44 protein-coding genes are annotated in these 46,773 nt (G+C 69.9%); 28 read left to right on the forward strand and 16 right to left on the reverse strand.

Features of this window, described 5'->3' with window-relative positions:
• The 4 genes from infB to EBN03_RS32205 form a co-directional block, all read left to right on the forward strand.
• Nucleotides 1-2,617, forward strand: a 2,617-nt coding sequence (infB, locus tag EBN03_RS32190; RefSeq protein WP_122191984.1) for a translation initiation factor IF-2, incomplete at its 5' end; no start/stop codon positions are given.
• 179 nt (nucleotides 2,618-2,796) lie between these two features.
• Entirely contained in the window at nucleotides 2,797-3,087 is a 291-nt protein-coding gene (locus EBN03_RS32195) for a DUF503 domain-containing protein (RefSeq protein ID WP_122191952.1), read from the forward strand.
• Between the two features lie 150 nt (nucleotides 3,088-3,237).
• Nucleotides 3,238-3,681, forward strand: a complete 444-nt coding sequence (rbfA, locus tag EBN03_RS32200) for a 30S ribosome-binding factor RbfA (RefSeq protein ID WP_122191953.1) — start codon at nucleotides 3,238-3,240, stop codon at nucleotides 3,679-3,681.
• A gap of 54 nt (nucleotides 3,682-3,735) precedes the next feature.
• Entirely contained in the window at nucleotides 3,736-4,743 is a 1,008-nt protein-coding gene (locus EBN03_RS32205) for a DHH family phosphoesterase (RefSeq protein ID WP_122191954.1), read from the forward strand.
• Between the two features lie 9 nt (nucleotides 4,744-4,752).
• Here the strand turns inward: EBN03_RS32205 and EBN03_RS32210 are convergent, their stop codons facing one another.
• Together EBN03_RS32210 and EBN03_RS32215 are read right to left on the reverse strand one after the other, a co-directional pair.
• Nucleotides 4,753-5,079, reverse strand: a complete 327-nt coding sequence (locus tag EBN03_RS32210) for a hypothetical protein (protein WP_122191955.1) — start codon at nucleotides 5,077-5,079, stop codon at nucleotides 4,753-4,755.
• Nucleotides 5,076-5,330 carry a hypothetical protein gene (locus EBN03_RS32215; RefSeq protein WP_122191956.1) on the reverse strand — a complete coding sequence of 85 codons (255 nt, stop codon included), beginning with the start codon at nucleotides 5,328-5,330 and terminating at the stop codon, nucleotides 5,076-5,078. Before EBN03_RS32215 ends, EBN03_RS32210 begins: the two co-directional genes overlap by 4 nt.
• Before the next feature lie 495 nt (nucleotides 5,331-5,825).
• Between EBN03_RS32215 and EBN03_RS32220 the strand changes: the two genes are divergently transcribed.
• The 7 genes from EBN03_RS32220 to EBN03_RS32250 all read left to right on the forward strand — a co-directional run bounded on the left by EBN03_RS32220 (nucleotide 5,826) and on the right by EBN03_RS32250 (nucleotide 15,505).
• On the forward strand, nucleotides 5,826-7,133 hold the full coding sequence (locus tag EBN03_RS32220) for an MATE family efflux transporter (protein ID WP_233608787.1): 1,308 nt from the start codon (nucleotides 5,826-5,828) through the stop codon (nucleotides 7,131-7,133).
• A gap of 64 nt (nucleotides 7,134-7,197) precedes the next feature.
• Nucleotides 7,198-8,142 carry a metallophosphoesterase family protein gene (locus EBN03_RS32225; protein WP_407671283.1) on the forward strand — a complete coding sequence of 315 codons (945 nt, stop codon included), beginning with the start codon at nucleotides 7,198-7,200 and terminating at the stop codon, nucleotides 8,140-8,142.
• Nucleotides 8,143-8,272: 130 nt separating this feature from the next.
• Nucleotides 8,273-9,436, forward strand: a complete 1,164-nt coding sequence (locus EBN03_RS32230) for an oxygenase MpaB family protein (RefSeq protein WP_233608788.1) — start codon at nucleotides 8,273-8,275, stop codon at nucleotides 9,434-9,436.
• Nucleotides 9,437-9,720: 284 nt separating this feature from the next.
• Nucleotides 9,721-10,386 (forward strand): 4'-phosphopantetheinyl transferase Npt, encoded by a 666-nt coding sequence (npt, locus tag EBN03_RS32235; RefSeq protein ID WP_122191988.1) that lies wholly within the window; start codon nucleotides 9,721-9,723, stop codon nucleotides 10,384-10,386.
• Nucleotides 10,386-11,408: a tRNA pseudouridine(55) synthase TruB gene (truB, locus tag EBN03_RS32240; protein ID WP_122191957.1), complete on the forward strand. Its 1,023-nt coding sequence runs from the start codon at nucleotides 10,386-10,388 to the stop codon at nucleotides 11,406-11,408. Before npt ends, truB begins: the two co-directional genes overlap by 1 nt.
• A 271-nt stretch (nucleotides 11,409-11,679) precedes the next feature.
• Nucleotides 11,680-13,083, forward strand: coding sequence for a plasmid pRiA4b ORF-3 family protein (locus EBN03_RS32245; protein WP_158675804.1), 1,404 nt, complete (start codon nucleotides 11,680-11,682; stop codon nucleotides 13,081-13,083).
• A gap of 526 nt (nucleotides 13,084-13,609) precedes the next feature.
• Nucleotides 13,610-15,505, forward strand: coding sequence for a DUF2075 domain-containing protein (locus tag EBN03_RS32250; protein ID WP_199743067.1), 1,896 nt, complete (start codon nucleotides 13,610-13,612; stop codon nucleotides 15,503-15,505).
• A 285-nt stretch (nucleotides 15,506-15,790) separates the two neighbouring features.
• Here the strand turns inward: EBN03_RS32250 and EBN03_RS32255 are convergent, their stop codons facing one another.
• Entirely contained in the window at nucleotides 15,791-16,420 is a 630-nt protein-coding gene (locus tag EBN03_RS32255) for an SRPBCC family protein (protein ID WP_122191960.1), read from the reverse strand.
• Between the two features lie 351 nt (nucleotides 16,421-16,771).
• Complete coding sequence (locus EBN03_RS32260) at nucleotides 16,772-17,422, reverse strand: metal-dependent transcriptional regulator (RefSeq protein WP_233608792.1); 651 nt, start codon at nucleotides 17,420-17,422, stop codon at nucleotides 16,772-16,774.
• A 324-nt stretch (nucleotides 17,423-17,746) separates the two neighbouring features.
• Between EBN03_RS32260 and EBN03_RS32265 the strand changes: the two genes are divergently transcribed.
• The 6 genes from EBN03_RS32265 (at nucleotide 17,747) to EBN03_RS32290 (ending at nucleotide 26,263) form a co-directional block, all read left to right on the forward strand.
• Entirely contained in the window at nucleotides 17,747-18,706 is a 960-nt protein-coding gene (locus tag EBN03_RS32265; RefSeq protein ID WP_122191962.1) for a bifunctional riboflavin kinase/FAD synthetase, read from the forward strand.
• 130 nt (nucleotides 18,707-18,836) lie between these two features.
• Nucleotides 18,837-19,106 (forward strand): 30S ribosomal protein S15, encoded by a 270-nt coding sequence (gene rpsO, locus EBN03_RS32270; RefSeq protein ID WP_122191963.1) that lies wholly within the window; start codon nucleotides 18,837-18,839, stop codon nucleotides 19,104-19,106.
• A gap of 407 nt (nucleotides 19,107-19,513) precedes the next feature.
• Nucleotides 19,514-21,796 (forward strand): polyribonucleotide nucleotidyltransferase, encoded by a 2,283-nt coding sequence (locus tag EBN03_RS32275; protein WP_122191964.1) that lies wholly within the window; start codon nucleotides 19,514-19,516, stop codon nucleotides 21,794-21,796.
• 70 nt (nucleotides 21,797-21,866) lie between these two features.
• Nucleotides 21,867-23,240 carry a M16 family metallopeptidase gene (locus EBN03_RS32280; protein ID WP_122191989.1) on the forward strand — a complete coding sequence of 458 codons (1,374 nt, stop codon included), beginning with the start codon at nucleotides 21,867-21,869 and terminating at the stop codon, nucleotides 23,238-23,240.
• Between the two features lie 213 nt (nucleotides 23,241-23,453).
• Entirely contained in the window at nucleotides 23,454-24,665 is a 1,212-nt protein-coding gene (locus EBN03_RS32285) for an MFS transporter (protein WP_122191965.1), read from the forward strand.
• Between the two features lie 179 nt (nucleotides 24,666-24,844).
• Complete coding sequence (locus EBN03_RS32290) at nucleotides 24,845-26,263, forward strand: pentapeptide repeat-containing protein (protein ID WP_233608790.1); 1,419 nt, start codon at nucleotides 24,845-24,847, stop codon at nucleotides 26,261-26,263.
• Here EBN03_RS32290 and EBN03_RS32295 read toward each other — a convergent pair.
• Nucleotides 26,238-26,888, reverse strand: a complete 651-nt coding sequence (locus EBN03_RS32295) for a class I SAM-dependent methyltransferase (protein ID WP_122191966.1) — start codon at nucleotides 26,886-26,888, stop codon at nucleotides 26,238-26,240. The genes EBN03_RS32290 and EBN03_RS32295 overlap by 26 nt on opposite strands.
• Before the next feature lie 91 nt (nucleotides 26,889-26,979).
• On the opposite strand from EBN03_RS32295, the gene EBN03_RS32300 reads away from it, so the two are divergent.
• The 4 genes from EBN03_RS32300 to EBN03_RS32315 all read left to right on the forward strand — a co-directional run bounded on the left by EBN03_RS32300 (nucleotide 26,980) and on the right by EBN03_RS32315 (nucleotide 30,165).
• Complete coding sequence (locus tag EBN03_RS32300) at nucleotides 26,980-27,456, forward strand: hypothetical protein (RefSeq protein ID WP_122191967.1); 477 nt, start codon at nucleotides 26,980-26,982, stop codon at nucleotides 27,454-27,456.
• 10 nt (nucleotides 27,457-27,466) lie between these two features.
• Nucleotides 27,467-28,579, forward strand: coding sequence for an alcohol dehydrogenase catalytic domain-containing protein (locus tag EBN03_RS32305; RefSeq protein WP_122191968.1), 1,113 nt, complete (start codon nucleotides 27,467-27,469; stop codon nucleotides 28,577-28,579).
• 195 nt (nucleotides 28,580-28,774) lie between these two features.
• Complete coding sequence (dapB, locus tag EBN03_RS32310) at nucleotides 28,775-29,527, forward strand: 4-hydroxy-tetrahydrodipicolinate reductase (RefSeq protein WP_233608793.1); 753 nt, start codon at nucleotides 28,775-28,777, stop codon at nucleotides 29,525-29,527.
• A 218-nt stretch (nucleotides 29,528-29,745) separates the two neighbouring features.
• Entirely contained in the window at nucleotides 29,746-30,165 is a 420-nt protein-coding gene (locus EBN03_RS32315) for a hypothetical protein (RefSeq protein WP_122191992.1), read from the forward strand.
• On the opposite strand, the gene puuE is transcribed toward EBN03_RS32315, so the two are convergent.
• From puuE to EBN03_RS32355, 8 genes are all read right to left on the reverse strand, one after another.
• Entirely contained in the window at nucleotides 30,162-31,085 is a 924-nt protein-coding gene (puuE, locus tag EBN03_RS32320) for an allantoinase PuuE (RefSeq protein ID WP_122191969.1), read from the reverse strand. The two genes, EBN03_RS32315 and puuE, sit on opposite strands and share 4 nt — an antisense overlap.
• A 71-nt stretch (nucleotides 31,086-31,156) precedes the next feature.
• Nucleotides 31,157-31,990 (reverse strand): class I SAM-dependent methyltransferase, encoded by an 834-nt coding sequence (locus EBN03_RS32325; RefSeq protein WP_122191970.1) that lies wholly within the window; start codon nucleotides 31,988-31,990, stop codon nucleotides 31,157-31,159.
• Nucleotides 31,991-32,051: 61 nt separating this feature from the next.
• Complete coding sequence (gene alc / locus EBN03_RS32330; protein ID WP_122191971.1) at nucleotides 32,052-33,047, reverse strand: allantoicase; 996 nt, start codon at nucleotides 33,045-33,047, stop codon at nucleotides 32,052-32,054.
• A 109-nt stretch (nucleotides 33,048-33,156) separates the two neighbouring features.
• Nucleotides 33,157-34,365 carry a DUF6986 family protein gene (locus EBN03_RS32335; protein ID WP_122191972.1) on the reverse strand — a complete coding sequence of 403 codons (1,209 nt, stop codon included), beginning with the start codon at nucleotides 34,363-34,365 and terminating at the stop codon, nucleotides 33,157-33,159.
• Complete coding sequence (locus EBN03_RS32340; RefSeq protein ID WP_122191973.1) at nucleotides 34,362-35,117, reverse strand: aspartate/glutamate racemase family protein; 756 nt, start codon at nucleotides 35,115-35,117, stop codon at nucleotides 34,362-34,364. Before EBN03_RS32340 ends, EBN03_RS32335 begins: the two co-directional genes overlap by 4 nt.
• A complete protein-coding gene (locus tag EBN03_RS32345; RefSeq protein WP_407671284.1) occupies nucleotides 35,114-36,616 on the reverse strand; it encodes an NCS1 family nucleobase:cation symporter-1 in 1,503 nt (500 codons plus the stop codon). The genes EBN03_RS32340 and EBN03_RS32345 overlap by 4 nt, the downstream gene beginning before the upstream one ends.
• Nucleotides 36,617-36,686: 70 nt before the next feature.
• A complete protein-coding gene (locus tag EBN03_RS32350; RefSeq protein ID WP_122191975.1) occupies nucleotides 36,687-37,409 on the reverse strand; it encodes a GntR family transcriptional regulator in 723 nt (240 codons plus the stop codon).
• Between the two features lie 52 nt (nucleotides 37,410-37,461).
• Nucleotides 37,462-37,878 carry a MarR family winged helix-turn-helix transcriptional regulator gene (locus EBN03_RS32355; protein WP_122191976.1) on the reverse strand — a complete coding sequence of 139 codons (417 nt, stop codon included), beginning with the start codon at nucleotides 37,876-37,878 and terminating at the stop codon, nucleotides 37,462-37,464.
• A 100-nt stretch (nucleotides 37,879-37,978) separates the two neighbouring features.
• Between EBN03_RS32355 and EBN03_RS32360 the strand changes: the two genes are divergently transcribed.
• Both EBN03_RS32360 and EBN03_RS32365 read left to right on the forward strand, forming a co-directional pair.
• Nucleotides 37,979-39,382 carry a DHA2 family efflux MFS transporter permease subunit gene (locus EBN03_RS32360; RefSeq protein ID WP_233608791.1) on the forward strand — a complete coding sequence of 468 codons (1,404 nt, stop codon included), beginning with the start codon at nucleotides 37,979-37,981 and terminating at the stop codon, nucleotides 39,380-39,382.
• Between the two features lie 234 nt (nucleotides 39,383-39,616).
• Nucleotides 39,617-40,366, forward strand: coding sequence for a dienelactone hydrolase family protein (locus tag EBN03_RS32365; RefSeq protein WP_122191977.1), 750 nt, complete (start codon nucleotides 39,617-39,619; stop codon nucleotides 40,364-40,366).
• 86 nt (nucleotides 40,367-40,452) lie between these two features.
• Here the strand turns inward: EBN03_RS32365 and EBN03_RS32370 are convergent, their stop codons facing one another.
• Nucleotides 40,453-40,785 carry a hypothetical protein gene (locus EBN03_RS32370; RefSeq protein ID WP_122191978.1) on the reverse strand — a complete coding sequence of 111 codons (333 nt, stop codon included), beginning with the start codon at nucleotides 40,783-40,785 and terminating at the stop codon, nucleotides 40,453-40,455.
• 58 nt (nucleotides 40,786-40,843) lie between these two features.
• On the reverse strand, nucleotides 40,844-41,455 hold the full coding sequence (locus EBN03_RS32375; RefSeq protein ID WP_122191979.1) for a class I SAM-dependent methyltransferase: 612 nt from the start codon (nucleotides 41,453-41,455) through the stop codon (nucleotides 40,844-40,846).
• 209 nt (nucleotides 41,456-41,664) lie between these two features.
• Here EBN03_RS32375 and EBN03_RS32380 point away from each other — a divergent pair, with 209 nt between their 5' ends.
• The 4 genes from EBN03_RS32380 (at nucleotide 41,665) to EBN03_RS32395 (ending at nucleotide 45,115) form a co-directional block, all read left to right on the forward strand.
• Nucleotides 41,665-42,075: a flavodoxin family protein gene (locus EBN03_RS32380; protein WP_122191994.1), complete on the forward strand. Its 411-nt coding sequence runs from the start codon at nucleotides 41,665-41,667 to the stop codon at nucleotides 42,073-42,075.
• A 100-nt stretch (nucleotides 42,076-42,175) separates the two neighbouring features.
• Nucleotides 42,176-42,841: a response regulator transcription factor gene (locus EBN03_RS32385; protein WP_267899325.1), complete on the forward strand. Its 666-nt coding sequence runs from the start codon at nucleotides 42,176-42,178 to the stop codon at nucleotides 42,839-42,841.
• On the forward strand, nucleotides 42,838-44,088 hold the full coding sequence (locus EBN03_RS32390) for a sensor histidine kinase (protein WP_122191980.1): 1,251 nt from the start codon (nucleotides 42,838-42,840) through the stop codon (nucleotides 44,086-44,088). The genes EBN03_RS32385 and EBN03_RS32390 overlap by 4 nt, the downstream gene beginning before the upstream one ends.
• Nucleotides 44,075-45,115 (forward strand): hypothetical protein, encoded by a 1,041-nt coding sequence (locus EBN03_RS32395; RefSeq protein WP_122191981.1) that lies wholly within the window; start codon nucleotides 44,075-44,077, stop codon nucleotides 45,113-45,115. The genes EBN03_RS32390 and EBN03_RS32395 overlap by 14 nt, the downstream gene beginning before the upstream one ends.
• Nucleotides 45,116-45,119: 4 nt before the next feature.
• Here EBN03_RS32395 and EBN03_RS32400 read toward each other — a convergent pair whose 3' ends face one another.
• Nucleotides 45,120-45,566, reverse strand: coding sequence for a hypothetical protein (locus EBN03_RS32400; RefSeq protein WP_122191982.1), 447 nt, complete (start codon nucleotides 45,564-45,566; stop codon nucleotides 45,120-45,122).
• Between the two features lie 57 nt (nucleotides 45,567-45,623).
• On the opposite strand from EBN03_RS32400, the gene dapA reads away from it, so the two are divergent.
• The gene (gene dapA, locus EBN03_RS32405) at nucleotides 45,624-46,532 is read left to right on the forward strand and encodes a 4-hydroxy-tetrahydrodipicolinate synthase (protein WP_122191983.1); all 909 of its coding nucleotides are present in this window, start codon (nucleotides 45,624-45,626) and stop codon (nucleotides 46,530-46,532) included.
• Nucleotides 46,533-46,773 lie beyond the last annotated feature (241 nt).

Raw genomic sequence — 46,773 nt, forward strand, 5'->3', positions numbered from 1 at the left:
GGCCGCTGCGTCCGCTGCGCCGGAGACCACGCGTCCGGCTCCGGGCGGTCCGCGTCCGGGCCAGCCGCGTCCCGGTACCCCGGGTCAGCCGGCCGGTCAGGCCCCGCAGCCGGGTGCCCAGCGTCCGGCCCAGCCGGGTGCGCCGCGTCCCGCGGCCGCCGGTCCCAAGCCCGGCCCCAAGACACCGCGGGTCGGCAACAACCCCTTCTCGTCCGCGCCCGAGCGTCCCGCGCCGCGCCCGGCCCCCGGCCCGCGTCCGGGTCAGGGCCAGGGCCAGGGTGGTCCGCGTCCGGCTCCGGGTCAGGGCGGTCCCCGTCCGATGCCCGGCCAGGGTGGTCCGCGTCCGGGGCCGGGTCAGGGCGGTCCGCGCCCGCCGGCCGGTCAGGGCGGTCCCCGCCCGGGTGGCCCGCGGCCGAGCCCCGGCTCGATGCCGCCGCGCCCGAACCCGGGTGCCATGCCGTCGCGTTCCGCGCGTCCGGGCCCCGGTCAGGGTGGTCCCGGCGCCGGTCGTCCGCGTCCGGGCGGTGCGCCCGGTGGCGCCGGTCGTCCCGGTGGCGGCGGTGGCGGTCCGTACCGTGGTGGCGGCGGTGGCGCCGGTGCCGGTGCGCCCGGTGCCGGTGGTGGCGCCGGTGCTCCCGGTGGTTTCCGGGGTCGTCCCGGTGGCGGCGGTGGCCGTCCGGGTGGTCCGGGTGGTCGCGGCGGTGCCGCAGGTGCCTTCGGCCGTCCCGGTGGCGCGCCCCGCAAGGGCCGCAAGTCGAAGCGGGCGAAGCGCGCCGAGTACGAGAACATGCAGGCGCCCGCCGTCGGTGGCGTGCGGCTGCCGCGCGGCAACGGCGAGATCATCCGGCTCGCCCGCGGCGCCTCGCTGTCGGACTTCGCCGAGAAGATCAACGCCAACCCGGCCTCGCTGGTGCAGGCGCTGTTCAACCTCGGCGAGATGGTCACCGCGACCCAGTCGGTGAACGACGAGACGCTCGAGCTGCTCGGCTCGGAGATGAACTACGTCGTGCACGTGGTCTCGCCCGAGGACGAGGACCGCGAGCTGCTGGAGAGCTTCGACCTCACCTACGGCGAGGACGAGGGCGACGAGTCCGACCTGCAGGTCCGGCCGCCGGTCGTGACCGTCATGGGTCACGTCGACCACGGTAAGACCCGACTGCTGGACACGATCCGTCAGGCGAACGTCCGCGAGGGCGAGGCCGGTGGCATCACCCAGCACATCGGCGCCTACCAGGTGCTCTCGCACGTCAACGGCGAGGACCGCCTCATCACCTTCATCGACACCCCGGGTCACGAGGCGTTCACCGCCATGCGTGCCCGTGGTGCGAAGGCCACCGACATCGCGATCCTCGTGGTCGCGGCCGACGACGGCGTCATGCCGCAGACGGTGGAGGCGATCAACCACGCCCAGGCGGCCGACGTGCCGATCGTGGTGGCGGTCAACAAGATCGACAAGGAAGGCGCGAACCCGGACAAGATCCGGCAGCAGCTGACCGAATACGGCTTGGTCACAGAGGAATACGGTGGCGACACCATGTTCGTCGACATCTCGGCCAAGCAGGGCACCAACATCGAGGCGCTGCTGGAAGCGGTCGTGCTGACCGCCGACGCCTCGCTCGACCTGCGGGCCAACCCGGACATGGACGCGCAGGGTGTCGCCATCGAGGCGCACCTCGACCGCGGCCGTGGCCCGGTGGCCACCGTGCTGATCCAGCGCGGAACGCTGCGGGTCGGCGACTCGATCGTGGCCGGCGACGCCTACGGTCGCGTCCGCCGCATGGTCGACGAGCACGGTGCCGACATCGACGCGGCGCTGCCGTCGCGGCCGGTGCAGGTCATCGGTTTCACCTCGGTGCCCGGCGCCGGTGACAACCTGCTCGTGGTCGAGGAGGACCGCATCGCGCGGCAGATCGCGGACCGCCGCAATGCGCGCAAGCGCAACGCGCTGGCCGCCCGCAGCCGCAAGCGGATCAGCCTCGAGGACCTGGATGCCGCGCTGAAGGAGACTTCGGAGCTGAACCTGATCCTGAAGGGCGACAACTCGGGTACCGTCGAGGCCCTCGAGGAAGCCCTGCTCGGGATCGAGATCAGCGACGAGGTGCGCCTGCGGGTCATCGACCGCGGTGTCGGTGGTGTCACCGAGACCAACGTCAACCTGGCGTCCGCGTCCAACGCGATCATCATCGGGTTCAACGTCCGGGCGGAGGGCAAGGCCACCGAGCTGGCCAACCGCGAGGGCGTCGACATCCGGTACTACTCGGTGATCTACCAGGCCATCGACGAGATCGAGAAGGCCCTCAAGGGTCTGCTCAAGCCGATCTACGAGGAGGTGGAGCTGGGCCGGGCGGAGATCCGCCAGGTGTTCCGTTCCTCCAAGTTCGGCAACATCGCCGGTTGCTGGATCACGTCCGGCTCTGTCAAGCGCAACGCCAAGGCGCGCCTGATCCGCGACAACGTGGTCATCTCCGACACCTCGATCCAGTCGCTGCGCCGCGAGAAGGACGACGCGACCGAGGTCCGCGAGGGCTACGAATGTGGTATCACGCTGGGCTACAACGACATCAAGGAAGGCGACATCATCGAAGCGTACGAGCTTCGGGAGAAGCCGCGGGACTGAGCCGTCAGGGCCGGAGGCGGGGGCGAAGCGTGACCACGCAGGCCCAGGCGAAGGCCCCGACAGACACAGTCTGATGTAGTGCTCGAGCTGTGCCGCCCAGACGAAATTGCCTGGGCGGCACAGCCGTTCGGGTGGCACAATCGCACCCGGCACATTCCGTCCACACATGAGGTGAGCATTTGTTCGTTGGATCGCTGGAGTTCGACATCCTGCTCGGTGATGTCCATTCACTGAAGGAGAAGCGTTCGGTGATCCGGCCGGTACTGGCCGAATTGAAGAAATTCGGCGTGAGCGCGGCCGAGGGCGGCGATCACGATCTGCACCGCCGATCGTTGCTGGGGGTGGCGGTCGTGGCCCCCGCGGTCGACCATCTCACCGAGGTCCTCGACACCTGCGAGCGGCGGGTCGCCGCTCACCCCGAGTTCGAGCTGCTGGCCGTCCGTCGCCGGATCTTCGGTCCCGAGGACTGAGCCGCAGCACCAGCGGGCCCATGCGGCCCGTTCCCCTGTTCAACGGCCGGCTGATCCGGCCGAAACCGCGCCTGACCGGCGACTGGAGTACGGCGAGGAATATCGCGTTACAGTTGCTGACAGTGCGCCACCGCAAAAGGAGGTCTAGCCATGGTGGATCAGGCCAGGGCCCGCCGACTCGCGAAGCGGATCATGACGATCGTGGGCACCGCGATCGAGTACGAGATCAAGGATCCGCGGTTGCATTTCGTGACCGTCACCGATGCCCGGGTGACCGGGGATCTGCGCGAGGCGACCGTCTATTACACAGTCATGGGTGAAAGTCTTTCCGCGGAGCCGGATTACGAGGGCGCCGCCGCCGGCCTGGCGAAGGCGGCCGGCGTGCTGCGGTCCAAGGTGGGCGCCGCGACCGGGATCAAATTCACGCCGACCCTCAGCTTCGTCCTCGACACCGTGCCCGACGCGGCGCGGCAGATGGAGGAGCTGCTCAGCCGGGCGCGCGAGGTCGACGAGCGGGTGGCGCGGGTCGCCGCGGACGCCAGTCACGCCGGTGACGCCGACCCCTACAAGACCGAGCGCGAGTCCGAGGACTGACCCGCCGCGGCGGGCGGGGACCGGCTGCCCGCCGCTGGAAGAACAGAGCGAACGATGACTGCAGTATCCCCGGCGGCCGATATCTGTGCCGCTGTCGGAGCGCTGGCCGCTGCCCGATCGGTGACGGTGCTGTGCCATATCCAGCCCGACGCCGACACCATCGGCAGCGGGCTGGCGCTGGCGTTGGTGCTGCACCGGCGGGGCGTCCCGGTGTGTGTGTCGTTCGCGGAGCCGGCGGAACTGCCGGAGGCCATGCGGTCGCTGCCGGGGATCGAGTTCCTGGTGCCGGCGGCCGACGTGCCGCGCGAGGTCGACCTGCTGGTCACCGTCGACTGCGGTAGTGCGGGCCGATTGGGTGCGCTGGCCGACCGGCTTCCCGGCGCCGGGACCGTGCTGGTGCTCGACCACCATGTGTCCAACACCCGGTTCGGCACCCTGAACGTGATCGACGTCGGCGCGGACTCCACCACGAGCCTGGTGGCCGGGATTCTGCGCGAGTGGGGTGAGCCGATCGACCGCGACGTCGCCCACTGCCTCTACGCCGGGCTGGTCACCGACACCGGCTGCTTCCGCTGGGGTGGTCCGGCGTCGCACCGGCTGGCCGATGAGCTGCTGTCCACCGGCATCGACGGCCGCGGGATCACCCGCGCGCTGATGGACACCCATCCCTTCGCCTGGCTGGCCATGCTGTCGCGGGTGCTGGGTTCGGCACGGCTGGCGCCGCAGGCCGCGCACGGCAGCGGGCTGGTGTACACGTTCGTGCATCGTGCCGACCGCGCCGACCTCGGGTCGGAGGAGGTCGAGAGCGTCATCGACATCATCCGTACCACCGGGGAGGCCGCGGTGGCGGCGGTGTTCAAGGAGGCCCGTGCGGTCGCGGGGCTGTGGAGTGTGTCGCTGCGGTCGCGCGACAGCGCGGTGGGGGCCGACGACGGGGTCGACGTGGCGCGGGTGGCAGCCGGGCTGGGCGGCGGCGGACACCGGTTCGCCGCCGGGTACACCACGCGCGGTACCGAGGACGAGCTGATCGCCGCGCTGCTGGCGGGCTTGGAGCGGGACTGACCGGGCAGCTCAGACGTCGAAGGTGGCGCGGAGCAGGGTGGCGATCTGTTCGAGCGTGCCTTCGCCGACTTGGCCGACCGGGCCACGCAGCCACGGCCGGTACAGGGTCGCGATCCGGTCCAGACGCACCCAGCCGCCGGGCAGCGGGTCCTGCTCGGTGAGCGTGACCGAGACCAGGATGTCGGGGTCGAACCGGTCGATGGGGGCGGCCAGCACCCAGTTCTGGGGTGCGGCGAGCAGATAGTCCGCGGACAGGATGATCCGGTACGGGGTGCGCTCGTCGTCTCTGCGGGCCGGACGCGGATGGATGTATTCCCAGATCTCGCCCTGTTTCACGCGGCGTGCCCGCGGCGTCGCGCTTCGGCCTCGGCGGCCCGGTGCTCGTGCAGGAGTGCCTCGGCTTCGCGCCGGTCGTGGGCGGCCTGCCCGGGGCGGCGCGCGTGCCGGTCGGCGTCGGAGAGCATGGCCCAGGCTCGGGCGGAGCGAATGATGTAGGGCGCCAACGCCATATCTGCGCGGGCCGCCGCTTCCCGCAGAATTCCCAGTTCCCCACTGTCGATGGAGATGGTCACGCTCTCGATCGCCATGCCCCGACCCTACCCCCGGTCAGGACGCTGCTCGAGCCGATTGTCTGTGCGTCCGGTGCGGATTCGCGGTGCGGTCGGCGGCTGTCGATGTGCCAGGTGGGCGAAAGCGGCTGATCAGCACCGGAATTGACGAGGATGCGGCATGTGTCTCGAAAGTGTTGTCGTGCAAGTGATTTGAATTCGATCGTGGGTTCGGCGGGCCTCGTGTCCGGGGTCGGTCGTGCTATGACAGGCCCGCCGGATCCGCACTGCCGGGGACCGGCCGCGGCCCACCGGACGTGAGCCGGGTCGAGGTGCCCGATTCGCCCCCTCTACCGTGATTGTGTCCAGTTTTGTCCAACGACGACGGTGGGAGCCAGCGTGGGCGGTCAAGGGACGGAAACGGAGCACATCGGACCGATCGCACCGGCCAGGGGAGCTCACGCAGCCGAGGCGGTCGCGGAACACCGCCCAATCGACTCGCCGTCCGGGCTCGGACGGGCACCCGCGTCCGAGGTGGACGCCGGCGCCGGGCGGATCCTCGGGATCGCGATTCCCACGCTCGGCGTGCTGATCGCGGAACCGCTGTATCTGCTGTACGACCTGGCGGTGGTCGGCCGGCTGGGGGCACTGCCGCTGGCCGGGCTGGCCATCGGTGTGCTGATCCTCGGTGTCGTCAGCACCCAGTTGACGTTCATGACCTACGGAACCACCGCCCGGGCCGCCCGCAAGCACGGTGCCGGTGACGACCGGGGTGCCGTGCAGGAGGGGGTACAGGCCAGCTGGATCGCGATCGGCGCGGGACTGGCGATCGTGGCGGTGGTACAGGTCGGCGCGGGCTGGATCTGCGCGGTGGTCGCCGGGGAGCCCGACAGCGCCGAGGCCGCCGCTCGCTGGCTGCGGATCGCGGTCTGGGGTGTTCCGCTGATCCTGCTCACCATGGCGGGCAACGGGTGGCTACGGGGCGTGCAGCGGACCAGGTTGCCGCTGGCGTTCGTACTCGCCGGCGAAGTGGTGTCGGCGGTGCTGTGCCCGGTGCTGGTGCACGGCTGGCTCGGCGCCCCACAACTGGGGCTGGCCGGTTCCGCGGTCGCGAACGTGGCCGGGCAGGCGGTGACCGGTGCGCTGTTCCTGAGCGTCCTACTGCGGCAACAGGTGTCGTTCGCACCGCACTTCGGGGTGATGGCGGCGCAACTGCTGCTGGGCCGGGATCTGGTGCTGCGCAGCCTGTCCTTCCAGATCTGCTTCATCTCGGCGGGCGCGGTGGCCTCCCGGTTCGGGCCGGACTCGGTGGGCGCCCACCAGCTGGTGTATCAGATATGGAACTTCCTGGCCATGTTCCTGGACTCGCTCGCGATCGCCGCGCAGACGCTGACCGGTGCCGCGCTCGGTGCCGACGACGCCGAGGGCGCGAAGCGGCTCGCCGGCCGCCTCACGCTCTGGTCGACGGCGCTGGCGACGGTGCTGGCGCTGGGATTCGCCGCGGGTCACGCGGTGATCCCGACCTGGTTCGTCACCGACCCGGGAGTGCTCGACCGGGTACACGCCATCTGGTGGATCTTCGTGTGTCTCATCCCGATCGGCGGTGTCGTGTTCGCTCTCGACGGTGTGCTGCTGGGCGCGGGCGATGCCGCCTACCTGCGCAACATCACCCTCGCGGGCGGTCTGCTCGGCTACCTGCCGATGATCTGGCTGTCGCTGGCTTTCGGCTGGGGTGTCGTCGGGATCTGGTCCGGGCTGGCCACTTTCATCGTCGCGCGGTGTATCGCGGTGCTGGCCAGGGCATATTCGGGCCGGTGGGCCCGGACCGGTGCCGACGTGTGACGGTCGCTACGGTGGGATCCGCGGCACGCGAGGAGAGAGGTTGGTTCGGGTGGGTCCCAGAGTCATGGCGGTATCCGATATCCACGTCGGACACCAGGGCAACAAGCCTGTGGTGGAGCAGATCCGGGCGGAGTCGCCCGACGACTGGCTGATCCTCGCCGGTGACGTGGGGGAGAAGGTCGAGGACATCCGGTGGGCGCTGGAAACGCTGCGCGGACGCTTCGCCAAGGTGATCTGGGTGCCCGGAAACCACGAATTGTGGACCACCGTCAAGGATTCCGTGCAGATGGTGGGCGCCGCCCGCTACGACTACCTGGTCTCGATGTGCCGTGACCTCGACGTGCTGACACCCGAGGACCCGTATCCGGTGTGGGAGGGCCCGGGCGCGGAGGCGTTCGGTGGCCGGGTGACGCTGGCGCCGATGTTCCTGCTCTACGACTATTCGTGGCTGCCCGACGGCGCCCGCACCTCCGCCGAGGGCCTGGCGATCGCCCGCGACCGCAATGTGGTCGCCACCGACGAGTTCCTGCTCACGCCCGAGCCGTACGCCACCCGAGCGGCCTGGTGCAACGCGCGCGTCCAGTACACGCAGCGCCGGCTGGACGCGCTGCCCGCGGAGACCCCGCTGGTCCTGATCAACCATTTCCCGCTGGTGCGGGAGCCCACGCGGATGCTGTTCTATCCCGAGTTCGCGCTGTGGTGCGGCACCGATCAGACCGCCGACTGGCACACCAGCTACAACGTGGTGTGCTCGGTGTACGGGCATCTGCACATCCCGCGCACCACCTGGTACGACGGCGTGCGCTTCGAGGAGGTGTCGCTGGGCTACCCGCGTGAGTGGCAGCGCCGCGGCGTGCCGGACCCCCTGCTGCGTCAGATCCTGCCGGTGCCGGAGTACGGGCCCGATGACCTGAACGAGTGGGGCGGGCACTTCAAGATCACCCCGGAGATGCGGGCCGCGGGCGAGGAGATGCGCAAGCAGGCCGAGCGCCGCCGCGGGCTGGCCTGAGGCGATTCCGCCCGCCGTCGCGGACGGATTACGGTACCGGAGGTTACGTTGACGTAGGTAGGGCGGAATTGTTTCCGCAGGTAGACACCCTTTTTGTGGTGGCCGTCGACGGCTAGAGTTATGTGTGTGCGTGCCCACACAGACACTGCTGTCGAAGGGGGTCATCGTGATCGGCTTGTCGAAGATCTACGGGCGGTCAGGGCTCGCGGCACTGCGCGAGGAATTCGTTCCCGCAGCCGACAACGGTTTCTTCGGTCCGGACTCGGTGACCTGGAAGGTGTGGTCCTATCCGACGTCCATCACCGTCGGCTTCGTCCGGGCGGTCACCATCGAGCAGCTCGATCCCAATCTGAACGCGGCCGTGGAGGACACCGGCGACGTCCGGTCCCGCACCCGGACCCGCTACGAGCGAACCGTCCGCTACTTCGCGCTCGTCGCCTTCGGTGACACCGCCACCACCACCAAGGCGGCCGACGTCCTGGTCAAGGTGCACTCCAAGTCCATCGGCACCGACCCGGTCACCCGGGGCCGGTACGACGCCAACAATCCGGCGTTGCAGCTGTGGATCCACATGACCGCGTGGCACTCCATCCTCTACTGCTACGAGACCTACGGCCCGGGGCGGCTGTCGGAGGACGAGGAGCTGCAGTACTGGGCCGAATGCGCCCGGGCCGCCGAGTGCCAGACCATCGACCCCGCCGACGTACCGCGCACCCGCGCCGACGTCGCCGCCTACTTCGAGTCGTGGCGCCCGCATCTGGCCGCCTCCGAGCACGCCCAGTCGATGACCGAGTTCATCCTCGGCACCGAATTCATCTTCCCGGAAACGCTGCCCGCGTGGACCGAGCCGGTGCAGAAGGCGATCGGCAAGCTGGTCGGCAAGGCAGTGGTCGCCACCTACCCGGAGTACATCCGTAAGCTGTTCGACATCCGGCAGCCGCACCTCGAGGACCTGCTGCTGCGAGTCGTGCTGCGCCCGGTGTTCGCGGCCATGCACCACGACCCGGCGCTGTACACAACGGTGGCGAAGTTCTTCATCCCGACGACCGTCCCGATCGTCGGTCCCGTGCTGGTCGGCCTACCCGCCCAGTCGCCGCGCACTATGACCCCGCGAGAAGCCCAGCGGCGCTACGGATTCGACACACCCGCCCAGGCGCACCCCGAGCTGCGCCGACGGCAGGCGGCGCGCGTATTCGGCCAGGGCATCGCGCCCAGCGACGAGGGACTCATCGAGTCCGAGCAGTACATCGGCGGGCGTGCGTTGAAGGTGCCCGGAGCACCTAAGGCCGGGTGAGGGTAGCGAGGTGGGCCACGCGCCGCGGAGTCCGTAGCGCCCAGGGCCGATTGGTGGTGCCGCGGGTGTCCGGGCGTGCGTAGCCCCGGGACCTAGTCGGTGGGTCGCGCAACGGTGCCCAAGCTGTGCGTGGTCGCGGTACCGGCGTGCGGGGGCCGTGCCTCGCGGGTGGTGGCGCTCGCGGTTCGGTCCCCAGGGCGGGGTTCGTGCGGTCGGCTAGGCTTTCGTGCGACCGGAACTCGGACCAGGAGGCGATCATCGAGGAGCGGGCGGGCGCGGCGGAGCTGCTCGGGCGGATTCTGCCCAGTGGCGTCGCGGCGGCGGAATTGCGGGCGTATCCGGAGGATCTGAAGGTCTATCCCGGCGAGGAACACCTGATCGAGAAGGCCGTGGAGAAGCGGCGGCGCGACTTCATCGGCGCGCGCTGGTGTGCGCGGCAGGCACTGGCCGAGCTCGGCGAGCCGCCGGTGGTGATCGGCAAGGGCGAGCGCGGCATGCCGCTGTTCCCGCGCGGCGTGGTCGGCGCGCTCACCCACACCGAGGGCTACCGGGCGGCGGCGCTGGCGCACCGGCTGCGCTGGCGTTCGATCGGAATCGACGCCGAACCGCACGGCCCGCTGCCCGACGGGGTCCTGGAATCGGTGAGCCTGGCACCGGAACGGCAATGGCTGGCCGGCGCGATGGCCGAGCACAACCGGCACCTGGACCGCCTGCTGTTCTGCGCCAAAGAGGCCACCTACAAGGCGTGGTTCCCGCTGACCCTGCGCTGGCTCGGCTTCGAGGACGCGCACATCACCTTCGAGGTCGACTCCACCGGCGACAGCGGCACCTTCCACAGCCGCATCCTGGTCCCCGGCGGCGTGAACGACGGTGGCGCGCCACTGGATTCGTTCGACGGCCGCTGGCTGATCACCGACGGGCTGATCCTGACCGCGATCGTGCACGGCTGATGGCCGAACGCCTGCCACCCCTGGTCGACGCCCTCGGCGGCCTGCTGGTGATCGACAAAGACGGCGGCATGACCAGCCACGACGTGGTCGGGCGCTGCCGAAAGATCTTGCGCACCCGAAAGATCGGGCACGCGGGGACCTTGGACCCGATGGCGACCGGAGTGCTCGTGCTGGGCGTGGAGCGGGCCACCAAGATGCTGGGCCTGCTGATGCTCACGACGAAGTCGTATTCCGCGACCATCCGGCTCGGACAGAGCACGGTGACCGACGACGCCGAGGGCGAGGTGGTGTCGACGACTTCGGCAGGGCACCTGACCGACGCCGAAATCGCTTCCGTCATAACGACTCTCACCGGCGACATCCAGCAGGTGCCCGCCACGGTGTCGGCGATCAAGGTGAATGGGGAACGGGCGTACGCGCGGGCTCGCGCGGGGGAGGATGTGCAGCTGGCGGCGCGTCCGGTGACAGTGAGCCGGTTCGAAGTGCTCGCTCGGCGGGATGTGGATGCCGAGCTCGGACCGCAGTCGGACGGAGTCGCTGCCGCGAGCCGTGCGGGCGGGCCGGCCGGAGAGGCTGCTGTCGCTGACGATCGCGAAAGTCCCAGTGGCCCAGTGCGTTTCGTCGACCTCGACGTCGAAGTCGATTGCTCCTCCGGCACCTACATCCGCGCCCTGGCCCGAGACCTGGGCGCGGCCCTCGACGTAGGCGGCCACCTGACCGCCCTCCGCCGCACCCGAGTCGGCCCCTTCACCCTCGAGCACGCCCGCACCCTCGACCAGTTCGCCGCGGACCCCACCCTCAACCTCGACATCGATACCGCTGCGGCCCTTGCGTTTCCGCACCGCACGATCACCGACGCGGAGGCGACGGTCCTCCGAGACGGGCGTTGGCTGGACCCGGTCGGCATCACCGGAGTGCATGCGGCACTGACCGCCGACGGGCGTGCGATCGCCTTGTTGGAGGAGAAGGGGAAGCGATCGTCACCGGTGATGGTGGTGCGACCGCGGGGGCTCATCGACTGAGCGCGGGAGTCGAATCCGGCCGGTGCGGCCGGGAGCTGTGCCCGTTTCGGCGCGGGTAGTCCGCACCACCGCACGATTACGCTTCTGACGCCGGAGAGCTGGGCACGAAGTACCTGGCGGGTGGCGCTTGCTGGGGATTCGGCGAACCAAGTGTGCGGCTGTGCGGACGTCCGGGTGCGATGCGGGCGCGCCGTGGAAAAGTACTTGTGTGAATGAGCGAATGAGCCGCCGCAGGACGTCTCGGCCCTCGTCGTCGCCCGAGCCATGCGCAGTGACTGCCGGGGATGCGAGGCGGGCCGCCCGCCTGACGGAAGCACACGAGATCGAAGACGCCTGTGCGCAGATGCTGGCAGCGGTTGCCGCCACCTCCACGGGCGATACCGACATGGTGTGGTCGAACGCATTACTCCCACAGCTCGAGCGGCTCGGCACCGTAGAGGCGGTGCTGGCCGGAGTCGCGGCGGTGGGCGGGCCGGCGGCGGCCGTGGCGGCATTCTCCGCTGTCGACCGGCTGCGGGCCGGCGGTGTGCGGCTGCCGGATGTGGTTGCGACGCTGGCGCAGCCGTGGTCCGTCCGGGACACGCAGGCGCTCATCGACGATTCCGGCCGGCGAATCGTGCTGTCCGCCTGCTTCGATCGACACGACCGATCCGACGCTGTGTTCCTGCTGCTCGACCCCGACTGCGGTGTGGTCGTTCGGGTGGTGTTCCTGCCCGCCACGGAGCTGCCGACACTCCTCGCCGAGGTGTGCGAGGCCATCGGGAAGGAGGGCGTCGAGCTGCGCGCACACCAGATCGGTGCGGCCGAATTCCGCTGGGCCACAGAGGTGGCGTTGGACGCACGCGAATTTCACGAGCGTGATGCCACCGGCCCGGTGGAGAACCAGCGGCCAGGTGAGTACGCCACCCAGGCCCTGCTCGTGCGGGCCAAGCTGCGCGGGTTACCGAACTCGCTCGAGCCGAAACCCGATCATCGCGAGGCGCATTCATCCGACGGACTACTCGAGCTGATCCAGGATTTCCGTCGGATCGAGGCGATGGGCCGGGAGAAGAATCCCACGGTGTCGACGACACATAGGCCGAGGAGCCGAACGGCACCGATCCTGCTGCTCCGCGTGGACATTCGCGACGCGAGGCCACCGATCTGGCGCAGGCTGGCGGTTCCCGCCGACATCAGCCTCCGCGACCTACACCTCGTCCTTCAGGCCGCCTTCGGCTGGCAGGACACACACCGACACGTCTTCGACACCGCCTTCGGCGAATTCGGTGCCGACGGCCCGGAGTCGGTTGTGGAGAACGAGAATTCGGTGACGCTGGAGCAGGTCGCGGTAGTCCGCCGCAAGATCCACTACCGCTACGACGTCGGCGATACCTGGGAACTCGTGATCAAGATCGAGAACGCCCAGAAGCCGAAATCCTTCGCGACCTACCCGACCTGCACCGGCGGCCGCCTGGCCGCCCCGCCGGAAGACTGCGGAGGCCTCAGCGGATACCACCACCTGCTCGCCGTCCTTGCCGACCCCGATCATCCCGAACACAGCGACAGTCTCCGACGGCTCGGACTGGCCTCCGTGAAGGACCTGCGCCCCAGAGCTTTCGACAAGCAGGCGATCAACAGAGAGCTGGGCCGTCTGCGAAAACCGAGGAGGTCTACTGCGCCGCGGCCGGCGCGCTGAGCGGGAGTGGCGGGCCGCATACCGCCGTCTCCCTTCACCGGGGGTGGCCGACGAGCCTGCGGGCGGGCACCCAGCAACGCGAAAGCCATGCTGCGCAGTCTGTCGGGTTGCTGGTGGGGGCAGGCGCCGCGGCGAATCGGTGCAGCGGCCGCGGGCCGAACGCGCGACGCTGCCGCGGGAGTCCTTCGCCAGGTAGATCGGGTACGCGGCGGACTGAGCGCGACGATGTCGGGCGGCAAGTCAGGGTCCAGCTGCGGTCTACCGTGATGAGGAGTGCAGTAGGTTCAGGCGCTCACGGCGAGCTGGTCGATCGCACAGCTCAGCGGGGGCGGCACTTGCCCGGTGCGCCGGGTGACCGGTGTACCGGCCGAGCGTGACCAGATCCGCTGCTCCGGTCGCGGGGCCGTCGAACGACCCGGACTCTGCCGCTACGATCATCTTTCGTCAGGTTGCGGCCCGACGGGCTTCTGCGGCACGCGGATACGCCCCCACCGCACGAGGTTTCGTGCTGCGCGGGAGTTGATTCGTGGTGGAGAGGGCTGTCCGGTCGACCGCTACCGGCGTCTTGAATCTGTCGGCGGAAGAGCAGTTGCGGGTACTGATCGCTGCGCATCTAGGCCGGACGCCGGGCGCGAAGCCGTCTTCCGAAGAGCGTTCCTGGGAGGTCAGTCTGCCCTGGATCGCGCGCGATCTGCGTGATGCCGGGCTGGAACAGGTCGAGATGCTGATCGAGTATCAACTTCCTGGAGCGAGTTCCCGTGCGGATGTGATCCTGTCCGGTGTCCACCCCGCTACCGGCGAGGACAACTACGTGGTCGTGGAGTTGAAGCAGTGGAGTGCCGCCGAGCGGGCGTGGCACAGCGACCGGATCGTGCGGGCGTTCGGCATGCGCGGTGAGCTGCTCCACCCGATCGATCAGGTGCGTGGGTATTGCCAGTACCTGACCCAGTACGTCGAGATCCTGCACAATCGGCCTCAGGCGGTGCACGGGGTCGCCTATCTGCACAATGCCACCGAGAACTCGATCAGTGGGTTGCGGGCCCGCAGCGCGGATCGGCAGGGACGCTTGTTCACCGGTGAAGGCCGAGACGACTTCCTCGAGTACCTGCGGACACAATTGGCGTCGGTCCCTGGCCGAACGGCGGCGGATCGACTGTTGAACAGCCCGATCCGGGAACGATCGAGTCTGTTCTCGTTCACCGCCGCCGAGCTGCGGTCCGCCACGGAGTACACACTGCTGGACAACCAGCAGGTGGCCTACGAGCGGGTCATCGATCGGGTTCGTCAGTCGCATCGCGAGGACCACAAGAGTGTGATCGTGGTAACAGGCGGGCCCGGCAGCGGGAAAAGCCTGATCGCGGTCACACTGCTGGCGGAACTGCATCGGGAGGGCAAACGGGTACAGCATGCAACGGGGTCCTCCGCCTACACCCAGTCGCTGCGGAAGTTTCCAGCGAAGGGTTCCACAGAGCTGAAGGGGCTGTTCCAGTTCTATCGGACTTTTGCCGAATACCCCAAGAACGACCTCGATGTGCTGATCTGCGACGAGGCACACCGCATTCGTGAGGTGTCCACGAACCGCTACACCAAGAAGGCCAGCCGGACGGATCGGCCGCAGATCGACGAGCTGATCTCGGTGGCCCGCGTCCCGGTTTTCCTGCTGGACGAACATCAGGTCGTCCGCCCCGGTGAGGTGGGCACGGTGGACGAGATCCGTTCGCACGCGGCTCGGTCCGGATGCCCGGTGTTCGAGATCGAGCTGGACGGGATCTTTCGCTGCGGGGGTAGCGCGGTATACGACGAGTGGGTTCGCCGGCTGCTGGGTCTGCGGGTGGGTGGGCCGACCCGCTGGACCGGTGACCCGAACTTCGAAGTGCAAGTGGCACATTCGCCTCAGGAGATGGTCGAGCTGCTGCGCGTCCGGCACGAGGCGGGTGAGTCGGCCCGGATCAGTGCCGGGTACTGCTGGCCGTGGAGCCAGCCCAACGTTGACGGCTCACTGGTTCCCGACGTCCGGATCGGATCGTGGTCGATGCCATGGAACTCGCGGGCCGAGCGGAAAGTGCAGGACGTGCCCCCCAGCATCTACTGGGCCACCGATCCGGGCGGTTTCGGCCAGATCGGTTGCATCTACACCGCGCAGGGCTTCGAATTCGATTGGGCCGGAGTGATCTTCGGCCCCGACCTGGTTGTCGATCAAGGCCGGCTGACCGTGAACCGCAGCGGCAATGTCGATCCGGCGCTGAAATCGACCAAGAACAAGCCGATCTTCGACGACGATTTCGCCCGGTTGATCCGCAACACTTACAAGGTGCTGCTGACCCGTGGAATGCGTGGCGTCGTCCTCTACGCCGTCGATCCCGCCACCCAGGAATTCCTCATCGATCTCGTCGGCCCCCACGCTGTCGGCGCCTCCGGCTAGCAGGTGTCTTGTGAGTCGCCGCCGCCGGCGACGTGGCGTGGTTCTGGTCGAACTTCACGTTCCCGCGCAGTTCCGGGTACATCCGCTCTCAGCCCGGCCCGAGGTCGTCCAGCAGGGCGGGTAGGACCAGTTCCGCTTCGATCTGGATGCCGCGGCTGATCATGGCGTCGTTGAGCCGGGGATCCCTTGGGCTGCCCGCCCGGGTGGTGCGCGGGTATTACTCCCGGGGTGCGCAGGTAACGGCGGCGCGTTGCCGGGGTGGCGGTTTCCGCGGACGGCCCGCGTTCAAATTGTCCCGTTTTCGATATCGCGCTTCAACGCCGCCTGCAGCGTCTTGTGCGAGGACACGCCGTTCGTCTCGGTGAAATCAATCAGGGCGATGCTCGCGATGAAGGTCAGGTGTTCGTTCACCGACGTAGTCCCGTCGCCGTTGTCGACGAAAGTGATCTTCTGATGGGTGATTACGCCGGGGAGGTCGTAGGTGTCGCTGGTGTAGTAGTACTGGTCGGGGTGCAGGATCTGCTCGCCCTCGGTTTGCGCGGGGTCGGTCACGCCGGGGACGAACGTGATGTTCTCGATCGCGGTGAAATCTAGGGTGGTGGTGACGCCGTCGGTGCAGCGGCAGTGGGGGTAGAGGGCCTGGAGGAACGGGTGGCGGCCGAGGGCGTTGTTCAGGTTGGAGTACGCGGACCAGACGTGGGCGATCGGCGCGTTGATGGTGATGGGCAGGTCGTCGACGCGGGTCGCGTCGCCGATCGGCGGCGTTATCTGCGCCACTTGGTAAGCGGCCCAGCCGACTTGCCAGCCGGGGGTGTAGAGGTTGGGGGTGCTGGTACAGGTCTGTGCGGCCTGCGCGGCGGGGGAACCCGCGAGCGCGATCGAAGCGGCCAGAGCACATCCCACGAGATATTTCACGATCGGACTGTAACGAATTCTAGTCAGTCGCGCAGGTGCAGCTCACAGCCCTTCCATGCGGCACAAATGAGACGTTTCGCGGCTCGATCGACGGGTATTCGAGCGTGGTCGTGAGTTGTCAAGTGGCGCAGGGGAATCAGCCCTTATCAGTTCGGCGTGCGGTGCGGTCCGCCCCGGCCGTGAGCGTTTTCGGACGATCCCGGTCCGCCGCGGCGGCAGCCAGACCCGCCGCTGCAGATGGCCTTGCGTCCGCTGGATGCAAGCGCCCGGCAGCGTGCAGCGCGCGATCGCGGACGGGCGGCGGGTTGTGCTCTGGTCGACCAGGATCTGGGCGCCCTCCGCGGCGGCGAACTATCCGGTCAGCCAGATCGCCTCTGCCGCAGGGCTACCCAGATCCAGCTCTCGCTCCCCGACGGTGATCGCGATGGTGCCCGCGAAATCCCGCCGCTCGGCGACGGTGATCACCGTGTCCAGCGCGATGCCGACCGAGTCGAAGTAGCGGAGCATTGCGGGATCGTTGTCGGAAATCCGTGCCACGCGGCCGGATTCGCCTGCCTGGAACGCTGAGAGCTGGCGGGCGGGTGGGGTGGGCACCCAGCCGTCCACCGACGGGATCGGGTCGCCGTGCGGATCGCGATCGGGGTGGCCGAGTTTGGCGTCGATGCGGTTCATCAGCGTCTCCGACACCGCGTGCTCGAGGATCTCGGCCTCGTCGTGCACCTCGTCCCAGCCGTAGCCGAGTTCGCGCACCAGGAAGGTCTCGATCAGCCGGTGCCGGCGCACCATGGCGACCGCGGCCCGCCCACCGGACTCGGTGAGGGTGATCGAGCCGTAGCGGGCGTGGTCGACCAGGCCCTGATCGGACAGCTTGCGCACCGCCTCCGACACGGTCGACGCCGAGACGCCGATCCGTTCGGCGAGCAGTTTGGTGGTCACCTTCTCCTGCGACCACTCCTGGGCAGTCCAGATGACCTTCAGATAATCCTGGGCGACCGACGACAGGCCAGGGGCGAGATTGTCGGCGGCGGCGCCGCCCTGTGGTTCGGACGGATCTGCGAGCTCACGGCGGGTCGAGGTGTCGCGTTTTCCGGGCACATCGTCCAGCCTAGGCGGTCGGGCGCCGGAGATGGGAAAGCCGCTCGCAGCCGCACACCGGACGATCCGTCGATCGCGGCGCCAGGACTTCGCCGGCGCGGACACCGACCCTGGCGCGCACACCGGCGGTCGGCGTGTCGATGCTGCGACGCGGCGGTCACGCGTGACCGAGTGGTGAATATCGGGCAGCCGTGATTTCGATGGTGCGGGGGCTTGCGTACGCTTCGGGGTGTGCAGAGATGGCGAAGTCTCGACGAGATGCCCCCGGACTGGGGCCGCTGCGTGCTCACGATCGGGGTTTTCGACGGCGTGCACCGCGGCCATGCCCAGCTGATCGGGCGCGCGGTGAAATCCGCTGCCGTGCGGGGCGTTCCGTCGGTGCTGATGACGTTCGACCCGCATCCGATGGAGGTGGTCCGCCCGGGTTCGCATCCCGCGCAGCTCACCACCCTCACCCGGCGGGCGGAACTGGTCGAGGAACTGGGCATCGACGTCTTCTGCGTGATGCCCTTCACCCACGAGTTCATGAAGCTCGACCCCGGTGAATACGTGCACGACCTGCTGGTGGAACGGCTGCATGTCGCCGAGGTCGTCGTCGGCGACAACTTCACCTTCGGCAAGAAGGCCGCCGGCACCGTGGACACCATGCGCGAGCTGGGCGGCCGCTTCGGCTTCGAGGTCGACGGCGTCAAGCTGGTCGGCGAGCACGCGGTCACCTTCTCCTCCACCTACATTCGCGCCTGCGTCGACGCCGGTGACATGGCGGCCGCCGCCGACGCGCTGGGCCGCCCGCACCGCGTCGAGGGCGTGGTCGTGCACGGCGACGGCCGCGGCCGCGAACTCGGCTACCCGACGGCCAACATCGCGCCGCCCGAGCACGCCGCCATTCCCGCCGACGGCGTGTACGCGGCGTGGTTCACCGTCCTCACCCCCGGACCCGGCGGCACCACAGTGCCCGGCAAGCGGGCCATGGCCGCGGTCTCGGTCGGCACCAACCCGACCTTCTCCGGCCGCACCCGCACCGTGGAGGCGTACGTCCTCGACGCCGACGTCGACCTGTACGGGCAGCACGTGGCCGTCGATTTCGTCGCCCACCTGCGCGGCATGGTGAAATTCGACTCCATCGAGGACCTGATCGCCGAGATGGGCCGCGACGTCGAACGCACCCGCGAGGTGCTCGCCGGACAGTGACCGGCCCCCGGCGCAGCGTCAGCGTGCGGTACCGGTACGCTGGCTCCTCGGGTTTGCTGCGGTCCGCGGCGGCTGCCCACCCGGGCTTGCCCGGTCATCATGAGCGCGGACTGGAACACCAGGAGACGACGTGGCGCTGACCACCGAGCAGAAGAAGGCGATCCTCGCCGAGTACGGCCTGCACGAGACGGACACCGGTTCGCCGGAGGCCCAGATCGCGATGCTGTCGAAGCGGATCGCCGACATCACCGAGCACCTCAAGAAGCACAAGCACGACCACCACACCCGCCACGGTCTGATGGCGCTGATCGGTCGTCGCAAGCGGCTGTCGAAGTACCTGCAGAACAAGGACATCGCGCGGTACCGCACGCTGATCGAGCGGCTCGGCCTGCGTCGCTGATCCTCGGCGCACAGACACGCTGAGTAGGACGACACACAGATCTGCAACCTAGGCAGTTCGCAAGACAGCCGACGGGGAGGCATAGAATCTCCCCGTCGGCTTGTCGTGTGTCCGGACCGGGAACGGTGGCGGGCACGACAGCACGACAACACACACAGCCGTAGACACGCTCGTTCGTGGCGTCGGTCTTCGGTAGTGGCCTTTCGACACGATGCGATGCGTCGTTGGGCTTCGATCGATGACCGCCTCCGCGCGTTCCCAAGGGGGAACAACCGGGCGTGCGCGGTGCAGCCACACGGGCTGCGACGCCCCGGCCGGGTACGGCTGACATCCCGCTGAGGGAACCATGCCGGATCGCGCAAGACGTGCGCTGGATCCGGCGAAGACGAGAGGTTGAGAACAGAACAATGGCAGAAACCAAGACCAGCTCCGCCGTCGAGGTCGAACCGGGCGTATTCGAGTCGGTCGCCCTCATCGACAACGGGAGCTACGGCACCCGCACCATCCGCTTCGAGACCGGCCGCCTCGCCAAGCAGGCCGCCGGCTCCGTGGTCGCCTACCTGGACGAGGAGACCATGCTGCTGTCGGCGACGACCGCCGGCAAGTCCCCGAAGGACCAGTTCGACTTCTTCCCGCTGACCGTCGACGTCGAAGAGCGCATGTACGCCGCGGGCCGCATCCCGGGCTCGTTCTTCCGTCGCGAGGGCCGGCCCTCCACCGACGCGATCCTGACCTGCCGCCTGATCGACCGGCCGCTGCGTCCGTCGTTCGTCGACGGCCTGCGCAACGAGATCCAGGTCGTGGTCACGGTCCTGTCGCTGGACCCGAAGGACCTCTACGACGTGGTCGCGATCAACGCGGCCTCGGCGTCCACCCAGATCGCCGGCCTGCCGTTCTCCGGCCCGGTCGGTGGCGTGCGTGTGGCGCTGATCGGTGGCCAGTGGGTCGCGTTCCCGACCGTCGAGCAGCTCGAGGGCGCGGTCTTCGACATGGTCGTGGCCGGTCGGGTGACCGAGTCCGGTGACGTCGCGATCATGATGGTCGAGGCCGAGGCCACCGACAACGTGCTCGAGCTGATCGACGGCGGCGCCACCGCCCCGACCGAGATCGTGGTGGCCGAGGGCCTCGAGGCGGCCAAGCCGTTCATCGCCCGCCTCTGCCGCGCGCAGGCCGACCTGGCCGAGCTGGCGGCGAAGCCGACCGGCGAGTTCCCGCTGTTCCTGCCCTACGAGCAGGACGTGTACCAGGTCGTCGAGAACACCGCCAAGACCCCGCTGGACGCGGCGCTGTCCATCGCCGACAAGCAGCAGCGTGAGGCCCGCATCGACGAGATCAAGCTCGAGGTGCTGTCCTCGATCGGCGAGGACTTCGCCGGTCGCGAGAAGGAGATCGGCGCGGCGTTCCGCTCGGTCACCAAGAAGCTTGTGCGCCAGCGCATCCTGACCGACGGCTTCCGCATCGACGGTCGTGGCGTGTCCGACATCCGGGCGTTGTCGGCCGAGGTCGCGGTCGTGCCGCGGGCGCACGGTTCGGCGCTGTTCGAGCGCGGCGAGACCCAGATCATGGGTGTCACCACGCTGGACATGGTGAAGATGGCCCAGCAGGTCGACTCGCTCGGCCCGGAGACCACCAAGCGCTACATGCACCACTACAACTTCCCGCCGTTCTCCACCGGTGAGACCGGCCGCGTCGGTTCGCCGAAGCGGCGCGAGATCGGCCACGGCGCGCTCGCCGAGCGCGCCCTGATGCCGGTGCTGCCCTCGCAGGAGGAGTTCCCGTACGCGATCCGTCAGGTGTCGGAAGCGTTGGGCTCCAACGGTTCCACCTCGATGGGTTCGGTGTGTGCCTCGACCCTGTCGCTGCTGAACGCCGGTGTGCCGCTGAAGGCGCCGGTCGCCGGTATCGCCATGGGCCTGGTGTCCGACGAGGTCACCAACACTGCTGGCGAGAAGGAGACCCGCTTCGTCGCGCTGACCGACATCCTCGGTGCCGAGGACGCGTTCGGTGACATGGACTTCAAGGTCGCCGGTACCCCGGAGTTCGTCACCGCGCTGCAGCTGGACACCAAGCTGGACGGTATCCCCTCGAAGGTGCTGGCCGGTGCGCTGAACCAGGCCCGCGACGCGCGCCTGACCATCCTGGACGTGATGGCCGAGGCCATCGCCACCCCGGACGAGATGAGCCCGTACGCCCCGCGCGTGACGGCCATCAAGATCCCGGTCGACAAGATCGGCGAGGTGATCGGGCCGAAGGGCAAGGTCATCAACCAGATCACCGAGGACACCGGCGCCAACATCTCCATCGAGGACGATGGCACCGTGTTCGTCGGCGCGACCGACGGCCCGTCGGCGCAGGCGGCGATCGACATGATCAACGCCATCGCGAACCCGCAGCTGCCGAAGGTCGGCGAGCGCTACCTGGGCACGGTCGTCAAGACCACCGCCTTCGGCGCGTTCGTCTCGCTGCTGCCGGGCCGCGACGGTCTGGTGCACATCTCGAAGCTGGGTAACGGCAAGCGGGTCGGCAAGGTCGAGGACGTGGTGAACGTCGGCGACAAGATCCGGGTCGAGATCGCCGACATCGACAACCGCGGCAAGATCTCGCTGGTTCCGGTCGAGGAGGAGTCCGCGGGCGTCTCGGACGAGGCCCCCGCCGACGAGGCCGCTGCGGCAGACGCCGGTGTCGAGTAATCATTACTGAGTGACGAAGAAGCAGGACGAGGCGGCCGGCGTGAACTCGCCGGCCGCCGCCCCCGCGGGTATGCGGGGCGATACCGCGGCTCGCACCGCCCCCTTGCTCGTATCCGGGCAAGGGGGCCCTGTGCTGCTATCCGCGGATTCCGCGGCCGACAGCGGGGTGCGGCGCACCGTGCTGCCGGGTGGGTTGCGCGTGGTGACCGAGCACGTGCCGGGCGTGCGTTCGGCGTCGGTCGGGGTGTGGGTCGGGGTCGGCTCGCGAGACGAGGGCCCGACGGTGGCCGGTGCCGCGCACTTCCTCGAACATCTGCTGTTCAAGTCGACACCCACGCGCTCGGCGCTGGATATCGCGCAGGCGGTCGACGCGGTCGGCGGGGAGCTGAACGCGTTCACCGCCAAGGAACAGACCTGCTACTACGCCCATGTGCTGGACGAGGATCTGCCGCTCGCGGTGGATCTGGTGTCGGACGTGGTGCTGCGCGGACTGTGCCGGGCCGAGGACGTGGCCGTCGAGCGCCAGGTGGTGCTGGAAGAGATCGCCATGCGTGACGACGACCCGGAGGACATCGTCGGCGACACCTTCCTGACCGCACTGTTCGGTGACCATCCGGTCGGGCGACCGGTGATCGGCACGGTCGAATCGATCGAGACCATGACGGCCGCGCAGCTGCGCGGCTTCCACCTGCGCCGGTACCGCCCGGACCGCATGGTGGTGGCGGTGGCCGGCAACATCGAGCACGAGCGGGTCGTCGAGCTGGTGCATCGCGCGTTCGGTGACCGGCTCGAGCCGGGCCTGGAACCGGCGCCGCGCCGCGAGGGCCGCTACCGCGCGCGCACCGAACCGCAACTGAAGTGGATCCACCGCGACAGCGAACAGGCTCATCTTGTGTTCGGGGTGCGGGCTTACGGTCGGCACGAGGGGCGGCTGCGCTGGCCGCTGTCGGTTTTGAACACCGTGCTCGGCGGCGGGCTGAGTTCTCGCCTGTTCCAAGAGATCCGGGAGGAACGCGGCTTGGCGTACTCGGTGTATTCGAGCGTGGACACCTACGCCGACACCGGCGCCTTCTCGGTGTATCTGGGTTGCCAGCCCGAAAACCTCAGTGAGGTAACCACTTTGGCTCGGGGCGTGTTGGAGGATGTCGCCGCGAACGGCATCACCGACGCGGAGTGCGCGCGGGCCAAGGGTTCCCTGCGTGGGGGACTGGTTCTGGGACTGGAGGATTCGGGCTCGCGGATGAACCGGATCGGCCGCAGCGAACTGTCCTACGGCAACCACCGCAGTGTGTCGGAGACGCTGGCGCGGATCGACACGGTGACCACCGAGGAGGTGTCGGCGGTGGCACGCACACTGCTGGCGCGGCCGTACGCGGTGGCGTTGGCGGGACCGTTCCAGCGGTCGCGTGATGTACCGGCGGCGGTGCGGAAGCTGGTTCGCTGAGCGGGGCGGCCGCTGCCTCGGGTGGCGCGAAAAGCCTTGGGACGACGCCGAAGGTCGTGCCCCGAGGCCGGAGGCTGTGCTCCGAGCGGGCGGTCGTGACGACGATCACGGATCATTAGCTCGGTTAACGGAATCAACGCGTTCGGTGGCAGGTTGGGTGTTGTGTAGCCGGGTGCCTGTTCCGGCTGCGTGATCATCCGATGGAGGGCACCGATGACAGCAGCCGCCGCAATCCCGGCCGATTCCGAGGTCGGACGCCGCAGCCAGCGCTGGGCGTACGGGCTGATCCTGCTGGCCAGCGCGGTCGCGCTCGGCGTTTCCGGTGCTCCCGCGCCGCTGTACGGGCTGTACCAGAAGGAATGGCATTTCTCGCCGCTCACCACCACGATCGTGTTCGCGGTGTACGCCGTGGCCGCCCTCGCCGCGGTGCTCGTGTCGGGCCGCATATCCGACTCGGTCGGCCGCAAGCCCGTGCTGATCGGCTCCTTCGTCACCATGGTCGCCGGCCTCGTTGTGTTCCTGCTCGCCGACAATGTGGCGATGCTGCTGGTGGCCCGCGCCCTGCACGGGATGGCGGTCGGCGCGACGGTCGTGGCCGGCGCCGCCGCCCTGCTGGACATGCGGCCGCAACAGGGTGCGCGGTCGGGCCAGTTGAGCGGCGTGGCCTTCAATCTCGGTATGTCGGTGGCGATCCTGGGTTCGGCGGCGCTGGCGCAGTACGCGCCGCACCCGCTGCGCACGCCCTACGTGGTGATCACCCTGCTGTGCCTGCTCATCGCCGCCGGGCTGGTCGCCATGGAGGAGACCCACGCCCACCGCGTACCCGGGCCCATCCGGATCGCGAAACCCGCTGTGCCGGGCGAGATCCGCGGTGACTTCTGGTTCTCCGCGGTCGGTGTGATGGCCTCCTGGTCGGTGCTGGGCGTGCTGCTGTCGCTGTATCCCGGGCTGGCCGCGCAGAAGACCGGGGTGCACAACCTGGTCTTCGGTGGCGCGGTGGTGGCCGCGACCGCGACCGCGGGGGCGCTGGCCCAGCTGACGGCGAGCGGGATCCCGGCCCGCCGCGCGGCCGTCATCGGCGACGTCGGTATGGCGGTGTCACTGCTGCTGACCATCCCGGCGCTGAACAGCCACAACTGGATCGTGGTACTCGCCGCCGGTGTGCTGCTGGGTGGCACCTTCGGGCTCGCGTTCGGTGGGTCGTTGCGGCACCTGTCGACGGTGGTACCGCAGGACAAGCGCGGCGAGACCATGTCGGCCTACTACCTGCTCGCCTACTCGGCCATGGCGTTGCCCACCGTGCTCGCGGGGTGGGCGGCCACGCAGTGGGGGATGTCGCGGATCTTCGCGCCCTTCGTGCTGGTGGTCGCGGGAGCGTGTGTGCTGGCCGCGGTACTCGGTCTGCGCAGTGGGCGCCGGGCCTGATCCGGTGAGGTTCGCCGGTGGACCCGGGATAGGGCCGAATCGTCTGTCGGCGTGCGGAACTCGCATAGCGTGACGGTCCGCGCATCGGCTCGCTAGGGTCGGGGTTTGGGTTAGGCTCGAAATCGCGTGTCTGCTCACGGTTTCGGGCCGCGCGCGGGATTCGCGGAAAGGCGGGCGGCGTGAGGACCTGGGTGGCCGGACGTCTGCATCGGTCGGCGTTGCTGGTCAATGTGGTCGGGGTGGTGCTCGGCGGGCTGGTGGTCGTCGCGGCGACGTGGGGACTGCTGCGGCTGCTGCTCGGGGTGCACTCGGAGCCGCCGAACCAGCTCGATCTGACCAAGATCGCGTTGTCGGTGACCGCGGGCATCGGTGGTGCGGTGGCCCTGGTCGTGGCCTACCGGCGGCAGCGCGACAACGAGCGGGGCCGGTTCGCGGAACTGTTCGGGGCGGCGGCGAAACAGCTCGGCGATCCCGATGTCGCGGTGCGGATCGCGGGCGTGTACGCGATGGCCGGGGTGGCGGACGAGTTCAGTGCGCCCGCCCGACGGCAGCAGTGCGTCGACGTGCTGTGCGGGTACCTGCGGCTGCCCTTCGACCCGGCCGACGGCGGCAACCATCTGACCACGCGGAAGTCGCGGCGGACCGCGGACGGCACCGAACACGAGGAGACGTTTGGGATCCGGCAGAACGACAGCCGGGTGCGGCGGACGATCGTGGCGGTGATCGTGCGGCATCTCCGGCCCGGCGCCGAAAACTCGTGGTCGGACTGCAATTTCAACTTCGAGGACGCCGTGCTGGAAGACGCGGACTTCCGGTTCGCGGTCTTCGCGGGGCGGCACACGCATTTCCGTGGGGCCAGGTTCGTCGGCACCCGGTTGACCAACTTCTCACAGGTCCGATTCGTGGGGCGGCACATCAGTTTTCACAGTGCGCGCTTCGAGCAGCCGGTGTGGTTCCAGGCAACGCGTTTCGTCTCCGACCCGAGCAGTAACTCCGATCTGGACGGGCGGTCGGGCGTCAGTTTCAAGCGGGCGGTCTTCACCGCCGAGACCAACTTCGAGGGCGCCGAATTCGGTGGTCCCCGAGTGCGATTCACCGACGCGACGTTCGCCGGCGCCGAGACCGCGTTCACCGGCGCCCGGTTCCACGCCGACCTGGTGTCCTTCCAGGACGCCACCTTCACCGGCGCCGGCGTCCGGTTCAGTGAGACGTCCTTCGAGGGGCGGCGAATCAGTTTCGCGGGCACCGGTTTCCGTGCCCTGCGCACGGCGTTCGACGATGCCCGGCTGGGTGGGCGCGGCCGGCTGCGGCGGCCGTCGACCAACGAGATCGACTTCCGCGGCGCCCAGTTCCGCAATTCGGTCTCGTTCGCCGACACCGTCGTCGACGGGAAGTCCGCCGACTTCTCCGGGGCGGACTTCGCGGGCGATATCTCGTTCCGCCGCACCCGGTTCGACGCCCGTGCGGTCAGCTTCGACGCTCCCGTCGCCTGGGACGGCGTGTTCACCGACTGGGACGCCGAGCCCGAACGCCGGCAGCCCGGCCACATCACCCCCGAGGTGTGGCCACCCGTTACCGGTGGCGGTGCGCCACAGTGATCACGTCGGGCACCAGCCAGTTCGGCAGCTTGCGGCTGATCCGGCGCTGATCGGTCACGGTGAAACCGGCCTCGTCCAGCAGCATTCGCGTCTCGGCCGGGGACGGCGTATGCGCCGGTGAGAGCGAGTGGCGGGTGAGCTCCTGCAGCGGCCGCACGAGCGGGCCGTCGAAGTGCACGGTGGCGATCACGACGAGGCCGCCGGGTTCGAGCACCCGCGCGAACTCCCGCAGGGCCGCGGGCTGGTCGAAGAAGTGGAAGGCGGTGGTGGTCACCACCGCGTCCAGTGCGCGGTCCTCGAAAGGCAACTCCTCGGCGCAGGATTCGAGCCAGGTGATTCGGTTCGAGCGCGCCCGGGCCTGGGCCAGCATCCCGGCCGATGGATCCACCCCGAACACCTGCTCCGGTGCCAGCACCCGATCGATGCGGGTGGTGAGAACGCCGGTGCCGCAACCGATGTCGGCGACCCGCCGCGACCGGGCGGCGCGCAATTCGGCGATCGCCTCGTCCTGCGGCGGCTGGTACACCACACGCTGCAGGAGGGGGAAGTCGTAGGCCTGGGCCAGCCGGTCGAAGGACCCGGTGATCAGGTCGTTGAAGCCTCTGGTCGCGGTGGTGGTCTTCATAAGCACGCCTCGTCGCTGAGTTTTGCCGATACGGCGATTATGCTCCCCTGCGCATCTGTTCGCGTGACGTGCGTTGCCGGAAGGAGGTCGGGTGTCCAACTCCACAGTGATCAAATTCGGTGATCGGTGGTTGGAGGCGTACGACGTGAGCCGGTCGGTCCTGTTGACCGAGACGGCCCGGGTGGGGGAACAGTGGACCGGACCGGCCTGGCTGCCGCAGGTCCTACGGCACCTCCGGTTGACCGCCGGCATCTGCGACCTGGCCTGGCTGATCGACCGGGACTGGCCGCGCGAAGGACTGGACACCCTGATCCGGCTGCTCGAGGCCGCCAACCAGCGGCTCTTGCGCCGCGGAGTGATCACCGCGGCCGAAGCCCGGGAGCTGTGGCCCGCCGACGATCAGTCCCGGCTCACCTGGCAGCCCGGCGAGGTACTGCCGGCGGAGTCGGTAGTCGCGCTCGGAGAAACGGTGATCGCCCTGATCCGGGGCACGCTCCCACCGGACCCGCCGGGTGCGCCGCACTGCTACGGGTCCGATCGCTACCGGGAACTGGTCCACCCCCGGTAGCGTCGGGCGTATGCGGATTCGTGGAGCTGTCCTGGACCGAATCGGTGCGCCGGCGCCGTACGCCGAGTCGCGGCCGATCTCCGTCACCGACCTCGAATTGGCCGAGCCCGGGCCCGGCGAACTGCTGGTGCGGATCGAGGCAGCCGGGTTGTGTCACTCGGACCTGTCGGTGGTGGACGGCAACCGGGTCCGCCCGGTCCCGATGCTGCTCGGACACGAGGCGGCCGGGCGGATCGAGGCGATCGGCGGCGACAGCGACCTGCGGATCGGGCAGCGGGTCGTCATGACCTTTCTGCCGCGCTGCGGTGACTGCGCCGGCTGCGCGACCGGCGGCCGCACCCCGTGCGTGCCCGGCAGCGTGGCCAACAATGCCGGTGAACTGCTCGGCGGCGGGCGCCGATTGCGGCGCGACGGGGAAACCGTGCATCACCATCTGGGGGTGTCCGGGTTCGCTACGCACGCGGTGGTGGACCGCCGCTCGGTGGTGCCCGTCGAGGACGACGTACCGCCGGAAGTGGCAGCGGTGCTGGGCTGCGCGGTGCTCACCGGCGGTGGGGCGCTGCTGAATTCGGCGAAGCCGGTGGCCCGGGACCGGATCATGGTGGTGGGCTTGGGCGGTGTCGGGATGGCCGCGGTGCTGGTCGCCGCGTCGCTGCGTGCCGAGCTCGGCTGCGAGGTGATCGCGGTGGACACCGTTCCCGAAAAACTGAAGCTGGCAAGGGAATTGGGTGCGACGGCGGCCTACACCCCGGTCGAGCTGGCCGAGCAGGGTATCGTCGCCGAAGCGGTCGTCGAGGCCGCCGGCAACGTGCGGGCCTTCGAGACCGCGGTCGCCGCCACCGCCCCCGGCGGCATCACTGTCACCGTCGGCCTGCCCAATCCCGAAGCGCGCGCGAGCATCTCGCCGCTCGGCCTGGTCGCCCAGGGCCGCACCATCGCGGGCAGCTACCTCGGTTCCGCGGTCCCGTCTCGCGACATCCCCACCTACGTACGAATGTGGCGAGCCGGCCGGCTGCCGATCGAACAGCTGATCTCGTCCCGCATCGAGCTGGCCGACGTGAACGCCGCCATGGACGACCTGGCCGCCGGCCACGGCCTACGCCAAGTCATCATCTTCGACTGACTCGCCCGGCCGCCTCGGTTGCTGATCACGCGACGACACCCAGCTTCCTCGGCAGTGAGCGCGCTGTGGTGCATGCGTTCAGGCCGGATTTCGTACATCACTGCGCACTCGACGAGTCGGGGGGTGTCGGGGGTGATGGGTGGGCGCAGTAGGCTCGGCCGGGAGTAGTGGCGCGAGGTGAGTGAGGAGTTCACGGTGGCGGACCGGATCAAGGTGGGTGTGCTCGGGGCGCAGGGCAAGGTCGGGCAGGCGATCTGTGCGGCGGTCGAGGCGGCGGCCGATCTGGAGTTCGTGGCCGGCGTGGACAAGGGTGAGGACCTGGCGGCGTTCAGCGCGGCCGGTGCGCAGGTGGTCGTGGACTTCACGCACCCCGACGTGGTGATGGGCAACCTGAAGTGGTTGGTGGAGCACGGTATTCACGCCGTCGTCGGCACCACCGGCTTCGATGCCGGCCGGCTCGACGAGGTGCGGAGCTGGCTGGCCGGGCAGCCCGAGGTCGGTGTGCTGATCGCGCCGAACTTCGCCATCGGCGCGGTGCTGTCCATGCGGTTCGCCGAGCAGGCCGCCCGCTGGTTCGAATCCGTCGAGGTCATCGAGCTGCACCACCCGAACAAGGCCGACGCGCCGTCCGGCACCGCCTACCGCACCGCCGGCATAATCGCGGCCGCGCGCGCCGAGGCCGGGGTCGGCCCCAGCCCGGACGCCACCACCACCGAGCTGGAAGGCGCTCGCGGCGCCGACGTCGACGGGGTGCGGGTGCACTCGGTGCGTCTCGCGGGCCTCGTCGCCCACCAGGAGGTGCTGTTCGGCACCCAGGGCGAGACCCTGACCATCCGCCACGACTCCATCGACCGCAACTCCTTCGCGCCCGGCGTGCTGCTGGGTGTGCGGCGGATCGGCGCACTGCCCGGCCTGACCGTGGGCCTCGACCCGCTGCTGGATCTGTGAGCGAACGCGGCGACGACCGGGCCGCGGCGGACGACTCCGGCCGGGTCGGGCACCACGACCCGGCAGCCGGAGGGCCCGCCGCGAACCCGGCGGACGAGCCCGGCCGGGTCGGCGACCACGACGCGGCGGCGGGCGGAACCGCTGCGGACCCGGCCGACGAGCGCGGTCAGGCTCGGCAGGTCGTCTGGACCGTGGGCGTCATCGTCGTGCTGGTCCTGATGATGGCGTTCTACTTCCTGCTGCTCGGCCGGGAAGCGCTGGACATGATCCACGACGGCCGGCCCGCCTTCCTCGGCTTCGGTATCGGGCTGCTGTTGCTGCCGCTGGTCGGCGTCTGGGTGGTGTACTCGACGCTGCGGGCCGCGCTCGCCCATCAGCGGCTGGCGCGCCGCATGCACGACGAGGGCGGCGAGCTGGACACCTCCGGTCTGCCGCGCGACCGTCGCGGGCGCATCGACCGGGACGCCGCGGTGGCCCTGTTCGAGCAGGTGAAGGCCGAATGGGAGGCCGACCCCGAGAACTGGCGCACCAACTATCGCGCCGCGCGGGCCTACGACTACGCCGGTGACCGCACCCGCGCCCGCGAAACCATGCGCCGCGCAGTCGAATTGGAGCGCGCGGAGCGCACCCGCGGCTAGCCCCGCGGCGGGTGGACTCGCGCCCAGTGCTCGGCGATCTCGATCCGGCGGGCGAACCATACGCGCTCGTGCGAACGCGCGTAGTCGAGGAACCGGTGCAGGGCGGCGGCACGGGCCGGGCGCCCCGCGAGGCGGCAGTGCAGGCCGATCGACAGCATCTTCGGGGCGCCCGCGGCGCCCTCGGCGTAGAGGACGTCGAACGCGTCCCGCAGGTAGCCGTAGAACTCGTCCCCGTTGGCGAAGCCGGCGGGGGAGGAGAACCGCATGTCGTTGGCTTCGAGGGTGTACGGGACGACGAGGTGGGCAGCCGTTTCCGGCGTGCGCACCCAGTACGGCAGGTCGTCGGCGTAGGAGTCGGAGTCGTAGGCGAAACCGCCGTGCTCGATCACCAGCCGCCGGGTGCACGGCGAGTCCCGGCCGGTGTACCAGCCGCGCGGCGGGGCACCGAACAGCTTTGTCATGATCCGGACCGCCTCCGCCAGATGGGCGCGCTCGGTGTCCTCGTCGACCTCCTGATAGGAGATCCAGCGCAGTCCGTGACAGGCGACCTCGTGGCCGAGTGCCTGAAAAGCCGCTACCGCCTCGGGATTTCGTTCCAGCGCCCGCGCGACCCCGAAGATCGTCAGCGGGATGTCGCGGTCGGCGAACGCGCGCAGTACCCGCCACAGCCCGGCCCGCGACCCGTACTCGTAGATCGATTCCATGCTCAGGTGCCGGTCCGGGAACGCTTGCGCCGGAACGATATCGGAGAGGAACGTCTCCGAGGCGGGATCGCCGTCGAGGACGGTGTTCTCCCCGCCTTCCTCGTAGTTGAGCACGAACTGCACCGCGATCAGGGCGTCGCCCGGCCACTGTGGATCGGGTGGGTTCGGGCCGTACCCGACGAGATCACGTGGGTATCCGGGGGTTTCCGCCGCCATCGTCGCTCCTTCGGGTCGTTCGCTCGGGTCTCGGGTCTCGGGTGCCGCGTGTCACGGCCTGCGCAGGGAGATCACGCCGGCGGCGCGGAGTCGGTGCGGAACCGCGCCAGGCCGAAACCCTTGGGCAGTACGCGATGTAGCACCGGCAGCAGGACGCGGTAGCCGCGCGGCAGCGACCGGCGCAGGGCGGGCGGTGGGTCGGTGATCGCGCGAGAATCGGTGACGCGCAAGCCTTGTGCGGCGAACGACTCCGGTTCGCCGCCGGTCCAGGCCCAGCGCGCGTCCATCGCGCCCTTGTCGGCCATGCGGTGCTGGTGACGCATCATGTCGGCACTGTAGTGGTCGAAGAGCACCGTGGCATCCGGGAAGCGGGCGGCGACAGCGGTGAGCGCGGCGCGCACCTCCGCCTCCGGAAGGTACAACAGCACGCCCTCGGCGACGAAACAGTACGGTCCGGGCAGGGCGGCGACGAGGTCGAACCAGCTGTCGTCGAGGGCCGAGGCGGCCACCATGCGGCGACGTTCGGTATCTGTGAAGAAGTGCCGCCGCAGGGCGATGGTGTCGGCCAGATCGAGATCGAGCCAGTGCACCCGGCCGTTATCCACCCGCTCGAAACGGGCGTTGAGGCCGGTGCCGATCTCCACGACGGTGCCGTCCGGGTGCGCGGCGAGGAACTCCCGCACCCAGGTGTCGAGGATGGCGGTGCGCAGCACGGTGGGTTCCGGTCCGCGCCGGGAGCCCCTGGTCAGGCTCGCCGACGGATTGTCCAGCGCGGCCATGATCTCGACCGCTTTCGGGTCGACCAGGATCGGCTTGGGTTTCACCGACTCCCGGGCCCGGCCCGCGAGGGTGATGAGCAGTGTCTCCTGCACGGTGCCGAGCTCCACGGGTATCAACTGGTCCATACCTCGATTCAGCCACAGCCGCGGCGATCGCGCATCGGCAGCGGGGATGGGACCGCGACCGTCACAGGTCCGGCCCGGTCGCGGTGCGGGTGCCGAACAGGCGCAGGCGGGACAGGCCGCCGTCGGGGTAGGTGTCCAGGCGCACCTCGGTGACCGGGTCGGCCGGGGTGAGCCGGAAGCGGTGGCGGGTGTCGGGGAGCAGGGGGGTGCGGGGGAGCAGGTCGACGGTGGTGCCGTCGGCGCGGAAGCCGGTGAGGGCGGCGGCGCCGGGGGCGTTGTGCAGGAAGTAGGAGGTGTCGATCTCGGCCGCCGTGAGTATGCCTTCGCCGGCCAGCCGGACCCGCACCCAGTCGTTGCCGCCGCCGCGCCGGCGAGCGGTCTCCCAGCCCTCACCCATCGACCGCGCGGGGCCGGGCAGCAGCAGCTGTTGCGGATGGGAGTAGAACAGGTTGGAGCAATCGGTCACGCGGCCACCGTGTTCCAGCGCGGCCAGGTCGAACGGACCCGAATCCATCCAGCGCAGATCGGGTTTCGCGATCCCGTGCACCCGCAGCCGCGCCACCCCGCCGTCGGGATAGATGCGTAGCCGCACGTGGGTGAAGCGGCCCGGTTCGGTGACCTCGAAGGGGTTCGGGGTGTCACCCCGCACCGCGGCCCGGGGTACCAGGGGCGTCCAGTCGTCGCGGGCAGCGATCGCCGGGCCGGTCGGATAACCCTCCACCGCTACGGCTTCCACCGAGACCTCGGGTGGATAGTTGCCCTTGAACCACGCGGTGTCCACGACCACCCCGTGCACGACGCCGGGCACCCCGAGCCGCACGATCGCGGTGTCGCAGTCGTCGGCGGCGGGGGACGCGCCGCCGGGTCCGCGCCGCCGGCGGGTCTCCCAGCCGTCGTACACCTGGCCGCGGTGCCCGAAGGTCGCCGGACGGAATCCGGCGGGCTCGGGCAGCACGAGATGTTCCTTCTCGGCGAAGGATTCGTCGTCCGCCCAGATCACCGCGCCACCCAGGGAGCGCAGGGCCAGGTCGGGAAGGGCGGTGAATTCGGTGGTCATCGGGAAGCTCCTTCGGTACGCGCGACCGGGTTCACGATCGCGTGGGTGAGCGGGTCGACGACGCTCGGCCGGGTGCGGGCGGGTGCGACGGTCGGGCCGGCGGTGGCGGTCACCACGGGCGCTCCCGATTGCGCAGCCGGGTGAGCACATCCACGCCCGCCGCCGGGACCAAGGCCGTGACCTCAGCGGGATCGAAAGCGCCGCAGTCGATTCCGCGCAGGACCACGGTGGCCAGGGCTTGGGCGGTGGCCGGTTCGTCGACGACGGGTCCGCCGAGGCCGCGCAGGTAACGGTCGATGCGGGGTGCGGCCGCGGTGAGGGCGCCGCGGAAGAAGGCGTAGGTGGCCGCCCAACGGGTGACCAGGTGGCCCGGATGCATGTCCCAGCCCTGGTAGTAGCCGCGTTCCAACGCACGCGTCACCAGGCGGTAGTGCCGGGTGAGGGCGGCGCGGACCTCGGTGTCGGTACCGATGGGCAGCACCTGGGTGGAACCGTCGCACACCCACACCCCGGTCTGCGCGGCCGCCGCCTGCATGACCGACTTGGCGTGATCGGCGGCGGGATGCTCCAGCGACTGGAACTGTGGGGCGACCCCGCAGGCCGCGCTGTAATCGTAGGTGCCGTAATGCAATCCGCTGCAGCGCCCAGCCGAGCGGGCGATCGCCACGGCCACCGGCGCGGTGCCGTCGGCCGCGACCACCGCCTGCGGACTCTCGATCTGCAGTTCGAAACGCAATGCGCCGGAAGGTAATCCGTGCGCCGCCTCCAGCAGCTCACACAGCCGGACGGCGATGTCGACCTGGTCGGCCGACCGCAGCTTGGGCACGGTGAACACGAAGCCGGGCGGTACCCCACCCGCCCCTTCGAGAACCAGGTCCAGAGTTCGTGTGGCGCGGGCGAATTCGGCACCGGTCAGGCCCTTGATCCGGACGCCCCGCCCCGGGATCGCCAACTGCGCCAGGACGCGGCCCGCGCGCACCGCGTCGTGGTCCTCGGCCGCGTCGGCACGGGTGCCGTATCCGTCCTCGAAATCCAGCCGCAGATCCTGGATCGGATCCCGGCCGATCCGGCCCAGCGCCGCGGCCACCACCTCGGGACCGGCGAGCTCGGTCAGCAACTCGCGATGCCGGTCGGCCAGATCCAGCGCGACCGCGGCCCAACGCTGCGGCACGGTCGAATCGGCGTCGGCCGCCGAGACGTAGGCGGTGTGGATCGGCTGGCCCGGCCGGTCGCCGGGATAGCGCCGGGCGAGGTCGCCGTCGACCCGGCGGACCGAGTCACCCAGTTCCTCGACAGCCGCTGTGGTCAACCGTGTCACCGGCGGTCTCCTTCCACCCCCGGCTCGGTCAGCGCGTAGTCCGACAGCAGTCCGGTGTACTCCTTGGCCGGCGGCCTCGCGAACTCGCCACGTCCGGATTTCCGCAGGCCCATCGTCACCAGCGACTGTACGGCCAGGGTCGCCGCGACCACGCCGTCCACGACCGGCATGCCGCATTCCGCGGTCAGATAGGCGCAGAAGTCGGCCATCCCGGCGCAGCCGAGCACGATGGCATCGGAGTCGTCGGCCGCCGCCGCGGCCCGGCAGGCCGCGGCGATCTCCGAGCGCACCGCCGGATCCTCCAGCCCCAGGACCGGGATCCCGGTCGGGTGGACGCCCCGGCAGAACCGGCGCATGCCGTACCGGTCGGCCAGGTCCCAGGTCTGGCCCACGGACCGGCCCAGCGTGGTGACCACGCTGAACCCGCGCCCGAGATGGCTCGCGGTCCGCATGGCCGCCTCGGCGATCCCGACCACCGGCCCGCAGGCGAGCTCCCGGGCCGCGTACAGCCCCGGATCGCCGAAGCACGCGACGACATACCCGTCGACCCCCTCGGCCTCCCCGCGCGCGATCTCGGCGAGCAGGCCCGGCACCGCGAGCGCCTCGTCGTAGTGCGATTCGATCGACGCCGGTCCCATCGTCGCGGTGACCGCCTCCACGATCGTTTGCGGGCCGGCCACTTTCTCGGCGCACTGCTGCACGGCCGCGGTCATGCTCGCGGTGGTGTTGGGGTTGACGAGGCGGATCCTCATACCGCGGAACTCCCTTCGACGGCCTTCGGGGCGGCGAGCGGGCCGCGAGTGGACAGCACCAGGTAGGTGACCAGAGCGACGGCGCAGCCGATGAACCAGCTGTACTGGGCCGCGGTGTACATGCCGCGCAGCTGGTCGGCGAGTACCGGGAACACCGCGAACGCCGCACCGGCCACGGTGGCGACGATCGCAACCGGATTGAATCCGCCGCGGTACCAATAGGTTCCGCTCTCCGACCGGGTGAACAGGTCGTCGACGACGATCCGCTGCTGCCGCACCAGGTAGTAGTCGCTGATCAGGACCCCGAACAGCGGGCCGATGAAGGCGCCCAGCACCTCCAGCGTGTAGTGGATGACCTCGGGGTTGTTGTAGAGGTTCCACGGGGTGATCAGCAGGGAGCCGACCGCGGCGATCATGCCGCCGGCCCGCCAGCTGATCCGCTGCGGATCCACGTGGGAGAAGTCGAACGCGGGGGAGATGAAGTTCGCCACGATGTTGATGCCGACGGTGGCGAGGGTGAACGTCAACGCGCCCAGCACGATCGCGAACGTCGAGTCGATCTTGGCGACCGTCTGGACCGGGTCGGTGATCAGCTTGCCGTACACCGGGACGGTCAGCGAGGCGGTGATCACGACCAGCAGCGAGAACAGCAGGAAGTTCACCGGCAGGCCCAGCAGGTTGCCGCGTTTGACCGCCGCGTAGGAGCGCCCGTAGCGGGCGAAGTCACCGAAGTTCAGCATCGGGCCGGAGAAGTAGGAGACCACCAGCGCGATGGCACCCAGCATGACCGGCACCGCCGACCAGCCGGTGTGCGTCACCGCGGACAGGTTCAGGTCGACCGCGCCGAAGCCGGCCTTGTGGATCAGATAGCCGGTGAGCAGGAACATCACGACATACACCGCGGGACCGCAGAATTCGATGAACCGGCGGATCGACTCCATGCCGCGCCAGAACACGCACGCCTGCACCACCCAGAGCAGCAGGAAACTGCCCCAGCCCAGCGTGGACAGCCCGAGGAATCCGTGATCGGCCACCACGGCGAACCGCGCCAGACTCGGAAACAGTTTCACCAGAACGACATCCAGCGCGGCCGAGGCCAGGAAGGTCTGGATTCCGTACCACGCCACCGCGATCAGGCCGCGGATGATGGCGGGGATATTGGCACCCAGCACACCGAACGCGCTCCGGCACACGACCGGATACGGCACGCCCGTGGTCTGGCTCGGCTTGGCGACCAGGTTGACGAAGCCCTGCACGATCACGATGCCCACGACGAGCGCGATCAATACCTGCCAGCCCGCCAGGCCGAGCGCGAAAAGGCTTCCGGCGGTGACATACCCGCCGACACTGTGCACGTCCGACATCCAGAACGCGAAGATGTCGTAGCTGCCCCACGTCTGTTTCCGCAGCGGAGCGAGATCGTCGTTGGTGAGCCGGGGGTCGTAGGAGGCGGGTAAGTCCGCGGTGGCCGGGGCGGCGATATCGCTCATTGCGCACATCCGATCGTGCTCGGTCAAGTAATGATGAGCAGAACGGTAGGTAGCGCGCATTGCTTCGGTGTTGCCCGAACTATATATCTTCGGCCGCCAGCAGTCCGGTGTCCGTCGGCAAACCGGCGACCACTCCGTTGAGCCTGGTGTGATGACGTTCGGCTGCCGCCAGCAATCCTTCCGCATCGCCCGCCAGGAAGGCCGCCAGCTGCCGGGCGTGATCGTCCTGCAGCACCGCGCGTTCGGCGGCGCTGACGTGCACCATCGGCTGGACCGGCTCGGTGATGTTCCACGCGTATTCGAGCATGTGCACCAGCCGGGCCATCCCGGACGGCCGGGTCAGGGCGAGATGGAAGATGCGGGACTCGCGGTGATAGGCGGCCGGATCGTCCTCGCGCACAGCGGCTTCCAGTCGGGCGTGCGACTCGGCGGCGAGCCGGTGATCGTCGGGTCCGGCGCGCAGGACCGCGGCAGCCAGCGCGGTGCTCTCCAGCTGTTCGCGTACCAGGTAGAGCTCGCGCAGTTCGCGCACGGTGAGCTGGGTGACGGTGTAGCCGCAGTGCTGGCGATGTTCGACCAGGCCTTCCCCGATCAGGGTCTGCAGGGATTCCCGGACCGGGATCGGGCTGACGGCGTACCGCTCGGAGAACTCGCGCAGCGGCAACATGGTGCGCGGCGGCAGATTTCCGTCCAGGATCAGCCGGCGGAGATGTTCGAGGATCTCCTGCTGGGTGTATCCGCGCCGCGGATCTCGCGGCGGGAGGACCGTGGGCAGGCGGGGCAGGCGGGACCGGGGTGGCATCGGGTCACGGTAACGGCCCTGGCCGATTTCCGCTCGTCGGCGGATTTCGCGGCTACTCGCCGATCGCCTTGAGGGCCAGCCGGTGCAGGGTTCGGCGTTCCTCGGCGGTGAGCCGGTAGAGGAGCCGGTCGGCGGCCTCCTTGAGGCGTTCGTCGGTGCGCGCCACCATGTCCCGGCCGGCCTTGGTGATGCTCAGCCGGTACTTGCGGCGGTCCTCGGTGTCGCGGGCGCGCACCACGTATCCGGCGCGTTCCAGGCCGTCTATCAGGCGCACGACCTCGCTGCGGTCGATGGCGAGTGCGTCGGAGACCTGTTGCTGGGTGAGGTCGGACTGTTCGGCCAGATAGCTGAGCACCCAGTGGTCGCGCAGGGAGGTGTTCACCTCGGCGTGAATGGCCTTGTGCAGGCGGCCGAACACGTAGGTGGGGTGCTGCAGGAGGCTGCGCGGGAACTCGGCTCCGAGGGACACCGCCCGATTCTACCCACTGTTGAGAATATCTATTGTGGGGGATCTCAACGATTGTTAACCTCAACAGCAGATCTGCTCCACTACTTATCGGGAGGGTGCGGTGACTACTGCCACCGAATCGCGCGTCGAACCGATCCCCGCCGCCGTCTGGCGCGTCGCGGGGGTCGTCGTGTTCGGCGCGATCATGGGGATGCTCGACACATCCCTGATCAATGTGGGTCTCGACCGGATCAGCGCGGATCTGGGCGCGACCCTCGATGCCGCGCAATGGATCGCCAGCGCCTACCTGGTCGCGCTGGCCGTCACGCTGCCGCTGTGTGGCTGGCTGGGCCGGGTGGTCGGTGCCGACCGGTTGTGGCTGGGTGCGCTGGCCGGGTTCACCGTCACCTCCGGGCTGTGCGCGCTCGCGCCGTCGGTCGGCTGGCTGATCGTGGCGCGGATCGCGCAGGGGCTGGCCGCCGGCTTCCTGGTCCCGGCCGGGCAGACCCTGATCGGCCAGGTCGCCGGTCCGCACCGGCTCGGCCGGGTGATGAGCGTGGTCGGGATCGCGGTCGTCGCCGCGCCCGCCATCGGGCCGACGGTCGGCGGGCTGCTGCTGCAGCACTTCAGCTGGCCGTGGCTGTTTCTGATCAACCTGCCGCTGGGTGTCGTGGCCTTCGTGCTGGGTGTGCGGCTGCTGCCGGCCAGCGCGCGGACCGGATTCACGCCGCTGGACAGCACCGGCTTCGTACTGGTCGCCTCCGGGCTGTCGCTGCTGGTGTACGGGCTGGGTGCGTTCGGCACCGAGGGCCGCTTCGGCGCGCCGCGGGTGTGGATTCCGGTCGTGGTCGGCGCGGTCGCGCTGGCGGGCTTCCTGATCCGCTCGGCCGGGCGGGCGGACGCGATCCTGGACATCGGCCTGTTCCGCAACCGGGTGTTCGCGGCCGCGGGTGCGGCGAACTTCTTCGCCGGTCTGGCCATGTACGGCGGAATGCTGTTGCTGCCCTTGTACTTCCAGATCCTGCGCGGGGAAGGGCTGGTGTCCACCGGGTTGCTGCTGTTCTCCTTCGGGCTCGGCGGGGTCATCGCGCTGCCCGCCGGCGGCCGGCTCACCGACCGCTTCGGTGGCGGAATCGTCTCCGTCGCAGGCAATCTCGTCACCGCGCTGGTGACGGTACCGTTCGTCTTCGGGGACGCGTCGACGAATCTCGTACTGGTGCAGGTGCTGCTGTTCGTCCGCGGACTGGCGGCCGGCCTGACCGCGATGCCGGCGGTGACCGCCGCCTACGCCTCGGTCGGGCGGGAGAAGCTCGCCGACGCGGCCTCGCTGGTGAATATCCTGATGCGCGTGGGCGGTTCGGCCGGGGTGGCGTTGCTGGCGGTGGTGCTGGTGCAGTCCGCGCGGTCCGGTGCGCCGCTGGTCAGCGGATACCACCAGGCCTTCGGCTGGCTGACGGCCGCGACAGTGGTGGCGCTGGGCGCCTCGGTCGTGCTCTGGCGAGCCGAGCGCCGGTCTGCCGCCTGACGGCGTCCGGTCCGCGAGGGTGCCGGTGGAAAGCGGGCTTGTCGGAAGGCAATTCGGTTGCTAGCCTTCCCGAGTCGCCGAACGACAGCCGTTCGACTCGCTAGGAGGTGAGACCCGATGTACGTACGACCCCTGGGTGCTCCCTCCCTTCACGGCTGAGCAGACAACGCTGCGCGACCGATCAACGGTCGCCGGGAGTGCCTCTACACCAAGGCTTTCCCGAAAGGCACCACCATGAATCTCACCGCGGCAACAACTCACGACGGTGTCGTCGAGCGTGCATTCACGCTCGGCGACGTCACCGGCGTGCTCTGGTCACCCGAAACCCCTACCGCTGACGCGCCTTTGATCCTGATGGGGCACACCGGCGGTCTGCACAAGAAGTCGCCCGGACTCGTCGCCCGGGCCCGGAACTTCGTCACCGGCTACGGATACACCGTCGCCGCGATCGACGCCCCCGGGCACGGTGACCGGCCCCGCGACGAACGCGATCAGCAGTGGGTCGCCGAGATGTCCGCCGCCCGCGCCGCCGGCGAATCGATGCGCCGCGTCATCACCGACTACAACGCCTCCCTGGCCGAGCGCGCGGTACCGGAATGGCAGGCGACCATCGACGCGCTGCAGGCGCTGCCCGAAGTCGGCGCCGGCCCGATCGGCTACGCCGGCACCACGCTCGGCACCGCGATCGGCCTGATGCTCACCGCGGTCGAATCCCGGATCCGGGTCGCGGAATTCGGGCCGGTGTTCGTGTACGAGGCGCTGCTGGAATCGGCCCGGAAGCTGACCATCCCGGTCCGCTTCCAGCTGGCCTGGGACGACCCGGAGATCGACCGCGAGCTGGGGCTGGAACTGTTCGGCGCGTGCGGGTCGGCGGACAAGGCGCTGCACGCTTTCCCAGGTGCGCACCAGCGGATCCCGCGGACCGAGATCGACATCTCGGCCCGCTTCTTCGCCCGGCATTTGCGTGGGGACGCGGCGGCGTGAGCCGGTGAGCGTGCGGCGGGCCGAGTCCGGATCCCGGACCGGCCTGCCGCCGTCTCGGCGGTGGTCGTAACCTCGGCCGCACGGCCCTATCGGCGCCGAGCCGGCGGGTTCGGGGATACCGCCGCTTCGGAACACCACTGCCGAACCGGCACCCGCCCACGATTGTTCGCGGTCGCCAGCACGAATTCGACCAGTGCGAGCCAGTTTCCGGTATTCGTCCGGGCCCACGCGTGCAGCAGTCCCGGCACGCGCCCCGACACGTTCAGTCCGCCTGACCGGATCCGCAACGGGATCCCGTCGCGGCGGAAGCTGCCGGTGCCGGACGGGATGGCCAGGGCGAGGTCGACCACGACCGGCGTGGGTGGCGAGACCTCGCGGCGCAGCGTCGGGGCAACCTCATCCGGCCAGTGTTCGAACATGTGTACGAATAGTACTCATCGGTCTGATCTGCGCCAGCCACACGCCGGAGGAACCGGGTCACGCCCGGGAGAACACCGCCACCAAGAAGTCGGATTCCGGGGTGAACGGGCGCAGATCCCAGGTCGACAGCAACACGTCCGCGCGCAGGCCCGCCGCCTCGGCATCGGCCAGGAAGTCGTCGAACTCGTAGCCCCGCCCGCTGCCGAAGCCGACCACCGCGCGGCCCTCCGGCGCGAGGTGCCGGGCGAAACCGGCCAGGACGTCGCGCCGCGTGGAGACGGCCACGAAGGCCATGACATTGCCCGCACACAGCACCACGTCGAACGGTGTATCCACACCGCGCGCGGGCAGATCCAGCGCGGCCAGGTCGCCGACCAGCCAGCGCGGGCCCGGGTAGTCGTGCTCGGCCGCCTCGATCAGCACCGGGTCCACGTCCACGCCCACCACCCGGTGCCCGGCCTGATGCAGGTATCCGCCCAGTCGCCCGGCGCCGCAGCCGGCGTCGAGGACCCGGGACCCCCGCTCGAGCATCGCGTCGACCAGCCGCGCCTCGCCGACGATGTCGTTCCCCTCGGCGGCGAGATTCCGGAACCGTTCCGCGTACCGCGTCGAATGTGTCGGATCGGCGGCAACGATCTCCTCCCACTGACTCGGTACCCGCGAACCCATCTGCGGCTCCTCACGATCTGTGGCCGACGAGTTCGGCCGGTGTCCGGTGTGTCGACATGCCCGGCAGGCGGGCACCCAGAATTCTGCGCGACCGCGGTTCCCGGCCGACAACCGGCCGCCCCGGCTCGTTCGATCGCTCCTGCCGCCCGGCCGGTTACGCTCGACCCGTGCCGACCCTGCTGCTCATCCACCACACCCCGTCCCCGTTCATGCAGGCCATGTTCGAGGCTGTGGTGTCCGGCGCGACCGATCCCGAGATCGAGGGTGTCGGGCTCGTGCGCCGCGCGGCGCTCGCCGTCTCCCCGTCCGATGTGCTCGCCGCCGACGGCTACCTGCTCGGCACCCCCGCCAACCTCGGCTATATGAGCGGCGCGCTCAAGCACGCGTTCGATGTGATCTATTACCCCTGCCTCGATTCGACCCGCGGCCGCCCGTTCGGCCTCTACTTGCACGGCAACGAGGGCACCGAGGGCGCGGAGAAGGGCGTCACCTCGATCACGACCGGTCTGGGGTGGACGAAGGCCGCGGAATACGTTGCGGTGTCGGGTAAACCGGCCAAGAGCGACCTCGAGGCCTGCTGGGAGCTGGGTGCCACGGTCGCGGCGCAGCTGATGGGGTAGTGATCAAACCGCGTACATCACCGGACTACTGCGGCATACTGGGCAATCGATCGACGGGCCGGGGGGTCCGAGAACGATCGGGTGGACGGAGATCGTAGTGGTGAGTGTGGCGACCCGGCAGCGGCGGATCGGGCTGGTGGAGGACCACGAATCGGTGGCCATGGGGCTCGCGGCGATGCTCGCCCCCGAACCGGATCTCGAGCTGGTGGTCACCGCGCCCACGGTGTCCGAGTTACTTACGGCCGCAACGGAATTGGATTTGGTTGTGCTGGATCTGCGGCTGGCCGACGGGTCCGATCCGGAACAGAACGTGCGCGCGTTGCGCGCCGCCGGTTGCGAGGTGCTCGTCTTCACCGGCGCCGATAACCCCTTCCTGGTCCGGGCGGCCGCCCGCGCGGGTGTGCTCGGCGTGGTGCGCAAATCCGCGGACGTCGGCACCGTGGTGGCGGGCGTGCGGGCCGCCGCACACGGCGGCCAGGTGGTCTCCGCCGACTGGGCCGCCGCGATCGACGGCGACCCCGACCTGCACGACGTAGGCCTGAGCCCGCGCCAGCAGGAAGTGCTCGCGCTGTACGCGTCGGGGGAGAAGGCCTCCCGGGTCGCGCGCACCACCGGACTGTCCGAACAGACCGTCAACGACTACCTCAGCCGGATCCGGCAGAAGTACGCCGACGCCGGCCGGCCCGCGCCGACCAAGACCGACCTGTACAAGCGGGCCGTCGAGGACGGCTGGTTGCCGATTCCGCGGCGGCCGCCGACGGCGTGACCACACTGCTCGACCGGCCCCGCGCCCGTTTCGGCGCGTGGACCGGCGGTCGGCGCGGCCGGACCGCGCCGACCGCCTACGAGCGGGTGCTGCGGCGGCTCGCGGCCGGTATCGGCGTCAGCGGAACCATCTGGGCGTTCGGCGAACTGCCGGAGATCGTGGTGCAGGGCCACGGGCAGCCCACCACCTGGTCGGTGTTGGCGGCCACCATGTCGAATGCCCTGTTCCCGGTGCTGGCCGTGACGTCGGTGCGCGCTCGGCCGGCGACGCTGCGTGCCCTCGCCGCGGCCGGCGCGCTGAGCTATCTCGCCGCGTACCTGACCCTGCCGCTGATGGTGCAGCCGCACACCATCGACACCGGATCGCTGTGGCTGTACCGCATGCTGCCGACGGCCACCCTGCTCGCCGGCCTCGCCTGGCGTCGCTCGCTCGCGCTCGGGTACGTCCTGGTCGGCTCGGCCGCCGAAGCCCAAGCCAGCGTGTACTGCGTCGATCCGCTCACGGTGTCGTCGTGGCTGGCGATCTTCGCCCGGTCGGCGGGCCTGTCGGTGCTGTTCCTGTGGTGTGCGAGTTCGGCGTTGCGGGCGGCCGGCCGGGTGGATCTCGAATCGCGCGCGGCCGGCCGGCGGGCGGCGGCCACGGCCGCCGCGACGGCCCGGGACCGCGAGCGGGCCCGGTTCGCGGCACTGATCCACGACGGCGTGCTGTTCACGCTCTTGGGCGCGGCGCGCGGGAGCCAGCTGTCGGGTGCACTGCAACGCCAAGCGGCCGCGACCCTGGCCGAACTGGACCGCTATCGCCACGGCGGCACGTCGACCGGGGAGATGGACGCGCGCACCGCGTTCGGATATCTGCGCGGTGCCGTCGAAGACATCGATCCCACGGTGGTGGTTCACACCGACAGCCGGCCGGATTCCGGCGGGCTGCAGATCCCGGTCCCGGTCGTGGTCACCGTCGCGGCCGCGCTGGCCGAGGCGACGCGCAACAGCGTGCGGCATGCCGCGGTTCCCGGCCGGACGGTTCGGCGGCAGCTACGAATCGTCGTCGGATCCGGCGGCATCCGCGTGGTGCTCACCGACGACGGGGCCGGATTCGATCCGGCGGCGGTGCCGGTCGACCGGCTCGGTATCGCCGCGAGCATCCTGGGCCGGATGCGGCAACTGTCCGGCGGCGCCGGATTCGTGGAATCCCGGCCGGGTGCGGGCACGACCGTGGCCCTGGCCTGGGGCGGCGATGGCACCGACTGACCGGCGGCCCGGCGCCGAGCCCGGAATCGGCCTGCGGGACCTGCTGGGCCTGCACGGTTTACGAGGATGGTTGTTCCTGTTCGTCCTGCAGCTGACGATCGTGGTCTATCTGCTGCCCGACCTGACCCGGGACGCGGCGCTGCCGGTGTTCGCCGGCCTGGGCCTGATCCTGGGGGCCGGTGCGCTGGCGCTGGTCGTGCCCACCGACCCGCTGCCGCTGCCGATCGCGGCGCTCGTCGGGGTGGCCGCGGTCGGGTCCGCCGCGCTCACGGCATCGGATCTGCACAGCACGCGGACCCATCACGTGATGTGGGGTGTGTTCGCCTCGGCGTATGTGCTTGCCGTACTGGTCATTCGGGATCGGATGATCACCGCGTTGCTGGCCGCCGCGGCGCTGCTGGCGCTGATCATCGGCGCGGGCGTGGAATTCGAGGTGCGGCCGGACGAGGTCCTGGCCGCGGCGTCGCCGATCACGGTGGTGGTCGCGGTGGCCGGGTTCGGGATCGTCATGCGGCCCACCCAGCAATCGTTGCGGCGCCTGCGGGAGGAGGCCACCGTCCGGGCCGCCGCGCAGGCGAGTCTCACTGCCGCGGAAGGGGAACGAACCCGGCAGCTGGCCCGGCTGGACCGGGCGGCCCGGCCGATCCTGGAATGGATCGCGGCCGGTGTCGATCCCACCGCGGCGCAACGCGAGGAATGCCGGCTGCTGGAAGCCGAACTGCGCGACGGACTTCGCGCGCCCTGGCTGGCGACCCCGGCGCTCGCCGCGGCCGCCCGCGGCGCGCGTGGTCGCGGTGTGGAGGTGGTGCTGCTCGACGACGGCGGATTCGGTCAGGTGCCGTCGTGGGTGCGCGATTCGGTGATCGGGACCGCGGTGGCGGAGCTGGATGCCGCCGCGACCGGTTCGATCACCGTGCGGGTGCTGCCGCCGGGGCGGCGCCTGCTGGCCACGATCCTGGCCGATTCGGGCGGGACGGACCGCCGGATCGAGATCGATACCTCGGGCCGGTGCACCGAGGTCGAATAGGGGTTCAGGCGTCGCAGCGGCCCGGGCCGCCGCGCCGCATCTGCTCGCGCAGCGCGCCCTGTACGGCGCCGGCCAGCCACGAGTTGAGCGACTGCCCGCTGGCGGCCGCGGCCTCCTCGGCGCGGGCCTTGATGTTCTCGACCAGGCGCAGGGTCACGCGGCTGATGTCGCCGGTCATCTCCTCGAAGGAGGGGTGCGGGTCGGCGGCCTGGGTGCGGCGGACGTCGATCTGGGCGTCGGTACCGTCGACGGAGACGTGCACGGTGCGGTCGCCCAGTTCGCGGGTGACCTCGGCGGCGAGTTCGGACAGGGCGGCGAGCAGGGTGAGCCGGCCGGCGTTCTCGGTGGCGGCGGCGAGCGCGGCCGCTGTGGCCTGGGTCTTCTCGTCGCCCAGGGCGGCGGCGGCGATCAGGTCGTCGCGGAGCCGGGCCGTGTACTGCGCTAGGTCCATGACGCCATTATGACGCCATAAGTGATGTCACACAATGACCGGGTAGCCTTTCCGACCATGACGAACGGTGAATCGACGCGATCGGAGCTGCACGCGTCCGGCACGGTCGGTGTCGCGATGGTGACTCCCTTTACTGCGGAGGGCAAGCTCGATGTCGACGCCGGCGTCGCCCTGGCTGCCCGCCTGGTCGACCGCGGCGTCGATCTCCTCGCCATCTCCGGCACCACCGGGGAGTCGCCGACCACCACCGAGTCGGAGAAGTTCGATCTGCTGCAGGCTGTGGTCCAGGCCGTCGGTGACCGCTGCACCGTCATCGCCGGCGCCGGCACCTACGACACCGCGCACAGCGTCGACCTCGCCCGCAGCGCCCAGCGCGCCGGCGCGCACGGCCTGCTCGTGGTCACCCCGTACTACTCCCGCCCCAGCCAGGACGGCCTGCTCGCCCACTTCACCGCGGTCGCCGACGCGACCGACCTGCCGGTCACCCTGTACGACATTCCGCCGCGCTCGGTCGTGCCGATCGCCACCGACACCATCCGCCGCCTCGCCGAGCACCCGCGCATCGTCGCGGTCAAGGACGCCAAGGGCGACCTCGGCGCGGGCGCCGAACTGATCGCCGAGACCGGCTTGGCCTTCTATTCCGGCGACGACGTGCTCAACCTGCCCTGGCTCTCGGTGGGTGCCACCGGATTCATCAGTGTCATCGGGCATCTCGTGCCCGATCGGCTGCGTGAGCTGATCGACGCCTACCGGGCCGGCGACGTGGTACGCGCCCGTGAGATCAATGTGGCCCTGCTGCCGCTGAACCGGGCCATGGCCCGCCTCGGCGGCGTGGCCATGAGCAAGGCGGGCCTGCGTCTGCTGGGCGTGGACGTCGGCGAACCGCGGCTGCCGCAGCTGATGCCGTCCGCGGCGCAGGTGGCCGAACTGGCCGCCGACCTGGAGCTCGCGGGGGTCACCGCATGACCGCGCCAGGGCCCGGAGGCGGCAACCTGCATAACCACGGAGGGCGCCGCGGACAGGCGCACGAGGTAACAGCATGAGCGAATCACGATCCGACAACCCAGCGGCCCCGGTCGTGCCGAACGGAGACAGCATGACCGATCCCACCGAACCCGCCGCGCGCCGCCCGCGCCGCCGCGCCGTGAGCCGCGCCGCCGGCGCCCCCAACCCGGCACCCGTGCTGGCTGCCCCGGCGCCCGCCGCT

It is taken from the genome of Nocardia stercoris (assembly GCF_003696265.1).
GTDB lineage: Bacteria > Actinomycetota > Actinomycetes > Mycobacteriales > Mycobacteriaceae > Nocardia > Nocardia stercoris.

Coding starts and splice junctions, on each gene's coding strand:
- rbfA (WP_122191953.1), top strand. CDS start 3,238: ATGGTGGATCAGGCCAGGGCCCGCCGACTCGCGAAGCGGATCATGACG.
- EBN03_RS32205 (WP_122191954.1), top strand. CDS start 3,736: ATGACTGCAGTATCCCCGGCGGCCGATATCTGTGCCGCTGTCGGAGCG.
- EBN03_RS32215 (WP_122191956.1), bottom strand. CDS start 5,330: ATGGCGATCGAGAGCGTGACCATCTCCATCGACAGTGGGGAACTGGGA.
- EBN03_RS32225 (WP_407671283.1), top strand. CDS start 7,198: ATGGCGGTATCCGATATCCACGTCGGACACCAGGGCAACAAGCCTGTG.
- truB (WP_122191957.1), top strand. CDS start 10,386: ATGGCCGAACGCCTGCCACCCCTGGTCGACGCCCTCGGCGGCCTGCTG.
- EBN03_RS32275 (WP_122191964.1), top strand. CDS start 19,514: ATGGCAGAAACCAAGACCAGCTCCGCCGTCGAGGTCGAACCGGGCGTA.
- EBN03_RS32280 (WP_122191989.1), top strand. CDS start 21,867: ATGCGGGGCGATACCGCGGCTCGCACCGCCCCCTTGCTCGTATCCGGG.
- EBN03_RS32285 (WP_122191965.1), top strand. CDS start 23,454: ATGACAGCAGCCGCCGCAATCCCGGCCGATTCCGAGGTCGGACGCCGC.
- EBN03_RS32295 (WP_122191966.1), bottom strand. CDS start 26,888: ATGAAGACCACCACCGCGACCAGAGGCTTCAACGACCTGATCACCGGG.
- EBN03_RS32305 (WP_122191968.1), top strand. CDS start 27,467: ATGCGGATTCGTGGAGCTGTCCTGGACCGAATCGGTGCGCCGGCGCCG.
- EBN03_RS32315 (WP_122191992.1), top strand. CDS start 29,746: ATGATGGCGTTCTACTTCCTGCTGCTCGGCCGGGAAGCGCTGGACATG.
- puuE (WP_122191969.1), bottom strand. CDS start 31,085: ATGGCGGCGGAAACCCCCGGATACCCACGTGATCTCGTCGGGTACGGC.
- EBN03_RS32325 (WP_122191970.1), bottom strand. CDS start 31,990: ATGGACCAGTTGATACCCGTGGAGCTCGGCACCGTGCAGGAGACACTG.
- alc (WP_122191971.1), bottom strand. CDS start 33,047: ATGACCACCGAATTCACCGCCCTTCCCGACCTGGCCCTGCGCTCCCTG.
- EBN03_RS32340 (WP_122191973.1), bottom strand. CDS start 35,117: ATGAGGATCCGCCTCGTCAACCCCAACACCACCGCGAGCATGACCGCG.
- EBN03_RS32345 (WP_407671284.1), bottom strand. CDS start 36,616: ATGTGCGCAATGAGCGATATCGCCGCCCCGGCCACCGCGGACTTACCC.
- EBN03_RS32350 (WP_122191975.1), bottom strand. CDS start 37,409: ATGCCACCCCGGTCCCGCCTGCCCCGCCTGCCCACGGTCCTCCCGCCG.
- EBN03_RS32365 (WP_122191977.1), top strand. CDS start 39,617: ATGAATCTCACCGCGGCAACAACTCACGACGGTGTCGTCGAGCGTGCA.
- EBN03_RS32370 (WP_122191978.1), bottom strand. CDS start 40,785: ATGTTCGAACACTGGCCGGATGAGGTTGCCCCGACGCTGCGCCGCGAG.
- EBN03_RS32375 (WP_122191979.1), bottom strand. CDS start 41,455: ATGGGTTCGCGGGTACCGAGTCAGTGGGAGGAGATCGTTGCCGCCGAT.
- EBN03_RS32380 (WP_122191994.1), top strand. CDS start 41,665: ATGCAGGCCATGTTCGAGGCTGTGGTGTCCGGCGCGACCGATCCCGAG.
- EBN03_RS32395 (WP_122191981.1), top strand. CDS start 44,075: ATGGCACCGACTGACCGGCGGCCCGGCGCCGAGCCCGGAATCGGCCTG.
- EBN03_RS32400 (WP_122191982.1), bottom strand. CDS start 45,566: ATGGACCTAGCGCAGTACACGGCCCGGCTCCGCGACGACCTGATCGCC.
- dapA (WP_122191983.1), top strand. CDS start 45,624: ATGACGAACGGTGAATCGACGCGATCGGAGCTGCACGCGTCCGGCACG.